General features: G+C 42.4%; 55 protein-coding genes, 1 tRNA gene, 1 riboswitch and 1 other annotated feature (2 of these 58 running past the window's edge). Of the genes, 45 read left to right on the forward strand and 11 right to left on the reverse strand.

Translation table 11 applies throughout. The features are described from left to right. Window positions 1–398, forward strand: the 3' end of a protein-coding gene (gene aspS / locus ACQRD1_RS02950) for an aspartate--tRNA ligase (RefSeq protein WP_427786899.1). Its footprint begins 1390 nt before the window's first position; the window shows 398 of its 1788 coding nt (coding positions 1391–1788); the start codon falls outside the window, past its left edge; it ends in the stop codon at window positions 396–398. 125 nt (window positions 399–523) lie between these two features. On the opposite strand, the gene ACQRD1_RS02955 is transcribed toward aspS, so the two are convergent. Next, a tRNA-Gly gene (locus tag ACQRD1_RS02955) sits at window positions 524–596 on the reverse strand. Window positions 597–776: 180 nt separating this feature from the next. Here ACQRD1_RS02955 and ACQRD1_RS02960 point away from each other — a divergent pair. The 21 genes from ACQRD1_RS02960 to ACQRD1_RS03060 all read left to right on the forward strand — a co-directional run bounded on the left by ACQRD1_RS02960 (window position 777) and on the right by ACQRD1_RS03060 (window position 22830). Beyond that, on the forward strand, window positions 777–2063 hold the full coding sequence (locus ACQRD1_RS02960; RefSeq protein ID WP_235232036.1) for a homoserine dehydrogenase: 1287 nt from the start codon (window positions 777–779) through the stop codon (window positions 2061–2063). Window positions 2064–2068: 5 nt separating this feature from the next. Beyond that, window positions 2069–3442, forward strand: a complete 1374-nt coding sequence (locus tag ACQRD1_RS02965) for an MATE family efflux transporter (RefSeq protein ID WP_235232037.1) — start codon at window positions 2069–2071, stop codon at window positions 3440–3442. Between the two features lie 215 nt (window positions 3443–3657). Beyond that, window positions 3658–3755: riboswitch (glycine riboswitch) on the forward strand. Window positions 3756–3860: 105 nt separating this feature from the next. After that, entirely contained in the window at window positions 3861–4949 is a 1089-nt protein-coding gene (gene gcvT / locus ACQRD1_RS02970; protein WP_235232038.1) for a glycine cleavage system aminomethyltransferase GcvT, read from the forward strand. Between the two features lie 40 nt (window positions 4950–4989). Beyond that, the gene (gene gcvH, locus ACQRD1_RS02975) at window positions 4990–5370 is read left to right on the forward strand and encodes a glycine cleavage system protein GcvH (protein WP_235232039.1); all 381 of its coding nucleotides are present in this window, start codon (window positions 4990–4992) and stop codon (window positions 5368–5370) included. Between the two features lie 32 nt (window positions 5371–5402). Continuing rightward, entirely contained in the window at window positions 5403–6713 is a 1311-nt protein-coding gene (gene gcvPA / locus ACQRD1_RS02980; protein ID WP_427786900.1) for an aminomethyl-transferring glycine dehydrogenase subunit GcvPA, read from the forward strand. 3 nt (window positions 6714–6716) lie between these two features. After that, complete coding sequence (gene gcvPB, locus ACQRD1_RS02985; RefSeq protein WP_347376028.1) at window positions 6717–8147, forward strand: aminomethyl-transferring glycine dehydrogenase subunit GcvPB; 1431 nt, start codon at window positions 6717–6719, stop codon at window positions 8145–8147. 26 nt (window positions 8148–8173) lie between these two features. Further along, a complete protein-coding gene (locus tag ACQRD1_RS02990) occupies window positions 8174–9172 on the forward strand; it encodes a lipoate--protein ligase (protein WP_427786901.1) in 999 nt (332 codons plus the stop codon). A gap of 14 nt (window positions 9173–9186) precedes the next feature. Next, window positions 9187–10596, forward strand: a complete 1410-nt coding sequence (lpdA, locus tag ACQRD1_RS02995) for a dihydrolipoyl dehydrogenase (protein WP_427786902.1) — start codon at window positions 9187–9189, stop codon at window positions 10594–10596. Window positions 10597–10630: 34 nt separating this feature from the next. Then, complete coding sequence (locus ACQRD1_RS03000; RefSeq protein ID WP_235232044.1) at window positions 10631–12310, forward strand: formate--tetrahydrofolate ligase; 1680 nt, start codon at window positions 10631–10633, stop codon at window positions 12308–12310. Between the two features lie 15 nt (window positions 12311–12325). Beyond that, window positions 12326–12952, forward strand: a complete 627-nt coding sequence (locus tag ACQRD1_RS03005) for a cyclodeaminase/cyclohydrolase family protein (RefSeq protein ID WP_235232045.1) — start codon at window positions 12326–12328, stop codon at window positions 12950–12952. A gap of 10 nt (window positions 12953–12962) precedes the next feature. Continuing rightward, complete coding sequence (locus tag ACQRD1_RS03010) at window positions 12963–13823, forward strand: bifunctional 5,10-methylenetetrahydrofolate dehydrogenase/5,10-methenyltetrahydrofolate cyclohydrolase (RefSeq protein WP_235232046.1); 861 nt, start codon at window positions 12963–12965, stop codon at window positions 13821–13823. Between the two features lie 96 nt (window positions 13824–13919). Continuing rightward, window positions 13920–14351: a MarR family winged helix-turn-helix transcriptional regulator gene (locus ACQRD1_RS03015; protein WP_235232047.1), complete on the forward strand. Its 432-nt coding sequence runs from the start codon at window positions 13920–13922 to the stop codon at window positions 14349–14351. Between the two features lie 102 nt (window positions 14352–14453). Next, on the forward strand, window positions 14454–15302 hold the full coding sequence (thyA, locus tag ACQRD1_RS03020) for a thymidylate synthase (RefSeq protein ID WP_235232048.1): 849 nt from the start codon (window positions 14454–14456) through the stop codon (window positions 15300–15302). A gap of 15 nt (window positions 15303–15317) precedes the next feature. Then, window positions 15318–15809 (forward strand): dihydrofolate reductase, encoded by a 492-nt coding sequence (locus tag ACQRD1_RS03025; protein WP_235232049.1) that lies wholly within the window; start codon window positions 15318–15320, stop codon window positions 15807–15809. Continuing rightward, a complete protein-coding gene (locus ACQRD1_RS03030; RefSeq protein WP_427786903.1) occupies window positions 15806–17005 on the forward strand; it encodes a glycosyltransferase family 4 protein in 1200 nt (399 codons plus the stop codon). The genes ACQRD1_RS03025 and ACQRD1_RS03030 overlap by 4 nt, the downstream gene beginning before the upstream one ends. Window positions 17006–17046: 41 nt before the next feature. Beyond that, window positions 17047–17312: a binding site (T-box leader), on the forward strand. A gap of 65 nt (window positions 17313–17377) precedes the next feature. Continuing rightward, complete coding sequence (gene ilvB, locus ACQRD1_RS03035; RefSeq protein WP_235232051.1) at window positions 17378–19099, forward strand: biosynthetic-type acetolactate synthase large subunit; 1722 nt, start codon at window positions 17378–17380, stop codon at window positions 19097–19099. A 19-nt stretch (window positions 19100–19118) separates the two neighbouring features. Then, on the forward strand, window positions 19119–19631 hold the full coding sequence (gene ilvN / locus ACQRD1_RS03040; protein ID WP_235232052.1) for an acetolactate synthase small subunit: 513 nt from the start codon (window positions 19119–19121) through the stop codon (window positions 19629–19631). A gap of 109 nt (window positions 19632–19740) precedes the next feature. Next, window positions 19741–20766 carry a branched-chain amino acid aminotransferase gene (locus ACQRD1_RS03045; RefSeq protein ID WP_235232053.1) on the forward strand — a complete coding sequence of 342 codons (1026 nt, stop codon included), beginning with the start codon at window positions 19741–19743 and terminating at the stop codon, window positions 20764–20766. 187 nt (window positions 20767–20953) lie between these two features. Further along, window positions 20954–21325 carry a GntR family transcriptional regulator gene (locus ACQRD1_RS03050; RefSeq protein WP_235232054.1) on the forward strand — a complete coding sequence of 124 codons (372 nt, stop codon included), beginning with the start codon at window positions 20954–20956 and terminating at the stop codon, window positions 21323–21325. Between the two features lie 3 nt (window positions 21326–21328). Then, a complete protein-coding gene (locus tag ACQRD1_RS03055; RefSeq protein ID WP_235232055.1) occupies window positions 21329–22174 on the forward strand; it encodes an ABC transporter ATP-binding protein in 846 nt (281 codons plus the stop codon). Further along, complete coding sequence (locus ACQRD1_RS03060; protein ID WP_235232056.1) at window positions 22174–22830, forward strand: ABC-2 transporter permease; 657 nt, start codon at window positions 22174–22176, stop codon at window positions 22828–22830. The genes ACQRD1_RS03055 and ACQRD1_RS03060 overlap by 1 nt, the downstream gene beginning before the upstream one ends. Window positions 22831–22884: 54 nt before the next feature. Here ACQRD1_RS03060 and ACQRD1_RS03065 read toward each other — a convergent pair whose 3' ends face one another. From ACQRD1_RS03065 to ACQRD1_RS03080, 4 genes are all read right to left on the reverse strand, one after another. Beyond that, complete coding sequence (locus ACQRD1_RS03065) at window positions 22885–23622, reverse strand: energy-coupling factor ABC transporter ATP-binding protein (RefSeq protein ID WP_235232057.1); 738 nt, start codon at window positions 23620–23622, stop codon at window positions 22885–22887. 63 nt (window positions 23623–23685) lie between these two features. Next, entirely contained in the window at window positions 23686–24495 is an 810-nt protein-coding gene (gene cbiQ, locus ACQRD1_RS03070) for a cobalt ECF transporter T component CbiQ (protein WP_235232058.1), read from the reverse strand. After that, window positions 24492–25490, reverse strand: a complete 999-nt coding sequence (locus tag ACQRD1_RS03075; RefSeq protein WP_427786904.1) for an energy-coupling factor ABC transporter permease — start codon at window positions 25488–25490, stop codon at window positions 24492–24494. Before ACQRD1_RS03075 ends, cbiQ begins: the two co-directional genes overlap by 4 nt. 102 nt (window positions 25491–25592) lie before the next feature. Continuing rightward, complete coding sequence (locus tag ACQRD1_RS03080; RefSeq protein ID WP_427786905.1) at window positions 25593–26192, reverse strand: TetR/AcrR family transcriptional regulator; 600 nt, start codon at window positions 26190–26192, stop codon at window positions 25593–25595. A 169-nt stretch (window positions 26193–26361) separates the two neighbouring features. Between ACQRD1_RS03080 and ACQRD1_RS03085 the strand changes: the two genes are divergently transcribed. The 7 genes from ACQRD1_RS03085 (at window position 26362) to ACQRD1_RS03115 (ending at window position 35195) form a co-directional block, all read left to right on the forward strand. After that, window positions 26362–28434 (forward strand): efflux RND transporter permease subunit, encoded by a 2073-nt coding sequence (locus ACQRD1_RS03085; protein WP_235232061.1) that lies wholly within the window; start codon window positions 26362–26364, stop codon window positions 28432–28434. 22 nt (window positions 28435–28456) lie between these two features. Continuing rightward, window positions 28457–30499 (forward strand): hypothetical protein, encoded by a 2043-nt coding sequence (locus ACQRD1_RS03090; RefSeq protein ID WP_427786906.1) that lies wholly within the window; start codon window positions 28457–28459, stop codon window positions 30497–30499. A 159-nt stretch (window positions 30500–30658) separates the two neighbouring features. After that, window positions 30659–31417, forward strand: a complete 759-nt coding sequence (locus ACQRD1_RS03095) for a class I SAM-dependent DNA methyltransferase (RefSeq protein ID WP_235232063.1) — start codon at window positions 30659–30661, stop codon at window positions 31415–31417. Between the two features lie 30 nt (window positions 31418–31447). Further along, entirely contained in the window at window positions 31448–32323 is an 876-nt protein-coding gene (hslO, locus tag ACQRD1_RS03100) for an Hsp33 family molecular chaperone HslO (protein ID WP_235232064.1), read from the forward strand. 18 nt (window positions 32324–32341) lie between these two features. Further along, window positions 32342–34264: an NAD(+) synthase gene (locus ACQRD1_RS03105; RefSeq protein ID WP_235232065.1), complete on the forward strand. Its 1923-nt coding sequence runs from the start codon at window positions 32342–32344 to the stop codon at window positions 34262–34264. Window positions 34265–34306: 42 nt separating this feature from the next. Then, a complete protein-coding gene (locus tag ACQRD1_RS03110) occupies window positions 34307–34726 on the forward strand; it encodes a C-GCAxxG-C-C family protein (RefSeq protein ID WP_235232066.1) in 420 nt (139 codons plus the stop codon). Between the two features lies 1 nt (window position 34727). Then, window positions 34728–35195: an HAD family hydrolase gene (locus tag ACQRD1_RS03115; protein WP_235232067.1), complete on the forward strand. Its 468-nt coding sequence runs from the start codon at window positions 34728–34730 to the stop codon at window positions 35193–35195. A 43-nt stretch (window positions 35196–35238) separates the two neighbouring features. Here the strand turns inward: ACQRD1_RS03115 and ACQRD1_RS03120 are convergent, their stop codons facing one another. Further along, window positions 35239–35940: a S1 RNA-binding domain-containing protein gene (locus ACQRD1_RS03120; protein ID WP_235232068.1), complete on the reverse strand. Its 702-nt coding sequence runs from the start codon at window positions 35938–35940 to the stop codon at window positions 35239–35241. Between the two features lie 191 nt (window positions 35941–36131). On the opposite strand from ACQRD1_RS03120, the gene ACQRD1_RS03125 reads away from it, so the two are divergent. Together ACQRD1_RS03125 and ACQRD1_RS03130 are read left to right on the forward strand one after the other, a co-directional pair. Next, window positions 36132–37778 carry a putative manganese-dependent inorganic diphosphatase gene (locus ACQRD1_RS03125; RefSeq protein WP_235232069.1) on the forward strand — a complete coding sequence of 549 codons (1647 nt, stop codon included), beginning with the start codon at window positions 36132–36134 and terminating at the stop codon, window positions 37776–37778. Between the two features lie 37 nt (window positions 37779–37815). Further along, window positions 37816–38400, forward strand: coding sequence for a flavin reductase family protein (locus ACQRD1_RS03130; RefSeq protein ID WP_235232070.1), 585 nt, complete (start codon window positions 37816–37818; stop codon window positions 38398–38400). A gap of 46 nt (window positions 38401–38446) precedes the next feature. Here ACQRD1_RS03130 and ACQRD1_RS03135 read toward each other — a convergent pair whose 3' ends face one another. Then, window positions 38447–39829, reverse strand: a complete 1383-nt coding sequence (locus ACQRD1_RS03135; RefSeq protein ID WP_235232071.1) for an MATE family efflux transporter — start codon at window positions 39827–39829, stop codon at window positions 38447–38449. Window positions 39830–39994: 165 nt separating this feature from the next. Between ACQRD1_RS03135 and ACQRD1_RS03140 the strand changes: the two genes are divergently transcribed. The 4 genes from ACQRD1_RS03140 to ACQRD1_RS03155 are packed head-to-tail and all read left to right on the forward strand — an operon-like array spanning window position 39995 to window position 43220. Beyond that, window positions 39995–40693: a polysaccharide deacetylase family protein gene (locus ACQRD1_RS03140; RefSeq protein WP_268826434.1), complete on the forward strand. Its 699-nt coding sequence runs from the start codon at window positions 39995–39997 to the stop codon at window positions 40691–40693. Between the two features lie 58 nt (window positions 40694–40751). Then, entirely contained in the window at window positions 40752–41477 is a 726-nt protein-coding gene (locus tag ACQRD1_RS03145) for a tRNA threonylcarbamoyladenosine dehydratase (protein ID WP_235232073.1), read from the forward strand. Beyond that, window positions 41478–42794, forward strand: coding sequence for a replication-associated recombination protein A (locus ACQRD1_RS03150; protein ID WP_235232074.1), 1317 nt, complete (start codon window positions 41478–41480; stop codon window positions 42792–42794). A 6-nt stretch (window positions 42795–42800) separates the two neighbouring features. Further along, window positions 42801–43220: a metal-sensing transcriptional repressor gene (locus ACQRD1_RS03155; RefSeq protein ID WP_331473037.1), complete on the forward strand. Its 420-nt coding sequence runs from the start codon at window positions 42801–42803 to the stop codon at window positions 43218–43220. A 139-nt stretch (window positions 43221–43359) separates the two neighbouring features. On the opposite strand, the gene ACQRD1_RS03160 is transcribed toward ACQRD1_RS03155, so the two are convergent. Further along, window positions 43360–44124: an ATP-binding protein gene (locus tag ACQRD1_RS03160; RefSeq protein ID WP_235232075.1), complete on the reverse strand. Its 765-nt coding sequence runs from the start codon at window positions 44122–44124 to the stop codon at window positions 43360–43362. 159 nt (window positions 44125–44283) lie between these two features. Here ACQRD1_RS03160 and ACQRD1_RS03165 point away from each other — a divergent pair, with 159 nt between their 5' ends. From ACQRD1_RS03165 to dnaJ, 7 genes are all read left to right on the forward strand, one after another. Beyond that, window positions 44284–44868, forward strand: coding sequence for a Crp/Fnr family transcriptional regulator (locus ACQRD1_RS03165; protein WP_427786907.1), 585 nt, complete (start codon window positions 44284–44286; stop codon window positions 44866–44868). Window positions 44869–44974: 106 nt separating this feature from the next. Next, window positions 44975–45268: a hypothetical protein gene (locus ACQRD1_RS03170; protein WP_235232077.1), complete on the forward strand. Its 294-nt coding sequence runs from the start codon at window positions 44975–44977 to the stop codon at window positions 45266–45268. Window positions 45269–45317: 49 nt separating this feature from the next. Further along, window positions 45318–45455 (forward strand): hypothetical protein, encoded by a 138-nt coding sequence (locus tag ACQRD1_RS03175; protein WP_427786908.1) that lies wholly within the window; start codon window positions 45318–45320, stop codon window positions 45453–45455. Between the two features lie 293 nt (window positions 45456–45748). Further along, window positions 45749–46792 (forward strand): heat-inducible transcriptional repressor HrcA, encoded by a 1044-nt coding sequence (hrcA, locus tag ACQRD1_RS03180; RefSeq protein ID WP_235232079.1) that lies wholly within the window; start codon window positions 45749–45751, stop codon window positions 46790–46792. 17 nt (window positions 46793–46809) lie between these two features. After that, window positions 46810–47511, forward strand: a complete 702-nt coding sequence (gene grpE, locus ACQRD1_RS03185; protein ID WP_331473038.1) for a nucleotide exchange factor GrpE — start codon at window positions 46810–46812, stop codon at window positions 47509–47511. A 46-nt stretch (window positions 47512–47557) separates the two neighbouring features. Next, window positions 47558–49441 (forward strand): molecular chaperone DnaK, encoded by a 1884-nt coding sequence (gene dnaK / locus ACQRD1_RS03190; protein ID WP_235232080.1) that lies wholly within the window; start codon window positions 47558–47560, stop codon window positions 49439–49441. Between the two features lie 137 nt (window positions 49442–49578). Continuing rightward, on the forward strand, window positions 49579–50766 hold the full coding sequence (gene dnaJ, locus ACQRD1_RS03195; RefSeq protein WP_235232081.1) for a molecular chaperone DnaJ: 1188 nt from the start codon (window positions 49579–49581) through the stop codon (window positions 50764–50766). 21 nt (window positions 50767–50787) lie between these two features. Here dnaJ and ACQRD1_RS03200 read toward each other — a convergent pair whose 3' ends face one another. The 3 genes from ACQRD1_RS03200 to ACQRD1_RS03210 are packed head-to-tail and all read right to left on the reverse strand — an operon-like array spanning window position 50788 to window position 54011. Further along, a complete protein-coding gene (locus ACQRD1_RS03200; protein ID WP_427786909.1) occupies window positions 50788–51942 on the reverse strand; it encodes an ABC transporter permease in 1155 nt (384 codons plus the stop codon). Beyond that, the gene (locus tag ACQRD1_RS03205; protein ID WP_235232083.1) at window positions 51929–53071 is read right to left on the reverse strand and encodes an ABC transporter permease; all 1143 of its coding nucleotides are present in this window, start codon (window positions 53069–53071) and stop codon (window positions 51929–51931) included. Before ACQRD1_RS03205 ends, ACQRD1_RS03200 begins: the two co-directional genes overlap by 14 nt. Window positions 53072–53081: 10 nt before the next feature. Continuing rightward, window positions 53082–54011 carry an ABC transporter ATP-binding protein gene (locus ACQRD1_RS03210; RefSeq protein ID WP_235232084.1) on the reverse strand — a complete coding sequence of 310 codons (930 nt, stop codon included), beginning with the start codon at window positions 54009–54011 and terminating at the stop codon, window positions 53082–53084. Between the two features lie 124 nt (window positions 54012–54135). Between ACQRD1_RS03210 and ACQRD1_RS03215 the strand changes: the two genes are divergently transcribed. The 3 genes in view from ACQRD1_RS03215 to glgX are tightly spaced (at most 16 nt apart) and all read left to right on the forward strand, a layout consistent with a single transcriptional unit that may run on beyond the window. Next, window positions 54136–55230 carry a sensor histidine kinase gene (locus ACQRD1_RS03215; protein WP_427786910.1) on the forward strand — a complete coding sequence of 365 codons (1095 nt, stop codon included), beginning with the start codon at window positions 54136–54138 and terminating at the stop codon, window positions 55228–55230. After that, the gene (locus tag ACQRD1_RS03220) at window positions 55227–55850 is read left to right on the forward strand and encodes a response regulator (RefSeq protein ID WP_235232086.1); all 624 of its coding nucleotides are present in this window, start codon (window positions 55227–55229) and stop codon (window positions 55848–55850) included. Before ACQRD1_RS03215 ends, ACQRD1_RS03220 begins: the two co-directional genes overlap by 4 nt. Window positions 55851–55866: 16 nt before the next feature. Further along, window positions 55867–57671, forward strand: partial view of a glycogen debranching protein GlgX gene (gene glgX / locus ACQRD1_RS03225; RefSeq protein ID WP_235232087.1) — the 5' portion only. The gene runs 322 nt beyond the window's last position; only the first 1805 of its 2127 coding nucleotides appear in the window; its start codon is at window positions 55867–55869; its stop codon lies off the right edge, out of view.

Below are 57671 nucleotides of genomic sequence, written 5' to 3' on the forward strand. Positions count from 1 at the left end.
AAGAAGACCTTCCATACATTGACACTGATCCGGGACGTGTACGTGCAAAAGCTTATGATATTACCCTGAATGGAAATGAGATCGGCGGTGGAAGTGTTAGAATCTTCAATCCTGAGATTCAGAGCAAGATGTTCGAAGTGCTTGGATTTACACCGGAGCAGGCTCAGGAGCAGTTTGGCTTCCTGTTAACTGCGTTCAAATACGGTGTTCCGCCACATGCAGGGCTGGCTTATGGTCTTGACAGACTGGTCATGCTGATGGCTAAGCAGGACAGCATCCGTGATGTCATTGCATTCCCGAAGGTAAAGGACGCATCTGATCTGATGACAGAGGCCCCGACAACAGTTGCACAGGAGCAGTTGGATGAACTGGGCCTTCAGATTGTGGAAACGGAATAGAAATGTTGTATTTTCATATAAAGATGGGAGGATCACAACCTCCCATCTTAATCTCTAAAAAGAGTTTATACCTTTTTCAAATAACAAAAAAACTTGAAATTCGTTAGAATTTCAAGTTTTTTTAGAGCGACAGACGGGGTTCGAACCCGCGACCCCGACCTTGGCAAGGTCGTACTCTACCAACTGAGCCACTGTCGCATTTTTTTATGTTTTGTGTTCCTCAGAACAATAAATAATATACTACAAGAATGTTTATCTGTCAACACCTTTTTTCAAAAATATTGAAAAAATTTCGAAAATTTAAAATTTGAAAAAATAATATATATTATGGTATACTGGTGCAGTATGAAAGTGAAAACAGATAAAGGAAGTGGAGAGATGAACGAACAGCAGACAATTAAAATAGGCTTACTGGGACTCGGTACAGTTGGCAGCGGAGTTTATAAGATTATAGAGCGCCAGAAAGAAGAGATGGTCAAGAAAACAGGTGCCCGTCTGGAAATAGCAGGTATTTTGGTTCATAATCTGAATAAAGTAAGAGACGGTGTGGATACATCTCTTTTGACGGATCGATGGGAAGATATCATTAATAATGATGAGATTTCCATTGTCATTGAGGTGATGGGTGGAATTGAACCTGCGAAGACGATGATTCTGGAGGCATTAAATTCCGGAAAGAATGTGGTGACGGCGAACAAAGATCTGGTCGCAGAGTATGGAAGAGAACTTCTGGATGCGGCAGAGAATAATGGCGTGGATTTCCTTTTTGAAGCAGCGGTGGCCGGAGGTATCCCGATCATTCGTCCATTGAAGCAGTGTCTGGCTGCAAATGAAATGGATGAAGTGATCGGAATTGTCAATGGAACGACCAATTATATCCTGACAAAGATGTTTGAAGAAGGAATGGATTTTGATGAAGCACTGGAAAAAGCGACGGAACTTGGTTATGCAGAGGCAGATCCGACTGCAGATATCGAGGGACTGGATGCAGGAAGAAAAGTTGCGATTATGGCTTCCATCGCGTTCCATTCCAGAGTGACATTTTCCGATGTATATACGGAAGGGATTACGAAGATCTCTGCAAGGGATATCAATTATGCAAAGGAATTTGGCAATGTGATCAAGTTACTGGGGGTTGCACATAATACAGAAGATGGTATTGAGGTATCTGTACATCCGATGATGATTCCTCAGGAGCATCCTCTTGCATCAGTAAGAGATTCCTTCAATGCAGTATTCGTACATGGAGATGCAGTGGATGATGTCATGTTCTACGGACGTGGTGCCGGAGAATTTCCAACGGCCAGTGCCATTATGGGAGATGTCATTGATGTGGTGAGAGATATTCAGTATCACTGCACCGGAAGAATCAGCTGTACTTGTTACCGTGAGACTAAGGTGAAGGAATTTCGTGAGGTAAAGAATAAGTTTTTCCTGCGCATGCAGGTGGATAATAAACCGGGGGTTCTGGCAGCAATCGCCAGTGTATTTGGCGTGCATCAGGTCAGTATCTCGAAAGTAATCCAGAAAATCATTACGGACGGGGTCGCTGAACTGGTTATCGTGACAGAAGCAGTAAAGGAATATCATATGGAGGATGCTCTGGAGCATCTCAAAGATATGGAGACTACTCGTGAAATCAGCAGTGTGATCAGGGAATACTAGGAATTATGAATGAAAGAAGAAATATAATGAATCCGCTGGCAACAGAGCGTATTGACAAATTAATTGCAAAATTTGCAATCCCCGCCATCATCAGTATGCTGGTGAGTTCCCTATATAATATCGTGGACCAGATCTTTATCGGACAGGGAGTTGGAATGCTGGGAAATGCGGCCACTAATATTGCATTTCCGATTTCTATTATCTGTACGGCAACGGCTCTTTTGTTGGGGATCGGAAGCGCATCTAATTTTAATCTAAAGTCAGGAGCCGGTGAATCAGAAGAAGCAAGCAAGATTGTCGGGACTGGCCTTGCAATGCTGGTTATCTGCGGTGTGATCATTGCTGTGGTTGTATTATTTTTTTTGGATCCTCTTCTACAGTTATTCGGAGTGACACCGGATGTATTGCCATATGCACAGGATTATACAGGAATTACAGCGTTTGGAATCCCGTTTCTGATTCTGACAACAGGTGGCAATCATCTGATCCGGGCAGACAGAAGTCCGACTTATTCCATGGCATGCATGTTGACTGGGGCAATTATCAATACGATATTGGATCCTCTGTTTATCTTTGGATTTCACTGGGGAATTAAAGGAGCAGCCTGGGCCACTATTATTGGCCAGATTATATCAGGGATTCTGGTAATCGTGTATTTCCTACGGTTTCGAAAATTAGAATTAAATTGGTCAATGCTCCGTCCAAAAGGGAAGTACCTGAGAGCCATTGTCTCCCTGGGAATGGCGTCCTGCATTAATCAGATTGCTATGGCGATTGTTCAGATCGTGATGAATAATACTTTGCGGTATTATGGCGCAGAGTCTATGTATGGAACCGATATTCCACTTGCCTGTGTAGGAGTTATTTCAAAGGTAAATATGGTCTTTATGGCCATCTGTATCGGAATCTCTCAGGGATGTCAGCCAATCTGGGGATTTAATTATGGAGCAGGACAGTATGACCGGGTAAAACAGACTTACAAGAAAGCATTTCAGATATCTTTGACAATAGGCATCATTTTCTTTTTATGCTTTCAGCTCTTTCCGCGGCAGCTGGTCAGCATATTTGGTACCGGAAGTGAAGAATACTTCCGGTTTGCAGAAAGATATTTCCGCATCTTTATGTTCATGACATTTATCAATGGAATTCAGCCCATGTCTTCCGGATTCTTTACGTCCATCGGGAAGGCGAAACTGGGGATTGTAGTATCACTGACGAGGCAGATTATCTTCCTGCTTCCGTTGATTCTGATCTTCCCGCTCTTTATGGGAATTGATGGAGTAATGTATGCGGGACCGATTGCAGATGGAGCTGCGGCAATTGTTGCAATCGGATATTCTGTTCGTGAATTGAAGAGATTTCGTGAAGATGGAATATAAAAAATTATAATGTATTCATTGAAAAAGTAAATAATCAACCATCAGAGAGACTTGTTGAAAACCCAGAGTTTATGGGGATTGTTTCCAAAAACGTGAAAAAAGCAACAAAATTGTGAATATTATAACTGGATTGTTGCAAAATACACACAAAAAAGCGCGTTGACAAAGAAAAAAACGACAGATATAATGAGGAAAAATAAAAAACAAGAAGTTGGCTGATGGATTCGAGAGAGATTCTGGTTCTTGTTATCAGAACGCCGAAGGGGCAAGAGGGAAATTGAAACTCTCAGGCAAAAGGAATCGAATCCGGACAATACTCTGAAGGACAAACGACAGGGGACTGTGTGATCCAGATGGATCATGCAGTCCTTTTTCTCTTGTTTGACAGAAGAAGGCTGTTAAAGAAGGAGGAGCAAAAATGGAATTGAAAACCCCATTATATGATGCACATGTGAAAGCCGGAGGAAAGATCGTACCATTTGGCGGATATTTACTGCCGGTACAGTATGGAACCGGAGTGATCAAAGAACATATGGCTGTCCGCACACAAGCCGGATTATTTGATGTATCTCACATGGGTGAAGTGCTGTGTGAAGGAAAAGATGCACTCCAGAATCTTCAGATGATTCTGACGAACAATTTTGACAATATGGTAGACGGTCAGGCAAGATATAGCCCGATGTGCAATGAGAATGGCGGTACAGTGGATGATCTGATTGTATATAAGAAATCAGATAACCATTACTTTATCGTAGTAAATGCAGCAAATAAAGATAAGGATTATCAGTGGATGTTGGATCACCAGTTTGGAGAAGTGATATTTACTGATGTGTCAGAGCAGTATGCACAGCTGGCATTGCAGGGACCAAAAGCAATGGAGATCTTAAAAAAGCTTACGGCGGAAGAGAATATTCCAAAGAAGTATTATCATGCTGTGTTTGATACAGAAGTTGCCGGAATTCCTTGTATTATTTCTAAGACTGGATACACAGGAGAAGATGGAGTAGAGCTTTATCTTGACAGCAGCAATGCTGAGAAAATGTGGGATGCTCTTCTGGAAGCCGGAAAAGAAGACGGTTTGATTCCATGTGGACTGGGAGCAAGAGATACCCTTCGCATGGAAGCAGCAATGCCTCTCTATGGTCATGAGATGGACGATACAGTATCTCCATTAGAGACAGGACTTGGTTTTGCAGTAAAGATGAAGAAAGATGACTTTATCGGGAAAGCGGCATTAGAAGAGAAGGAAGCACCTCAGAGAACACGTATCGGCCTGAAAGTAACCGGACGTGGAATTATCAGAGAGCATCAGGAAGTATTTAAAGATGGAGAAAAGATTGGTCTTACTACTTCCGGAACGCACTGTCCATATCTTGGATATCCAATCGCAATGGCACTGGTTGCAGAAGGCAGTGCAGAATTGGGTGATAAGGTAGAGGTCGAAGTAAGAGGCCGAAAAGTAGAAGCAGAAGTGGTGGCACTTCCATTCTATAAAAGAAGTAAATAATAAACAAAAAGCCAATATAAAGAAAAAAGGAGATAAAACGATGGAATTAAGAGAAGGATTATTGTATTCAAAGTCACACGAATGGGTAAAGGAAGAAGGAGATGTTGCTGTGATTGGTCTTACAGACTATGCACAGTCTGAACTTGGAGACTTGGTATTTGTCAATCTTCCGGAAGAGGGAGACGAGATCTCTATAGGCGAAGCATTTTCAGATGTTGAATCTGTTAAAGCAGTATCTGATGTGTATGCACCGGTTTCCGGAACTGTATGTGAGATTAACGAAGAACTCATGGATGCTCCAGAAAAGATTAATGAGGCACCATATGAAGCATGGTTTGTAAAAGTGAAAGATATTACAGAAAAGGAAGAACTCTTATCTGCAGAAGAATACAAGGCATTTGTAGAGAGTGAACAGGCATAATAGAACAGATTAAGGAAAGGCGGTGACGCTTTATGGGAAATTATATTCCGGGTACAAAGCAGGAACAGAAAGAGATGCTTGCGGAGATTGGCTTTGGATCTATGGAAGAATTGTTTGGGCATATTCCAGATGAAGTAAAAGTAAAAGGTGGACTTAAGATTCCGGAAGGAATGTCTGAACTGGAAGTCCGTAAAAAAGTAACGCAGATGGCAGAGAAAAATAAAGTATTTCCTGTGATTTTCCGTGGCGCAGGAGCATACAGACATTTTATACCATCGGTTGTAAAAAGCGTGATATCAAAGGAAAATCTGTTGACGGCATATACGCCATATCAGGCAGAGATCAGTCAGGGAATCCTGCAGTCTATCTTCGAATATCAGACGATGATCTGTGAACTTACAGGAATGGATACTTCGAACGCATCTGTCTATGACGGCGCAACTGCAGCGGCAGAAGGAATTGCAATGTGTCGGGAAAGAAAGAGAAAGAAAGCACTTATTTCTGAGACTACAGATCCGAAGGTATTAGAAACAGTGAAGACCTATTGCTTTGGAAATGGTATGGATCTGGTTATGATCCCTTCGAAGGATGGTCTTACAGATGTAGATGCACTTTGTGAACTGATCGATGACACTACGGCCTGTGTATATATTCAGCATCCAAACTACTATGGAAGTCTGGAAGACGCACAGGCTATCGGTGAGATTGTACATGAAGCAGGAGCAAAATATATCATGGGTGTGAATCCAATCTCTCTTGGAATCATCAAGACACCAAAAGAATATGGAGCAGATGTGGCAGTCGGAGAGGGACAGCCTCTGGGTCTTCCACTTGCATTTGGCGGCCCGTATGTTGGATTTATGGCATGTGTATCAGCCATGACAAGAAAGCTTCCGGGAAGAATCGTAGGACAGACAACGGATCATAATGGAAAAGTTGGATATGTACTGACTCTACAGGCAAGAGAACAGCATATCCGCAGAGAAAAAGCATCCAGCAATATCTGTTCTAATCAGGCGCTGTGTGCGCTGGCGGTTGGAGTATATCTGGCGTCTGTAGGCGGCGAAGGATTGAAAAATGTTGCAACACAATGTACTTCAAAGGCTCATTATATGGCAAAAGAATTGGAGAAAACCGGTTATCAGATTGAGAACAAAGGCGAATATTTCCATGAGTTTGTGACTGTATCAGATGTTCCTTCTGAAAAGGTATTGAATGCACTGGAACAAGAAGGAATCCTCGGAGGATATCCATTGGATGAACATAGAATTTTGTGGTGCTGCACCGAGATGAACAGTAAAGAAGACATTGACAGAGCAGTTGCCATCATAAAGGAGGTGTAATGGATGTTAATATTTGAGAAAGGAAAAGAAGGAAGAGGACTGAGTCTGTTTCCAGAGTGTGATGTAGACGTAGTCTTGCCGGAGGAAAAAGACCAGAGAGAACTTGCATTACATTTGCCGGAACTTTCTGAAAATGAGATTAGCAGACACTACACGGAACTTGCCAAGAAATGTCATGGAGTGAATGATGGATTCTATCCACTTGGTTCCTGTACCATGAAATATAATCCGAAGATCAACGAGGATATGGCTGCATTGCCAGGATTTACAGAGATTCATCCGCTTCAGCCGGCACATACTGTACAGGGATGTATGGAAGTTATGAAGACACTGGAGTCATATCTGTGTGAGATTACGGGCATGAGTCAGATGACATTACAGCCGGCAGCAGGAGCCCACGGTGAGTTTACCGGACTTCTCCTTATTAAAGCATATCATCAAAGCAGAGAAGATCAGAAACGAACCAAGATCATCGTTCCTGATTCTGCTCATGGAACCAATCCGGCCAGTGCTGTAATGGCAGGGTTCTCCGTTGTCAGCATTCCATCAGGACCGGATGGATGCGTGGATCTTGAGAAACTGCGCGAGGCAGCCGGAGATGATGTGGCAGGTCTGATGCTTACCAATCCAAATACGGTTGGACTGTTTGATAAAAATATTCTTGAGATTACGAAGATCATTCATGAATGCGGTGGTCAGTGCTACTATGACGGTGCGAACTTAAATGCCGTTATGGGAACGGTACGACCAGGTGATATGGGATTTGATGTGATCCATCTGAATCTTCATAAAACATTCTCAACGCCTCATGGAGGAGGAGGTCCGGGAAGTGGACCGGTCGGTTGTAAAGAACATCTGGCACAGTTCCTTCCGTCTGTACTTGTGGAAGGTACAGAAGAGCTACAGTTTGGGAAAGCAGAGCACAGTATCGGTGAGATGAAGAGCTTCTATGGTAACTTCCTTGTAGCAGTCAGAGCGCTTACTTATGTCATGACGCTTGGAAGAGAAGGAATCCCACAAGCCAGCCAGAATGCTGTCCTGAATGCAAATTATATGATGAATAAGTTAAAGGACATCTATACGATGGCATATGACGAAGTATGTATGCATGAGTTTGTTATGAGCCTTTCTGATCTTAAGAAAGCTACAGGAGTATCTGCAATGGATATTGCCAAGGGACTTCTTGATAATGGCATTCATCCGCCGACAATGTACTTCCCATTAATCGTAGATGAGGCTTTGATGGTGGAACCGACAGAAACAGAATCCAAAGAAACACTGGATGAAGCGATCCGTGTATTCAGAGGATTATATGAGCTTGCCAAAGAAGACGCGCAGCAGCTTCATCAGGCACCTGTCTCAACGCCGGTGACAAGACTGGATGAAGTAGGTGCAGCAAGGCATCCAGTACTTCGGTATGATTTTTCAAAATAGAATTACATTCTGGAAGAGGTATCAAAATGATAGATAAAATAACTTACATTGAAACGGCTAATACATACCCCTATCAGAATCTTGCGGTGGAGGAGTATCTGCTCCTCCATTGTGATAAAGAGGAATGTATTTTGTATCTCTGGCAGAACAGAAATACGGTTGTAATCGGACGAAATCAGAACGCATGGAAAGAGTGTCTGGTAAGTAAACTGGAAGAAGAAAACGGATATCCGGTACGCCGGCTTTCCGGCGGCGGTGCTGTCTACCATGATCTTGGAAACCTGAACTTCACTTTCCTTGTCAGAAAAGAAAACTATAATGTAGATAAACAGCTTCATGTTATTCTTGAAGCAGTAAAAAAGCTTGGAATCCATGCAGAAAAATCAGGACGTAATGATATTCTGATCGATGGGCATAAGTTTTCAGGAAATGCTTTTTATGAGCAAGGAGACTGCTGCTATCATCATGGAACACTGATGGTTCATGTTAATCTGGGAGAGTTGTCCAGATATCTGACGGTGTCAAAAGATAAGTTTCAGTCAAAAGGTGTGGATTCTGTCCGTGCAAGAGTCGCAAATCTGACAGAGTATGCACCGGATGCAACGGTGGAACTGTTAAAACAGAAGCTCTTGGAAGCATTTGAGGAAGTCTATGGGTTAAAAGCTAAGATTCTGAAAGTTGAGGATCTTGATGCACAGGAAATCGAGAAAAGGACAGAAAGATTTGCTTCCTGGGACTGGATTTTTGGAAAGAAACTAGATTTCCAGTATGAATTGTCCAATCGTTTTCCGTGGGGACAGGTAACATTACAGATGAAAGTAAAAAATGGAATCGTAGAAGATCTGAATGTATATTCTGATTCCATGAAGCCGGATCTGATTGCTGATCTAAGTTGCTATTTGAGAGGAATTCGTTACGAAAAGAATGCTATTTGCGAGGAACTTAAGCAATATAGTTCTGAGGATGAAGATGAAGAGCAGATGATGAAAGACATTGCAGACTGGATTCTGTCTATCGATTTGTAAAGGAGAAGGAACCTATGGGAGAGAAATTTGATGTTATTGTAATCGGTGCAGGACCGGGCGGCTATGTAGTTGCGATCAAAGCCGCAAAATCAGGGCTTCGCACAGCAATTGTGGAGAATAGAAGAGTGGGAGGAACATGCCTGAACAGAGGTTGTATTCCTGCAAAAGCGATGATCCATGCTTCTTCTGTTTACAAGGAAATGCAGGAAGGAGACAGGTTTGGAGTTGCGGCGTCGGATGTATCTTATGATTATGGCAAGATTGTGGCTTATAAGGAAGAGACAACGGATAAATTATGTCAGGGAATCGAACAGCTTTTGAAGGCGAACGCTGTGACACTCCTCTCTGGAAAGGGAACACTGGAAAAAGGAAAAGTAGTTAGAGTGGCAGGAGAAGAAGGAGAAGAGAGCTATGAAGCTGAAAATGTAATCCTGGCCGCTGGCTCTAAGCCGTTGGTCCTTCCAATCCCAGGACTTGATCTTCCGGGAGTATTGACCAGTGATGAGTTATTCCAATTAAGAGAGAGACCGGAAAGTCTTGTGATTATCGGCGGCGGAGTTATCAGCGTGGAATTTGCCAGTGTATATGCAAATCTTGGCTGTAAGGTTACCATTGTGGAAGCTATGCCAAGATTAATTCCTAATATGGACAAAGAGATATCTCAGAATCTGAAGATGATTCTGAAGAAACGAGGAATTGATATTCATACATCAGCAGCGGTACAGCGTGTAGAACAGGAAGATGATGGACAATATACCTGTGTGTTCACAGAGAAAGAAAAGGAAGTAAGAGTTTCTGCACAATATGTGTTGTGTGCAGTTGGAAGATGCCCGAATACGGACGGTCTGTTCGGGGATAACGTAGAACTTGATATGGAACGCGGACGTGTAGTCGTAGACGATGAATTCCGTACCAGTATGGAAGGCGTCTATGCGATCGGAGATCTTGTAAAGGGTATGCAGCTGGCCCATCTGGCAAGTGCACAGGGTGTATATGTCGCAGAACGGATTGCCGGGAAAGAGCCATCCATTGATGTTCATACGGTTCCGGGCTGTGTATATACAGATCCGGAGATTGCATCTGTCGGTGTGACAGAAGATGAAGCCAAAGAGCAGGGCATTGCTGTAAAGACTGGAAAATTCATTATGAGTGCCAATGGAAAATCTCTGATTACCAAGGAAGAACGAGGATTTGTGAAGGTCATTGTAGAAGCAGATACAGATGTGGTGATCGGAGCGCAGATGATGTGTGCAAGAGCAACGGATATGATCGGTGAACTGGTAACTGCAGTCGTGAATCGTCTGACAGCGCAGCAGCTATTAAAAGGAATGCGTGCACATCCTACTTATAATGAGGGCGTAGCAGAGGCATTGGAGGATGCTGTCGGGGAAGCAATACATGTAATGCCGAAAAAGAAAAGATAAAATGTATAATTAAAAAGAAAGGTTGGTATGTAATATGGGTTTTAAAAGTGACATTGAGATCGCTCAGGAAGCGGAAATGAAAGTGATTAACGAAGTTGCCGATTCTCTTGGAATTCCAGATAAATATGTAGAAAATTATGGAAAATACAAAGCAAAGATCGATTATCGTTATTATAAAGATGAATTAGAGAGCCGCCCGGATTCTAAAGTGATTCTGGTAACGGCGATTAACCCGACACCGGCCGGAGAAGGCAAGACTACTACAACCATCGGTCTGGCAGATGCCATGAACCGTCTGGGTAAGAAGACAATGGTAGCACTTCGTGAACCATCCCTTGGACCTGTATTCGGAGTAAAAGGCGGAGCAGCAGGCGGCGGCTATGCACAGGTTGTTCCAATGGAAGATATTAACCTGCATTTTACCGGAGATCTTCATGCCATTGGTGCAGCAAACAATCTGATCGCTGCTATGTTGGATAATCATATCCATCAGGGAAATGCACTGGATATTGATACGAACAAAGTGACCTGGAGACGTTGTGTGGATATGAATGACCGTCAGCTTCGAAGTATCGTAGATGGATTGGGTGGAAAGGCAGATGGAGTGACACGTCAGGATGGATTTGACATTACAGTTGCTTCAGAGATTATGGCTGTATTCTGTCTGGCAAATGATATTTTGGATCTGAAAGAACGTGTATCTAAGATTATTGTAGCATATTCCAGAACCGGAAAACCGGTAACAGCCGGAGATCTTCACGCAGAAGGCGCTGTAGCAGCACTGTTAAAAGATGCGTTGAAACCGAATCTGGTACAGACACTGGAAGGAACTCCTGCTTTTATTCACGGCGGCCCATTTGCAAATATTGCACATGGATGTAACAGTGTGATCGCAACAAAGATGGGAATGAAACTTGCAGATTATATGATCACTGAGGCAGGATTCGGCGCAGATCTTGGTGCGGAAAAATTCATTGATATCAAATGCCGGATGTCAGGAATCCGCCCAAATGCTGTGGTTCTGGTTGCAACGATCAAAGCTCTCAAGTACAATGGCGGTGTTCCAAAGACCGAGCTTCAGGCTGAGAATCTGGAAGCATTGGAAAAAGGAATTCCAAACTTACTGAAGCACATTGAAAATATTACAAAGGTATATCATCTTCCTGTTGTCGTTGCAATCAACGCATTCCCGACAGATACAAAGGCTGAATTGGAACTGGTTCGTGAAAAATGTAAAGAACTAGGTGTTAATGTTGCATTGTCAGAAGTGTGGGCACATGGCGGAGAAGGAGGAGAAGAGCTTGCAAAAGAAGTGCTTCGTCTCTGTGAAGGTGAGAGCACCATGGAATATGTATATGATGTAGATGCTTCTATTAAAGAAAAAATTGAAGCTATTGCAACAAAAGTATACGGAGCTGATGGAGTAGATTATACAACAAAGGCGAATAAAGAAATCAAGAATTTAGAAGCAATCGGTCTTGGAAATCTGCCAATCTGTATGGCTAAGAATCAATATTCTCTGACAGATGACGCTAAGAAACTGGGAAGACCAGAAAACTTCAGAATCACGATTCGTGATATCACAGCCTCAGCAGGTGCGGGATTCTTGGTTGCACTGACTGGTGATATCATGAAGATGCCTGGATTGCCGAAAGTACCATCCGCAGAAAAGATTGATGTGGATGCAGACGGTGTAATCTCAGGATTGTTTTAAGGAGGAATGAACGGCATGATGCTGGAACAGAAAACAACAGACTTCCTGGAAGTGTTATCCTCTGCCGAACCTGTTCCAGGCGGCGGAGGTGCTTCCGCCGCAGTGGGAGCATTTGCGTCTGCGCTTGGAATGATGGTAGCAAATCTGACGGTCGGTAAGAAGAAGTATGCTGACGTAGAGGAAGAAATCATAGAAATCCGGGGCTGTCTGAAAGAACTTCGGGAAGAATTGGTGGATCTGACCGATCAGGATGCGGAAGCATTCGAACCATTATCGAAAGCATATGGTCTTCCGAAAGATACTCCAGAGCAGAAAGAAGAAAAAGAAAGAGTCATGGAGAAGGCTCTGTACGAGGCTAGTATTGTCCCGCTCCAGATTATGAAGACTGTTTTCAAAGTAATGAGATATTTAAAAATATTGGGAGAGAAAGGCAGTAAGATTGCAGTCAGTGATGTGGGTGTTGCAGTTCTGTTTGCCCGTGCTGCACTGGAAGGTGCATCCCTGAATATCTATATTAATACCCGTCTTATGAAAGACCGTGAACGGGCGGAAGCGTTGAATCAGGAATCGGATGCCATGATTGAAGAAGCACGGAAGCTGCAGGAAGAAATCTATGCAGGAGTGCTCGCGAAGATTCGGTAGGAGGAAAAAGATGAGTGTATTAATGAAAGGTGCTGATGTGGCAAATGCCATGAAGGCTGCATTGATTGAAAAAGTAGAAGTGCTGAAAGAAAAAGGAACGATTCCCTGCCTTACTATCGTAAGAGTTGGAAATCGTCCGGATGATCTGTCTTATGAACGCGGTGCCAAAAAGCGTATGGAAGCCATTGGAATTGAGTGTCGGATCGTAGAACTTCCGGAGGATATTTCTCAGGATGATTTTGAACAGGAATTCGGGAAAGTGAATGACGACCCGTCTGTCCATGGTATCCTTCTGTTTCGTCCGCTGCCAAAGCAGCTGGATGAAGAACCGATCAAAGCAATGATCCATCCGGAAAAAGATATGGACTGCATGAGTCCGGTGAATATTGCAAAAATATTTGCAGGAGACGAGACCGGATACGCACCATGTACGGCGGAAGCAGTTATGGAAATGTTGGATTACTATGAAATCGACCCTAAAGGAAAGCGAGTTACTGTTGTGGGAAGAAGTATGGTCGTAGGGAAACCACTTTCTATGATGCTCTTGAAACAGCATGCCACGATCACGGTCTGCCATACCAGAACGGTGAATCTGCCAGAAGTATGCCGTAATGCGGAAATCCTCGTTGCAGCAGCTGGAAAGGCCAGGATTATTACGGCTGATATGGTCGGAGAAGGTGCTGTCGTAGCAGATGTCGGCATTAATGTAGACGAAGATGGAAAGATGTGTGGAGATGTGGCTTTTGAAGAAGTGGAACCAAAGACATCTTATATCAGTCCTGTGCCAAGAGGCGTGGGAAGTATTACCACTTCTGTCCTGGCAAAGCATGTGGTCCGTGCCGCTTCGCTTGTCAATAAAGAAAGCCTGTGATATAATGAACGAAAATTAGATGGAAAGCAGAGTAGGACTGAAAAGAACCGTTCAATCCTAAGGAGAATGCCAGGAGAAAAGTAAAGAGGGTCGTGGATGAAAGAGCGGATGCCGATAGGCTTTATGTTTAAACAGATCAATAATATTTATGAAAAGGATTTCAATCAACTATTAAAGACGTTGGGAATTACTGCATCGCAGTGTGCCGTATTGGATTATTTGTTTCACAGCAGGAAAGAAGAGGTGACTCAAAGGGATATTGAGAAAGCACTATGTCTTAGAAATCCGACGGTAACCGGACTATTGCAGCGGCTGGATGAGAAGGGATTCATTCTCTCCGTGCCGAGCAATAAAGACAGGCGTTGCAAGAATATCTATCTGACAGAGAAAGCCTATGACATTCAGCGGAGAATGGAAGCTGACCGGAAGAAGATTGATAAGAAGCTTACACTGGGAATGAATAAAAAGGAAATCGCAGCATTGGAAAAGATGCTGGATAAAGTATTGTATAACATAGCCGAGCCGTAATGGTTCGGCTTTTCCTCTTTTTTTTAAATGCATTTCATGGTAAACTGTTCAGGAAAGATTACATTCTATTTATGTGGATGCTATGATAAGGAGGAAAAACCCATGAGTTATGCAGATAGAGTATTTATTGATATGTGCAGGGACATTATCGACAACGGAACGGATACCAGAGGAGAAAAGGTCCGCCCGGTATGGGAAGATGGTACGCCTGCCTATACGATTAAGAAGTTTGGTGTAGTCAACCGGTATGATCTGTCCAAAGAATTCCCGGCACTGACGCTTCGAAAGACGGGAATCAAGAGTTGTACGGATGAGCTTTTGTGGATCTGGCAGAGAAAGTCTAACAATATCCATGATCTGAAACCACATATCTGGGACAGCTGGGCAGATGAAGATGGTTCCATCGGAAAAGCTTACGGATATCAGATGGGAGTCAAGCACCAGTATAAAGAAGGAATGTTTGATCAGATAGACCGCGTAATCTATGATTTGAAGCATAATCCGTACAGCCGGAGAATTCTGACGAATATCTATGTGCATCAGGATCTTCATGAGATGAATCTGTATCCCTGTGCTTACAGTATGACCTTTAATGTAACGAAGAAGCCGGGAAGTGAAAAGCTTACATTGAATGGAATTCTCAATCAGCGTTCTCAGGATGTGCTGGCGGCAAATAACTGGAATGTGTGCCAGTATTCCGTGCTGATGCATATGCTGGCGCAGGTGTGCGATATGGAGGTCGGAGAGTTTGTTCATGTGATTGCAGATGCACATATCTATGACCGGCATGTTCCTCTGGTGGAGGAATTGATCAGCAGAGAACCGCTGCCGGCACCAAAGTTCTGGCTGAATCCAGAGATTAAGGATTTCTATGATTTTACGCCGGATGATGTGGCATTGATTGATTATCAGACACATGAGCAGATTAAGAATATCCCGGTTGCGATATAAAAGGAGAGATGGTATATGAATATTATAGTTGCAGCAGATAAGAACTGGGCAATTGGAAAGAATAATAAGTTGTTGGTCAGTATCCCACAGGATATGAAGTTTTTCCGTGAGACGACAACGGGAAAGGTAGTTGTGATGGGAAGAAAGACGTTAGAAAGTTTTCCCGGGGGACAGCCGTTGAAAAAGAGAGTGAACATTGTACTGACTTCGGATAAGAATTATCATGTCAATGGAGCGGATATAGTTCATAGTATCGATGCGCTGTTAGAGGAATTAAAGAAATATCCAGCGGAAGATATCTATGTCATTGGTGGTGAGAGTATCTACCGTCAGCTACTTCCATATTGTGACAAAGCATATGTGACAAAGATTGAGCATGCGTATGATGCGGACACATTTTTCCCGAATCTGGATGAAGATCCTCAGTGGAGAATGACAAAGACCAGTGATGAACAGACGTACTTTGATCTGGAATATGAATTTACGATATATGAGAGGTTATCATGAGAATATTAAGTATTACAGCACAGAAGCCAAATAGCACAGGAAGCGGCGTGTATCTGACAGAGCTTGTGAAGGAATTTGCTCTGCAGGGACATGAGCAGGCAGTCGTGGCAGGTATCTACCAGGATGATGAGGTAGAACTGCCAGACGGGGTGGAGTTTTATCCTGTTTATTTCTGCAGTGAGCGGCTGCCATATGATATTGTAGGAATGTCAGATGAGATGCCTTATAAGAGTACCCGGTATTGTGATATGACTCCGGAAATGGTGGAACAGTTTCGTGCGAGTTTTTTTGAAGTAATCTCACCGCTTGTGGAGCAATTTCAGCCGGATCTGATCCTGTGCCATCACCTGTATCTTCTGACTGCTTTTGTAAGGCAATGGTTTCCGAATAAAAAGATCTATGGTTTCTGTCATAATACAGATCTGCGTCAGATGCAGAAGACGGATCTGGAGCGTACTTTTATAGCAGAACAGATTCGTAAACTAGATCGGATCTTTGTCCCTCAGACAGCACAACAGGATGGTGTTGTAGATATCTATCAGGTGGATATTGAGAAGACGATGATCGTGGGGATGGGATATAATAATAAGATCTTCTATGTGACCGGGGAAAAACCAAAAGATGGTGTGACCAGAATTGTACTTGCAGGAAAGATTGCGGAGAAAAAAGGTGTTATGAGCTTGATTCGAAGTCTTTCGCTTCTAGGGAAAAAGGCACCACATGGGCAGAAAGGGGCATTGCAGGTGTATCTTGCAGGAAGTGCCGGAAACGAGACAGAGTACCGGGAGATTCAAAGACTTGCAGAAGAATGTCCATATGAGATCCATTTTCTGGGGAGACTGGCACAGCCAGCGCTCGCCAAAGTGTATAATGAATGTGATATTTTTACTCTGCCGTCCTTTTTTGACGGGCTTCCGTTAACGGTGATTGAAGCGCTGGCCTGCGGAGACCGGGTCGTAGTATCAGACCTTCCAGGTATACAGGCATGGCTTGGAGAATATGCGCCGGGAGCGGATGTAAGATATGTAACGATGCCGCAGATGCGCAATACCGATGAGCCGGTGCCGGAGTCTCTGCCAGAATTTGAAGAGCGTCTGGCCAAGGCATTACTTCAGAGCATACATACGAAGGAGCGGAAGATTGCAGATGTCAGCAAAATCTCCTGGGAAGGAATTGCAAAAAAAGTTCTGGGTTGACAATTACTGGTAATATCTACTATAATAATACTAATTATCAGAGAAATGCTATGACAAGGAGGAGTACATAAGTACCTGATGCCAAGAGAGAAGATGGGTGGTGCGAATCTTCGTGATGGATTTATGGAAGTAGCCTTTGAGCAGTGAACCGAAAGAATTGCGGAAGATGATTCGAGTAGACTTCAACGCAGTCCCAGCGTTAGAGGGGAGCAATATCGGAGAAGAATATATCTCCCGTATTGGCAGAGTGCAAAGAGATGACTCTTTGAATTTAGGTGGTAACACGGATGAATCATTCGCCCTAAGCATAGGCTTAGGGCTTTTTTTCGCAGTTGAGGATAAGGATATTTCTTTGGGAACAGGAGGTATTTTATGAAAAAAATCAGTGGAAACAAATTATTAGTGAAAGCGTTGAGAGAGGAAGGGGTAGATACCATATTCGGTTATCCTGGAGCATGTACCATTGATATCAGCGACGAACTGTATAAGCAGGATTATACGAAGGTTATTCTTCCAAGGCAGGAAGTAGCGCTGGTGCATGAGGCAGATGCCTATGCAAGATCAACAGGCAAAGTTGGGGTATGTCTGGTGACCAGCGGACCGGGAGCTACGAATCTGGTGACGGGTCTTGCAACGGCCTATTATGACAGTGTTCCGTTGGTATGCTTTACCGGACAGGTAGCAAGACATCTGATTGGAAATGATGCATTCCAGGAGGTCGATATTGTAGGAATTACCAGAAGTATTACGAAATATGGTGTTACGGTACGCAACAGAGAGGATCTGGGACGTATCTTGAAAGAAGCGTTTTACATTGCAAGGACCGGAAGACCGGGACCGGTGTTGATTGACCTTCCGAAAGATGTGATGGCAGAATTAGGAAGTTCGGATTATCCGACGGATGTCAATATCCGTGGATATAAGCCGAATACGCATGTTCATATCGGACAATTGAAACGGGCGATTAAGATGTTAAGTAAAGCGGAACGACCACTGTTTCTTGCGGGAGGCGGTGTAAATATCGCGCATGCCAATCGGGAATTTACAGAATTAGTGAATAAGACGAATGTACCGGTTGTGACAACCGTCATGGGAAGAGGAGCAATCCCGACCAATCATCCGTTATATGTAGGCAATCTGGGAATGCATGGAGCCTATGCCTGCAATATGGCGGTAAATGAGTGTGATCTGTTATTCTCCATTGGAACCAGATTTAATGACAGAATTACCGGAAAGCTCCATTCCTTCGCACCGCATGCGCAGATTGTACATATAGATATTGACACAGCGGCTATCTCGAAAAATGTGCAAGTTGATGTGCCGATCGTAGCAGATGCGAAAGAAGCTATTACTAAGATGCTGGAATATGTAACAGAATGTAATACGAAGAAATGGCTGGATGAGGTCGGTGAATGGAAGATGGAACATCCACTTACGATGAAACAGAAGCCGATCATGACACCACAGGATGTCATTGAGACAATCAATCGAGTATTTGATGAGGCAATCGTGGTGACGGATGTTGGACAGCATCAGATGTTCACAGCACAGTTTATTGAGATTACGGAAAAGAAGAAACTTCTTATGTCGGGTGGACTTGGAACCATGGGATATGGTCTTCCGGGTGCAATTGGAGCGAAGATCGGCAATCCTGATACTCCGGTTATCTCCATTTCCGGGGATGGCGGAATGCAGATGAATATCCAGGAGCTTGCGACAGCTGTACTGGAAGAACTTCCGATTATCTCCTGCATTTTCAATAACAGTAATCTGGGGATGGTACGCCAGTGGCAGAAGTTGTTCTATGGTAAGCGGTACTCAATGACTTGTCTGCGTTCCGGGGCGGCCTGCCGGGGAAAATGTGGTGAGGTGCCTTGCCCAGAATATACACCTGATTTTATCAAGCTTGCAGAGAGTTATGGGGCAAAAGGAATCCGCGTGACCAAGAAGGAAGAGATCGAACCTGCCTTCCGGGAAGCAATGAAGAGTAAGAAGACGCCGGTCATTATTGAATTTGAAATCGATCCGGAGGATCTGGTATATCCGATGATACAGCCGGGCGGAACTTTGGAAGATATGATATTGGATTGTTAAGAGGAAAGGAGAGGTCAAGATGAGTAATAATGGAATGAAAAAACGTTGGATATCTCTGTATGTGGAAAATCAGGTGGGTGTCCTTTCGAAAATATCTGGACTTTTTTCCGGAAAATCCTATAATCTGGACAGTCTGACTGTAGGTACTACGGAAGATCCTACTGTGTCCAGAATGACCATTGCAACAGTCAGTGATGATGAGACATTTGAGCAGATTAAGAAGCAGCTGAACCGTCTGGTAGAGGTCATCAAGGTCATTGATTTTACGGATGTATTTGTTCGTATGAAAGAGATTATGTATATTAAGGTGCGCAAATGCACACCGGAGGATAAGGTGGAATTATTCCAGATTGCAGAGACATTTAAGGCAAAGGTCATTGATTATGGCAAAGACAGCCTTCTGCTGGAATTTGTCCAGACGGCAACGAAGAATGATGCGGTAATCAAGTTGATGAAAGAAGAATTCAAGAGCATTGAAGTTGTGCGGGGCGGAAGTGTCGGGATTGAATCTATCAGCATGATGGAACGATAAAAGGTTTTTTGTAAAAAACAGAGCGCACTCTTGAATTTTGAAAATGAGCGTATTATAATAATTGCAGATCATATATTTAGTTATTTATCTAAGGACGGAGGAATAGAAAATGGAAAAGAAAAATATTGACTGGTCTAATATCGGATTTGGCTATATGCAGACGGATAAGAGATACGTTTCCAATTATAAGAATGGAGCGTGGGATGAAGGTACATTGACCTCCGATGCCAATGTCGTAATAAATGAATGTGCAGGTGTATTGCAGTACGCACAGACATGTTTTGAAGGATTAAAAGCCTATACTACGGAAGATGGACATATCGTTACATTTCGCCCGGATCTGAATGCAAAGAGAATGGTAGATTCCGCAAAGCGTCTTGAGATGCCTGTATTCCCGGAAGACAGATTCTTAGATGCAGTAAAACAGGTGGTAGAAGCAAACGCAGCATATGTTCCGCCATACGGATCTGGAGCAACACTTTACATCAGACCATACATGTTTGGCTCCAGCTCTGTAATTGGGGTAAAGCCGGCAGAGGAGTATCAGTTCAGAATGTTTGCAACTCCGGTAGGACCATACTTCAAGGGCGGCGCTAAGCCAATCACCATCAGAGTATGTGACTTCGACCGTGCAGCACCGCATGGAACAGGCCATGTAAAAGCTGGTCTGAATTATGCTATGAGCTTACATGCAATCGTAGACGCACACAATCAGGGATTTGATGAGAACATGTATCTGGATGCAGCAACCAGAACAAAAGTAGAAGAGACCGGCGGAGCAAACTTTATCTTTGTTACCAAAGATAACAAAGTTGTAACACCGAAGTCCACTACAATTCTCCCATCTATTACAAGACGTTCTCTGATGTATGTTGCAGAGAAATACCTTGGATTAGAAGTAGAAGAAAGAGAAGTATACTTCGATGAAGTCAAAGATTTCGCAGAATGCGGACTTTGTGGTACAGCAGCAGTCATCTCGCCAGTAGGAAAGATCGTAGACCATGGCGAAGAGATTTGCTTCCCAAGCGGAATGGACGAGATGGGACCAGTGACCAAGAAGTTATACGAGACATTGACCGGAATCCAGATGGGGCATATCGAAGCACCAGAAGGATGGATCTGTAAGATTTGTTAATGCTAATATAGATAGAAAAATCAGGCATCACAAGGTGCCTGATTTTTTGTGCAATTGGGGACACAGTAAATTGAATCTGGGACGGAGGAAAATGAAAAAACCCCCGTCCCCTATTGAAAAAACAGTATATAACAGTTGACAACAGTTATAAACAGTTATATACTGTTTATAACGAAGGAGGGATGACATGAAGTTGATTATTAATCATTCTTCTATGCAGCCTATCTATGATCAGATTGTGGATCAGGTGAAAGGCAAGATCATGCAAGGGGAATTGCAGGAGAATACGATGCTCCCATCGGTTCGTACGCTAGCGAAGGAACTACGCGTCAGTGCGCTGACGGTGAAGAAAGCATATGATGCCCTGGAGGAGGAAGGATTTGTGATCACAGTCCATGGAAAAGGCAGCTTTGTTGCTTTTGCCAACCAGGAGATGATGCTGGAAGAGAAGAGAAAGGAAGTCGAAGCTGATTTGGAAATGGCCATCCGAAAAGGCAGAAGCTGTGGAATGAGTAATCAGGAGATTACGGAACTATTTCGGATTGTTTTGGAGGATTAGCAGATGTTGAGATTGGAGAATGTTGAGAAGAGGTATAAGGATTTTGCACTGGACTGTTCGATGGAGGTCCGGGAAGGGTGTGTCACAGGTCTGATAGGGGCAAATGGAGCTGGAAAGAGTACGACATTTAGAGCGATACTTGGATTGATTCATACGGATGGTGGAAAGATAGAGATTCTGGGAAGGACGCCAGATCAGCTCAGACCAGAGGACCGGGAGCGTATTGGGGTCGTATTAGCCGATTCGGAGTTTAGTGGATACTTAAGTATTAAGGATCTGATTCCAGTGCTGGAGAACTTGTATTCACAATTTAATCGAGACAGATTTGTAGAAAAATGTGAAGAATTTCAGCTGCCATTGAATAAGAAAATCAAAGAATTTTCAACGGGAATGAAGAGAAAGCTCCAAGTGCTGGCAGCGCTTTCTTATAATGCAGAACTGTTGATTATGGATGAACCGACAGCAGGGCTTGACGTGCTTGCACGCGACAGTCTTCTGCAGATGTTAAGAGAATATATGGAGCAAGAAGGCCGTTCCATTCTGATTAGTTCCCATATTTCTACGGATTTGGAAGGTTTTTGTGATGATATATATATGATTGATCATGGGCAGATAATTATGCACGAGGAAACAGATGTGTTATTAAGTGATTATGCACTTTTGAAAGTGACAGATGAGCAGTATCGTGATTTGGAAAAAGAATATATTCTTCGCTATAAGAAAGAAGAGTTCGGATATAGCTGCCTGACGAATCAGAAGCAATTTTATCTGGAGAATTACCCTTCAATTGTAATTGAAAAAGGAAGTATTGACGAAGTAATCATGATGATGGTGCGAGGTGAAAAGTAATGAAAGGATTATTGATTAAGGATTTTAAATTATTAAAAAATCAAAAGCAGTTTTTTTTGACGGTATCCATGATGGGAATTATCTTTTTAGTGGTTTCAAATAATCCAGATTTTGTCATAAGTTACATTACAATCATGATATCGATTTTTACATTAAGCACGATCAGTTATGATCAATATAACAATGGAATGGCATATTTATTCACACTTCCAATTACCCGGAAGGAATATGTAGGAGAGAAATATGTGTTCGGTCTGATATCCACAGCAGCCTCTCTTGCGGGGGTGTCTGCAATAGCATATGCGGTAGCTTTTGCCAAATCCATTGAATATACATTGGAAGAATGGGGAGCTACAGTGATATCAAGCTTTCTGATTGTAATAATAATGCTGGCATTTACCATACCTTTACAGCTGAAGTTCGAAGCAGAAAAAAGTCGAATGGCATTGCTTGCAGTGTGGGGATGCCTTTTCATAGCGATTTATCTGATGGTATATATAGGACGAAAAATGGGAATCGATATAGAAGCAATTCTTGATTCCATCTTTGAGGCGAAATTGTCGACAACAATTATTGCAATTATATTAATCTGTATAGCATCAACGATAATTTCATACCTGATTTCATTGAAAATTATTAAGAAAAAAGAATTTTAAGTCAAAAAGGTACAGGGCATTTTGCAAATGGGGACGTAGTATTTTTACAAAATACTACGTCCCCATTTGCAATGGCAACTCCAACCCATTTTTTTCTAACAATTCTTTATCTGACAGGATTTCTTTCGTTGGTCCATCGCAGATGATTCTTCCATTTGCCATTAATATAGTTCGCTCGCAGGTGTCCCAGATCATGTCGAGATCGTGGGATGCGATGATCTTCAGGTGTTCGAAGGAGTTTAGGATATGGATCAGGTTCCTGCGGTTTCTGGGATCCAGTGCGATGGAGGGTTCGTCCATCAGGATGATGTCAGGAGTCATGGAGAGGATGGTGGCAATGGATGCCAGTTTTTTCTCGCCGCCGGACAGTTTGTAGATATGCTTATCTTTCAGGTGGCTGATTCCGGTCATTTCGAGGGCTTTTGCAACTCTTCTGTGGACTTCTTCTTCCGGGAGACCATAGTTTCTTGGGGCAAATGCGATATCTTCGTAGACGGTTGACATGAAGAGCTGGCTATCGGAATCTTGAAATACATATCCGATTTTTTCTCGGATCTGGGGAAGAGTCTCTTTTTGTACTGGGATTTCTTCGATGCGGATGCCTCCGTTAAAGTCCAAGTACAGCCCGACAAGTATTTTTAATAGGGTGGATTTGCCGACGCCATTTGCCCCGACCAGGCCGATGGCATCGCTTTCTGAGGCGTGAAATGAGATGTCTTTCAAAATCCGATTTTCTTCTCCAGGCTCATAATTAAAAGATACATTTTTAACGTCAATATGTATGTGACTCATAGAATGCAATCCTCCTTGATATTTATCAAACATGTAATCAAAATATGTAATCAGAATCCATAATTAAAATAGATGACCTATCGCCCGTCCTATTATGACAAGCATTGGAAATCTTCGAAAGAGTAGAATGATGCTCAGCCACAGGAAAAAGTATACAAAGTCCTGAGGTTTCCAGCACACTTTTTCATTTATATAATGAAAGTCTCCGGTATATCCCCTGAGAGTCATGCTTTCATATACGTTACTGGCACGATCCATGCTCCGAAGTAACAATTGACCGGTAAGAGATCCCCAGACTTTAAAGTGAATCCCTTTTTGCTTTGGTGCTCTTAAGGAATATGCCTGTGTGATGCGGTTCACTTCTTCTAATAAAAGGGAAATGTAGTGGTATGTGAGCAGAATTTGCGTGACCAGGATCTGTGGAATATGAATCAAGCGAAATGCGTAACATAGCTGTTCGATAGAAGTCGTTGCAATTAACAGGTAGGATGCCAGAACACTGAAGACTCCCTTCATCATGAGTGTAATCATAGATAATACTCCGGCATTGATACGAAATGTGCCGATGTATACAGGTATTTTGTCAAAAAATGGATTCAGGATTCCAATCAGGCATATGAGAGGCAGAATGACCCGGAGGCGCTTCAGGCTGTCCTTGAAAGACAAATCAGCCAGAAGAAATGTTGCCAGAGGATAGACGAACATTCCGGCGAGTCCAATGACGTCATATTTTGAAAATGAGACCACGGTTGTAATGTAAAGAACAGTCAAAACAAATTTAACCAGTGGGTGAAGATGGTTCACCCACTGGTCTCTTGATGAAAGCATATCCATATGATGAATCTCATAGATTGCGTTACCAATTTTGCTCATGATACTCGTTTCTTCCTGAAAAATTTAAATATATAACATGCTCCGACACAGACAACTATAACGACTATGCCGCCTACGATTCCTGAAAATGTTGTTCCAAAAGAAGAATCAGAATCTTTGAAAGCATAATCTGGAAGCAATGCAGTGGCTTCCTGTATGGAATCGGCTTTTTCATAGATATCGCCTTCAGATTCTATTTCCGTAGAACCGGTAATCTTTTCGATGGACCACTCCAGACCATCTGGATAAGAGGATGCTGCCAGAGATAATCCACCGCCGATTACGATTGCAAGAACGGCAAGAATAGTTACCGTCTTTTTAAATGAAAAACGACCTTTGGAGACTGCAGATTCCGCTCCATGATACAGCATCTCAGGACGTGCATCGTGTACAAATACCAGAATGGCTGCAGTAATAAGTCCTTCCACAAAACCGATAGCAAGGTGAATCGGCTGCATGGTTGCTGCAAATGTAGTAAATGGAAGCTCCGTTATGCCAGAAGCGAGAGTTTCCAGTGTCACACTGAATGCTCCAAGCTGTAGGGTAAGAACACAACCTAAGATGGAGGAAGCAATAATCTTGCCTTTGGTAAATCCTTTTTTTATGATTGGCTTCCAGATAAGAAGGGCACCAATGAAACATCCGTAAAATGCCATGTTCCAGACATTACATCCGAGTGCCAGAAGACCGCCGTCTGCAAATAACAGACATTGGATGAGCAACACTCCAATCATGGTGAGGAATCCAGCGTATGGTCCAAGTAACGCTGATAGTAGCATACCTCCGCATAGGTGCCCACTGGAACCAGTGCCCGGAATGGTGAAATTAATCATCTGGGTCGCAAATACGAATGCACCCATTACGCCCATAACGGGAATCTTCTTTGGATCACTTTCTAATCGTACCTTTTTTACAGAATAAGCTGCTGCCGCTGCGGAACAGGCATACATTGTTCCTGCCACTGCCGGTGAGACCAAAGCATCAGCCATATGCATAGAGCATCTCTCCCTTCATTCCTCAGAATAATCTTTGATGTCAACACTATATTACGTTACCAGAATGAAGGAAAACAAGCCCCCATGGGGGTGAAAAACAGATTATTTCATGCGATGACTCTCGATGATCAGTCTGACGGTACGATATAAAAATGGTTTATATTGCTCGATGGAAAGTGGTTCTTCGTATATCACAGAATTATAGGCAGTAGAACCGGCAAGTTCGATAATCGTAAACAGCATGACATCTATATCTTCATAGGAGTATGCATCCTGCTCGACCATTTTGAGAAAGGCTTCATATAATTCTGTGTCTGAGTCTTCACCGGTCAGCAGTGCAGATTTCAGTGCGCCCATGACAAGATTCTTAGAAATGAAGTTTAAAAGAGATTTGTTATCTTTTAAGGCATCAATGACATGATTAATGATAAAAATCAACTGTTCTTCCAGTCCTTGAACATTGGATGCAGCCAGTGCGAGGTTGGCGGCATGGAATAGTTCATGTGTCTTGTGGGCAATGAGTTTATTCTTGATGTCGTATTTGTCTTTAAAATACAGATAGAATGTACCCTTTGCAACGCCTGCTTTTTCTACGATGTCAGAGATGGCAGTAGTATTGAAGCCTTTTGTAGTAAATAATTCATATGCAGTATTAAAAAGTGCATCTTTTTTCTTACGTTTATTTTCGTCAACTTTTCCCATAATTTTTCTCCTCGTTCTTTATTATAAACAGAGTTTTTGGCTGTTGGCAAGAGGTTTATACAAAAAATGACTAAAAGTCAAAAATATATTGACTAATAGTCATTTTTGATGTATAGTGCATATTGTAATAAATGACTGATAGTCAGAAAATGAAAAGGAGCAAATGAGTATGGTTAACTTTGGAAAAAAAGTAGTGAAGTACAGAGTGCCGATACTGATCATAAGTATCTTATTGTTGATTCCATCTGTACTGGGGTATGTCAATACCAGAGTCAATTATGATGTTCTTACTTATCTGCCGGATGATATTGAGACTATGCAGGGTCAGGATATTTTGACGGATGATTTTGGGGTAGGAGCATTTTCCATGTTTATTGTAGATGGCATGGAAGATAAAGATGTGGCAGCATTAAAAGCAAAGATTGAAAAGGTAGACCATGTGGCAAATGTCCTGTGGTACGATTCCATCGCAGATATATCTATACCAGAGAGCATGCTGCCGGATAATATCTACGAGGTATTTAATTCAGATACAGGAACGATGATGGCAATCTTTTTTGATGAAGGGACATCTTCGGATGGAACAATGGAGGCCATAGAAGAGATTCGCTCCATTGCCGGAAAGCAGTGCTTTTTAAGTGGAATGTCTGCAATTGTAACTGATACGAAGAATCTCGCTGAGAAGGAAACGCCGCTTTATGTATTAATCGCAGTGGCTCTTGCATTACTTGTTCTTGGAATTACAATGGATTCCTTCTTTGTGCCGGTACTGTTTCTGTTGAGTATCGGAATGGCAATCTTATATAACCTTGGAAGTAACTATTTCTTAGGGGAAATCTCTTATATTACGAAAGCACTGGCCGCAGTGCTGCAATTAGGAGTAACGATGGACTATTCCATTTTCCTGATGCATAGTTATGAAGAACAGCAGATTCGTTATAATGGTGATAAAGAACGTGCGATGGCACATGCGATTTCGCAGACATTTTCCTCTGTAATCGGAAGTTCTGTCACTACAATCGCGGGATTTATTGCGCTTTGCTTCATGACGTTCACACTTGGCCTGGACATCGGTATTGTTATGGTAAAAGGCGTTGTCTTTGGAGTAATAGCTTGTATTACAGTTCTTCCGTCTATGATTCTTTGTTGTGACAAATTCATCGAGAAGACGAAGCATAAACCGCTATTGCCAGATATTGGAAAGATATCGGATCGGGTTACCAAACATTATCTTGTATATGTAGCACTTTTCCTGGTGCTTTTATTCCCGGCAATTTACGGAAATAGCCATACAAGCGTTTACTATAACCTGGATGCATCTCTCCCGAAAAATCTGCCAAGTGTTATTGCAAATGAGAAATTAAAAGAAGACTACGATATGAATACGACTCACATGATCCTGGTCGACAGTTCTGTCTCGTCTTCAGATGTGAATAAGATGATGAAGGAAATCGATAAGGTAGATGGAGTGAAGTGGGCACTTGGCCTGGATAAACTGGTCGGGCCTGGTATTCCTACTGATATGCTGCCAGATTCTGTAACCAGTATGCTGAAGAATGACAAGTATCAATTATTGTTGGTAAATTCACAGTATAAAGTGGCTTCGGATGAGATCAACGGACAGATTACAGAGATTAATCAGATTCTGGATAAGTATGACAAAGGTGCAATGTTAATCGGTGAAGGACCGCTGACCAATGATCTGATTGAAATTACGGATAAAGATTTTAAGACGGTCAGTGCAGTATCGATTGGAATTATATTTATCATCATATTATTGCTTTTCAAATCCATTTCGCTGCCGATGATACTGGTTGGAGTCATTGAGTTTGCAATCTTTGTAAATATGGGAATTCCGTTCTATACCGGAACGACGCTGCCGTTCGTAGCCTCTATCGTTATCGGAACGATTCAGCTGGGTTCGACGGTGGACTATGCAATCTTGATGACAACAAGGTATAAACGAGAACGAAATCATGGAGCAGGAAAATATGATGCAATTACGACCGCACATCGAGCTTCGGCTCGTTCCATCATGGTAAGCGCATTCAGTTTCTTTGCAGCAACGATAGGGGTAGGATTTTATTCCAATATTGATATGATCAGTTCTCTGTGTGTTCTGATGGCAAGGGGAGCATTGATCAGTATGATCGTGGTTGTATTTGTTCTGCCATCTATGTTTATGGTATTTGATAAGGTAATTGTTAAGACAAGTAAAGATTTTTTGCCGAAAAAGGCGTAGATCTGGTTAGGAGGTAATCTTCATGAAGAATAAGAAAGCAAAAAAAGTAATGGCAGGCTCTATGGCGGTGGTTATAGCAGCAGGACTTGCAGGAACTTGTGGATATTATAATCATGCATCTGAGGTTCAGGCCGAAGAAGATACAGAAGTATTGCAGGAAACGGCAGAACAAGTTCTGGGAGACAGTGATACGGGTGATGATGGAGAATTTTATAAAGAAGAATCCGTTTATGTGAAGGCTGACGCTTCTGGTCATCCAATGAAGACGACAGTTACGGAATGGCTGAAGAATCCAGAAAAAGGAACATTTGAAGATTCGACAGAATTGAATGACATTAAAAATATTAAAGGAGAAGAGAGCTTCAATGAAGGAACAGATGGCTCTTTGCAATGGCAATCTGAGGGAAATGACATTTATTATCAGGGAACGATAGACAAAGAACTACCGGTGGATGTAAAAGTATCCTATAAGCTGGATGGGGAAAGCATTTCCCCAGAGGAACTGGAAGGAAAAGACGGGAAGTTAGAGATTCATTTTGAATATGAGAATAAATCCAAAGAAACGGTAGATGTAAATGGAAAAAATGTGGAAATGTATACACCGTTTACCATGGTCACAGCGCTGATGCTTCCAACAGATGGTTATAAAAATGTGACGATTGATAATGGTAAGATTATTTCAGACGCTGACAAAGATATTATTGTCGGGGTGGCATTCCCGGGACTGGAAGAGAATATGAATCTTCAGGATCTGGATGTAGATATCCCAGACAGTGTAACGATTACGGCCGATGTAGAAGATGCATCAGTGGAACCGACCATTACACTTGCCTCTGCAGAGCTTTTGAATGAAATAGATCTGGATAACATCGACAGTTTTGATGATCTGGAAGGCTCCATCGAGCAGTTAGAGGATGCAACCAATCAGTTGGTAGAAGGTTCGAAATCTGCAGCCGATGGGGCGAAAGAACTGGCCGATGGATCTAAGACCTTATCTGACGGTGTGAATACGCTGAATGATAAGAGTGGTGAATTGGCAAGTGGAATGAATACTCTGGCAGATGGAGTGAATGCGTATGTAGGCGGAGTAAGCCAGCTCGCAAGTGGAAGTACTTCTGTGGCAAATGGAGCAGCAACTTTAAAATCTGGTGTACAGACAGTACAGGCAGGCATCGCTTCTGCAAAAGCCGGGGCAGACCAGCTGGTAGCCGGATACACTGGAGGCGGAACAGAAACAGGAGTAGGTGTTGTTACAGCCGCACAGTCAATCAGTGATGGGATTACTGCATTAAATAACACATTAAGTGAGAATACCAGTCTTACACTTAGTTCGGCGCAAGAACAGTCAATCAGTGGTATGGCATACCAAATGGCAGTAAAATCGGTTGAGAATATACCAGAGGATACATTTACTAATCTTGGGACAACAAAGACTGATTATATTTCAAATCTGAGTGGACAGTATGAAGAATTATTAAAATTACAATTTACGAATACAATGAATCAGACCGCAGCTACTGTGAAATCTACAATTAAAGATAATATACAACCAATAGTTACAGGAGCTCCAGCATTAGCAGCCGGAGTAAAGCAATTGTATGCCGGAACTGTAGATTTACAGAAAGGTTTAAGCCAGCTCAATGATGGAAGCACATCATTAGTGCAAGGAACTTCGGACCTGTATGAAGGAGCAATTGCATTACAACAAGGAGCAGCAAAACTCAATGAAAGAAGCAGCCTGTTATCTACAGGAACACAGTCTCTGAAAGCTGGCGGTTCCCAACTGACGTCTGGCGTTGGCCAGCTTGCAGACGGCGCCGGGCAGGTCGCAGATGGCGCAAGTGCACTGGCAGACGGAAATCAGCAGCTTTCAGATGGTATGGCGGAATATAAAGAATCCGCCATCGATAAATTAACAGAACTATTCAACGGAGATATCCAGAATGTAACATCACGAATTGATGCTATGAAGACATTAAGTCGAAATTACAAATCCTTCGCAGGAATCAAGGATGGTGTCAATGGAAGTACAAAATTCATCATTGAGACAGAAGGAATAGATTAACAAAATAACGCGAATGGGTACACCACAAATGACGAATGGGTACACCACATTTTTTAATTGGGGACGTAGACTTTTTTCAAAAGTCTACGTCCCCAATTGTTAAAATGAAGCTCCCATGCTATAATAAGTCCAGTCATATTACGGAAAGGATGGAATATCATGGAGGCTTATACAAGTTTTGCGGTGGTTTATGATACGTTCATGGATAATGTCCCATATGAGGAATGGGCTGATTATTTGTGGAAATTATTGCGGGAATATGGTATTGCAGATGGACTGGTATTGGAGTTGGGCTGTGGAACAGGCAGTATGACGGAACTTCTGGCGTCGAAGGGGTATGATATGATTGGCGTGGATAATTCGGAGGATATGCTGGAGCTTGCGATGGAGAAGCGAATAGAGAGTGGACATGATATTCTGTACTTGTTGCAGAATATGCAGGAGTTTGAATTGTATGGTACGGTGAGAGCTGTGGTCAGTGTCTGTGATTCGGTGAATTATGTGACGGATGAGGAGGAGTTGACGGAGGTCTTCCGTCTGGTGAATAACTATCTGGATCCTCAAGGTGTATTTATCTTTGATTTTAATACAGAATATAAGTATCAGGAGATTCTCGGAGAGCAGGTGATTGCGGAAGAACGGGAAGAATGTAGCTTTATCTGGGATAATTATTATGATGAAGAGCAGAAGATCAATGAATATGAACTGACGTTGTTTGTACAGAGTCAGGAAGATCCCGAGTTGTATCGCAAGTACCAGGAGGTTCATTATCAGAGGGCATATACTTTGGAGAGAATAAGGAATTTGATTGAAAAAGCAGGACTTCGTTATGTGACAGCGTATGATGCATACACGAAGGATGCTCCATTGTATACAAGTGAGCGTATCTGTGTGGTAGCACAGGAATGTGGAAAATAAGAAGATTGAAATAAGAAAGGCAGATAGAAAATGAAAGATTATATTGTAAGAGCAACTGCGGCAGATAATCAGATCCGGGCGTTTGCTGCGACAACAACACAGGTGGTGGAGATTGCAAGACAACACCATAATACCAGCCCGGTAGCAACAGCAGCGTTGGGACGTCTCCTGACAGCAGGAGCTATGATGGGAAGCATGATGAAAAATGATACGGATATGTTGACCTTACAGATTCGTGGAGATGGACCAATTCAGGGAATTACGGTTACAGCGGATAGTCATGCCAATGTTAAAGGGTATGTGGGAAATCCGGATGTAGTATTGCCACCTAAAAATGGTAAACTGGATGTTGGCGGAGCTGTTGGCATTGGATTATTGCAAGTTATTAAGGATATGGGACTCAAAGAACCATATTCTGGACAGACGATTCTGGTATCCAGCGAGATTGCAGAAGACTTGACTTATTATTTTGCCAATTCTGAACAGGTTCCGTCTTCAGTAGGCTTAGGAGTTTTGATGGAGAAGAATAATACCGTTCGTTGTGCCGGTGGATTTATTATTCAGCTTATGCCATTTGCAGAAGAAAAGACAATCAGTCAGTTGGAAGAGAACTTAAAGAATGTGACGTCGGTGACAGCACTTCTGGATCAGGGATATACACCGGAGCAATTGTTGGAAACGTTGCTTGGCAATCTTGGATTGGAGATTACAGATACAGTGCCAACTCAATTCTACTGTAATTGTTCGAAAGAAAGAGTGGAACAGGCTGTGGTCAGTATCGGGCGCAAAGAGATTCAGGAGATGATTGATGACGGAGAGGACATTGAAGTGAAGTGTCATTTCTGCAATACAGCGTATCGATATACGGTAGATGAATTAAAGAATATTATAAAACGAAGTAAATAAAGAGGTGGGGAGAAGAAGATGAGACACGGATTTGTAAAAGTGGCGGCGGCAACTCCAGATATTAAGGTCGCAGATGTAGCATACAATACAGAACATATCTGTAATCTGATAGATGAGACGGTTCGGGAAGATGCTAAGATTATCGTATTTCCAGAGTTATGTATTACCGGATATACTTGCAGCGATCTATTTATGCAGGATGTTTTGTTAGAAGATGCGCGGCAGGCACTTCATATGATTGCGCAACATACTGTAGGCAAAGATGCTTTGATATTTGTTGGAGTGCCACTGGCAATAGACGGGGAATTATATAATGTGGCAGCAGCTTTAAATCAAGGAAAGATTCTGGGCTTGACGACTAAGACATTTCTTCCGAATTATGGAGAATTTTATGAGATGCGTCAGTTTCGGCCAGGACCGAAAAAAGCAAGAGAGATTCTGTTTGATAGGGAAATGATTCCGTTTGGTCCTCAGTTGTTGTTTACAGCATCTTCGATGGAGTCGTTGATCGTATCAGCAGAGATCTGCGAAGATGTCTGGTCGCCGATCCCTCCAAGTATTGAAGCTGCAAGAGAGGGGGCGACATTGATCGTTAACTGTTCTGCCAGTGATGAAACGATTGGAAAAGACTCTTATCGCAGAAGTCTGATTGAGGGACAGTCTGCCCGTCTGATCTGTGGATATATTTATGCAAATGCAGGAGAAGGGGAATCTACAACGGACCTTGTATTTGGTGGACATAATATCATTGCTGAGAATGGAACGATATTGGCTTCCAGTAAACGTTTCCATAATGGGGCAATTTATACAGAGTTGGATATGAAGCGTTTGTTGAGTGAGCGAAGAAAAAATACAACGTTTCAGACGACAGGAGAACGGAAGCTGATGCGTATTCCGTTTGAATTAAAATCCACTGAGACAAAGCTGACCAGAACATTTCCTTCACGCCCGTTTGTACCAAGTGTGCAAAGTGAACGCGCAAGACGCTGTGAAGAGATATTGACAATTCAGGTAATGGGATTGAAAAAAAGGTTGTCTCATGCATGGGCGAAGAGTGCAGTAGTTGGAATCTCCGGTGGCCTGGATTCTACGCTGGCATTGCTGGTTACAGCCAAGGCATTTGATGCGTTGGGGATGGATCGGAAAGGAATCGTAGCTGTGACTATGCCATGTTTTGGAACGACAGACAGAACATATCAGAACGCATGTAAGATGTCACAGAAGTTAGGTGCAACTTTAAGGGAGATTCCAATTGGGGAAGCAGTAAAACAACATTTTAAAGATATCGGACATGATCCAGAAGATCATAGTGTCACTTATGAAAATTCTCAGGCCAGAGAACGTACGCAGGTATTGATGGATGTGGCTAACCAAACCGGAGGAATTGTTATCGGAACTGGTGATATGTCTGAACTTGCTCTTGGATGGGCGACTTACAATGGGGATCATATGTCCATGTATGGTGTTAATGCATCGGTCCCGAAGACATTGGTAAGACATCTGGTACATTATTATGCAGATACTTGTGAAGATGAAGACCTTAAGGCTGTTCTCTATGATGTGTTGGATACACCAGTAAGTCCAGAACTTCTTCCTCCAAAAGATGGTAAGATTGCGCAGAAGACGGAAGATCTGGTGGGACCATATGAATTGCATGATTTCTTCTTATATTATCTGCTTCGGTTTGGGTATGAGCCAAGTAAGATTTATCGAATTGCCAGATATGCTTTTGGAGGAGAGTATGATGATGTAACGATATACAAGTGGTTGGAAGCTTTCTGCCGCAGATTCTTTACGCAACAGTTTAAGCGCTCATGTCTGCCGGATGGACCAAAAGTTGGAACGGTAGCGTTATCTCCACGAGGAGACTGGAGGATGCCAAGTGATGCCTGTGTGGCAAGCTGGCTACGTGATCTGGAACAGATGAAGCCTGAAAAATAGGGAAACTATGATTTGGATTCTGAGGTAAAGGGAGAAGAAAAAATGGAAGCGAAGAAAGAAATTGCAGTACAGAATTTCAAAAAAGGCTATAATTGCTGTCAGGCAGTTGCCTGCGCATATTGCGAAGAACTGGGCGTTAAGAAAGAAGATATGTTCAGAATGACGGAAGGATTTGGTCTGGGTATGGGAGGTCTGAAAGATACTTGCGGTGCAGTGACAGGAATGTTCTTGATTATCAGCCTTGCGAACAGTGCCGGGGATATGGAAAAACCATTGGCGACCAAGATGGATACTTACGCGAAGTTCCGCGAAGCAGCAGAAAAGTTCCGTGAAAAGAATCGTTCGATTTACTGCAGAGATTTGAAAAATATGGAGGGCCCTCAGCCATTGGTATGCTGTACACAATGTGTTGAAGATGCGGCGGCATTGGTGGATGAATATTTTAGGGAGAAGCAGAAGTAGTATGAGAATTGAAATTCCAGGATATAAAGTATTAACACTGGATTATCTGGTTCTGGATTATAATGGAACGATTGCAACGGATGGAAAAATTCCAGAAGATGTAAAAGAGAAGATCAGATGTCTGGCAGAATTCTTTAAGATATACATTCTGACAGCAGACACCCATGGAACTGCCAGTCAGATGTGTGAGGATATTCCAGTTACAATTATGACATTTCCCGGGGATGATGCGATGAAAGAAAAGCTTCGTATTGTCACAGAATTGGGCGCGGAACATTGCATTGCAATTGGGAATGGGCGAAATGACTGTCAGATGTGTGCTGTTAGTGGCCTGTCCATTGCGGTGACAGACCGGGAAGGAATGTACGGAAAGCTGATTCTGGAAGCAGATATCTGTGTTACTTCTATTTTAGATGCCTTGGAATTGTTCGAATATCCCAAACGTTTGATCGCAACCTTACGGGGATAGAGAAAAAGAGGACAGAGAGAATTCTCCTGTCCTCTTTTTGGAATTATAATTTGATGTTCTTGAAGAGATCTCCCAGGCTGGTTCCAATGTTTTCAGACTTTGGAATGACAACTTTTTCTTCTGGTTCCTCCTGAACTTCTTCTAAAGCTTTCATGCTCAAACTGATCTTACCGTCTTTCACACCGATGATTTTAACGGTCACTTCATCGCCTTCATTCAATACATCTTTTGGTGATTTTACACGTTTCTGGCTAATCTGGGAAACGTGAACCAGTCCGGACAGTCCGTCTTCCAGACGAACAAATGCTCCATAGTTTTGAAGACTTTCTACTTTGCCGGTAACAACACTGCCAACTTTTACATTAGCAATCTTTTCTTCCATAGCCTTTTTCTCTTTTTCTTTCAATATCTCACGTGCAGACAGTACCAGACGGTTGTTAGCCTGGTCAACATCAATGACTTTCACTTCGATATCTTTTAACAGGTAGCTTTCCAGATCTTCAATATAAGATAAGGATAATCTTGAAGCAGGGATGAATCCACGAAGTCCTTCTACCATCGCAATAGCACCGCCATTGACGATTCCTTCGATTTTCACAGGAAGCACCGTGCCTTTTTCCATGTAAGATTCTACAAGATTCCAAGGGTTTGCATCATCAAAGTGATCTTCCAGATCTGCCATGGTCTCTGCTGCAGCATCAGCAACAGGTTCTGTTGTTGTTTCTCGTAATAATTCTTCGCTCATTGTAAAATTCCCTTTCTATATATCGAGACTCTACGTTCTCACATGATATGTTCAGTATAGCATAAAACCTGGGAGATGTTCAAAGAAAAAAACAGAAGAACCAAGAATTTATGGTTGACGAAAGTAAGAAAAAATGGCACTCTTACTATGGGAAGCAAAATAAAATGAATAAAAACTAAGGATGTGAATATATGGGAAAGAAAGCAGGAAAGGTATATGTAGTAGGACATAAGAATCCAGATACTGATTCTATCTGTTCTGCAATTGCATATGCACACCTGAAAAAACAGCTGACTGGCAATGAATATGTAGCCAGAAGAGCCGGACAGATAAATGAAGAGACGCATTATGTTCTAAAGAAATTCAAAGTGGATCCACCAGATTTGTTGTCCAACGTGAAATTGCAGGTAAAGGATATGGATATTCATAAGATGGAAGGTGTGGAACCAAATGTATCCATTAAAGATACCTGGGCAAAGATGAAGGAACAGAATGTCAAGACACTTCCGATTCTGAAGGACGAGGAATTGGTGGGTGTGATTTCTACCGGAGATATTGCAACTTCTTATATGGAAGTCTATGATAATCGAATTTTGTCTTCAGCAAAAACACAGTATCGTAATATTGTAAAGACTTTAGATGGAACGTTAATTACCGGAAATGAACATGGATATTTTACCAAAGGGAAAGTAACGATTGCAGCATCCAATCCAGATCTGATGGAAGAATTTATTGAAAAAGATGATCTGGTTATTCTGGGAAACCGTTATGAATCTCAGAGTTGTGCGATGGACATTGACGCAAGCTGTCTGGTAGTCTGCCAGGGAGCAGAAGTATCAGAAGAATTGATTCAACGTGCAGAAGAACAGAGTATTGTGATTATTAGCACTCCGCATGATACATTTACGGCAGCACGTCTGATCAATCAAAGTATTCCAGTTAAGCATTTTATGACAAAGACGCCACTGGTTACGTTCCAGATGAATGATTATGTAGAAGATATTAAGGAAGTCATGACAAAAAAGAAATTCCGTGATTTCCCAATCCTTGATCGTCATGGACGTTTTAAAGGTCTGATATCCAGACGTCGTTTTATGGATGTCAGCAAAAAGAAGGTTATTCTGGTAGATCATAACGAAAAATCTCAGGCAGTCGATGGAATTGAAGAAGCTGAGATCGTTGAGATCATAGACCATCACAGACTGGGAAGTATCGAGACGATGGGGCCTGTATTTTTCCGTAATCAGCCAGTAGGATGTACGGCAACAATTGTATGTCAGATGTATGAAGAATCTGGTGTGAAGATTACGCCAACAATCGCTGGATTATTGTGTGCAGCAATTATTTCCGATACATTGCTGTTCCGTTCACCAACTTGTACGAAAATCGATGAAAAGGCGGCGAAGAAGCTTTCCAAGATTGCAGGCATTGATATGGAACAGATGGCTGGAGAAATGTTCAAAGCAGGAAGTAATCTTCAGGGTAAAACTGCGGATGAGATCTGTTTCCAGGATTTCAAACAGTTTACGGTAAATGATACAGTGTTTGGAGTGGGTCAGATCAATTCTATGAATAAAGAAGAATTGGCAGAAATCCGGGAAATTATAGAGCCACATCTGCCGAAGGTGTTAGAAGAACAGAATCTGCAGATGATTTATTTTATGCTGACGGATATTCTGGATGAATCTACGGAATTAATCTGCTGTGGCAACAATGCCAAAGAGTATATTATTGATGCATTTGATTTAAAAGAGGGTACAGACAAGATTATATTAAAAGGAGTGGTATCCAGAAAGAAGCAGTTGATTCCAACGTTGGTAGGTGCTTTGCAGCAATAAAACAGAACTCAAAACTAAAAACAGTGAGGGATGAGATATGGGAAGACAGATATGGAGACCTGGCAATATGTTATATCCCCTTCCGGCAGTCATGGTAAGTGCGGCAGACCGTGAAGGAAATTCTAATATCCTGACGGTTGCATGGACAGGAACCATCTGCTCAGATCCTGCGATGTTATATATATCCGTAAGGCCGGAACGCTATTCATACCACATGATCAAAGAAACCGGAGAGTTTGTAGTGAATCTGACTACGGAGAAACTGGCCTATGCTACAGACTGGTGTGGGGTGAGATCAGGAAGAGATGTGGACAAATGGAAAGAAATGAAGCTCACAAAAGGGAAGGCAGAAAAGCTGGAGTATGCTCCGATCATTCAGGAAAGCCCGGTCAATATTGAGTGTAAAGTAACGGAAGTAAAGGAACTGGGATCACATCATATGTTTCTGGCAGAAGTGAAGGCTGTCCAGGTGGATGAAAAATATATGAAGAAAAATGGAAAGTTTGAATTGAATTCTACAGGACTTCTGACATATTCACATGGAGAATACTTGAGTCTGGGAGCATCTTTGGGAACATTTGGATGGAGTGTCAGGAAAAAAGAAATGAAGAAAAAGAAATAAAATACAGGAACGGGACGATAGAGATACATATCGTCCCGTTTGGTGTCTATTCATCTAAAGGTTTGATTTTCTGAAGATAGATATGGCGAAGCAGGATTGTAGACAGAATGACGGAGACAATCTCTGCAATCGGAATCGCCCACCATATTGCAGAAAGCCCGAATAATCTTGCAAATGTATAAGCGACCGGAAGAATCACAAAAAGTTGTCTGGCCGCAGATACGATCAAACTATAGATTCCATTTCCCAGTGCCTGGAATACGGAACCTGCAATGATACAATATCCGGCAAACAGGAAGCTGAGGCTGATAATCCGAAGCGCCGGTACACCGATTGCCAGCATATTTTCTGAGGCATCAAACAGATTCCTAAGCAGAAAATCAGGAAGTGTCTGGAAGATTATGAGTCCAATCAGCATAATGGATATGGCAATCAGAACACTGAGTTGAATTGTCCGAATGATTCTTTTCTTATTTCTGGCACCATAATTATAGGCAATGATCGGAATCATGCCGTTATTCAGACCAAAGACAGGCATGAAAATAAAACTTTGTAATTTAAAATATACACCGAATACAGCAGCTGCTGTTGAAGAGAAGATCAAAAGGATTTTATTCATGCCAAAAGTCATGACAGAACCGATTGCCTGCATGATAATAGAAGGGATTCCGACTTCGTAGATGGTCTTAATGGTCTGTAGATGCGGACGAAATCCTTTCAGGCTTATATTAATTTCCTTATTTTTTCTGATATTAAAGTAAAAAGACATGAATACAGCTGTAATCTGTCCGATAATTGTAGCAATGGCAGCACCTGCAACTTCTAATCTTGGGAATCCAAACCAGCCGAAGATCAGAATTGGATCCAAAATGATATTGATAATAGCTCCAGTGCCCTGGGTCATCATATTGTAAATGGTCTTCCCGGTAGACTGCAATAGCCGCTCTGAAGTAATCTGAAGGAAAATGCCGGCGGAACATAACGTAATAATGGTCAGGTATTGTGTACCATAGGTAATGATCTTTGGGTTATCTGTCTGAATTGTGAAGAAAAAGTGTGAGCCAATTCCGCCAAGCATGGCAAAGATGATACAACTTACGATACCAAGGAAAAGTCCGTTTTTGGCGGCATTATTAGCCCCAGTATAATTCTTTTCGCCGAGATTTCTGGAAAGAAGGGCATTGATTCCCACACCAGTTCCAGATGCAACAGCAATCATCAGAGACTGGATTGGGAAAGCGAGAGATACAGCAGTCAGAGCCTCTTCATTTAACTGCGCTACGAACATACTGTCAATTACATTATAAAGTGCCTGCACCAGCATAGAGATCATCATGGGCAGCGACATGTTGATTAATAATTTTGGAACCGCCATGGTTCCCATCTTGTTCTCCTGTACGGGAGTATCTTTTGTCTTAGTGTCTGACATTATAGAACCTCCTTGTAGACCTGAAACGTAGTGCTTATAGCATAGCATTAACATATATAGAATGCAATGAATTACATACCAGTTTCTGCTGAAACATATAAATAAAGAAAGAATAGATAAACGGGGGAAGGTTTGGTGAAGAAAACCGGATGTAATAAGATAAAGATGTTGTGTGGATTGTTCTATACCTTGTGCCTGCTTCAGGTATTGGGAATATCTGTATATCAGAATCAGAAAGATGAAGAGGAAGAAGAAACGAATAAAGTGGATGATGCAATTGCCTTTGTTAGTTCCTCTATGGTAGAAGAGCCGCCGAAGATAGCGATTACATTTGACGATGGCCCAAGCAGTCAATGTACGGGAAGATTGCTAGACGGATTAAAGGAGAGAAATGTAAAGGCTACATTTTTCCTGATCGGAGAGAATGCCAAAGAGAATCCTGAACTGGTGAAACGACTGGATGAAGAGGGGCATCTGATTGGGAATCATACGTATCATCATGTAGAGATTACAAAGGTTTCTGATGAAGAAGCAAAAAAGGAAATTCTGGATACAAATAAAGTAATCACATCAATTACTGGAAAATCAGTGGAATATATGCGGCCGCCGTTTGGCCTGTGGCAACGTAATCTGGAGATGGAGATCGAGGTTCTTCCGGTCATGTGGACCATAGATCCTCTGGACTGGACGACGGAAAACGTAGATGAAATAGTAAATAAAGTAGTGACGGAAGCAGAAGAAAATGATATTATTTTGTTACATGATTGTTATGATTCCAGTGTGGATGCTGCACTTCGAATCATTGATATCCTGCAGAAAAAAGGATTTGAATTTGTAACAGTGGATCAATTAATTATGAATTAAAAGATCTGTCAGACCAAAGAATAAGAATATAAAAAACAGACGGAACAGGAAGAAGAATATGGCGGTTCATGAATTTTCCAGAACGGAATTATTAATAGGAGAAGAAGGATTACAGAGATTAAGACATGCAACGGTGATGATACTCGGCGTCGGCGGGGTCGGATCCCATTGTATCGAGGCGCTTGCAAGAAGCGGTGTGGGAAAGCTGATCCTGGTGGACAATGATACGGTGTCTCTGACCAATATTAACCGACAGTCCATTGCATATCACAGCACAGTCGGACGATATAAAACCCGTGTGATGAAAGAGAGGATTGCAGATATCTGTCCACAGACGGAAGTGATTACTTATGAAATGTTCGTATTGCCTGAGAATATGGAGCAGATCTTTGAACAGAGACCAGATTATATTATTGATGCGATTGATACGGTCACAGCTAAGATCGCTCTGGTTGAAAAAGCTCTGGAATTGGATATTCCGATTATCAGCAGTATGGGAACAGGAAATAAACTCCATGGGGAGCTGTTTGAGATTACGGATATCAGCAAGACCAGTGTCTGTCCATTATGCAAAGTAATGCGTAAAGAATTGCGTGCCAGAGGGATTTATCATCTGAAAGTCGTGTATTCCAGGGAGAAGCCGATAGATGTGTCACAAAGAACGACGGACGAAGAGAAAGGAAGCAGAAGGTCATTGCCGGGAAGTGTGTCATTTGTTCCTCCAATCGCAGGACTTCTGCTTGCCGGTGAAGTGATCCGAGAGCTGATGGAAGAGGTGGAATAGATGGATTTATTTGATTATGTCAGAGAAAAAAATATGGATAAGGAAGCACCGCTTGCTTCCAGAATGCGTCCCACAACTTTGGAAGAAGTAGTGGGACAACAGCATATTATCGGAAAAGGGAAGCTTTTATATCGTGCGATTAAGGCAGATAAGTTAAGTTCCATTATATTTTATGGTCCTCCGGGAACCGGCAAGACAACACTTGCAAAGGTGATTGCACATACGACCAGTGCAGAATTTACCCAGATCAATGCCACAGTAGCCGGAAAAAAAGATATGGAAGAAGTTGTACTTAAAGCAAAAGAGATGCTGGGCATGTATCAGAGAAAGACGATTCTGTTTGTAGATGAGATTCATCGTTTTAACAAAGGGCAGCAGGATTATCTACTTCCGTTTGTGGAAGACGGAACGATTATTCTCATTGGAGCAACGACAGAGAATCCATATTTTGAGGTAAATGGAGCGTTGATTTCCAGGTCAAGTATCTTTGAGTTATATCCGCTGGAGAAAGAAGATATTAAGACATTACTGCGCCGGGCAGTCTATGATGTAGAAAAAGGAATGGGAAGCTACGAGGCGGTAATTGAGGAGGATGCTTTGGAATTCCTGGCAGATGTCTCCGGGGGAGACGCAAGAAACGCACTGAATGCAGTGGAGTTGGGAATCTTGACGACGGAGAGAAATGGCGACGGAAAGATCCATCTTACACTGGATGTGGCTTCGGAATGTATCCAGAAGCGTGTGGTACGTTATGATAAGACGGGAGATAATCATTACGATACGATTTCCGCATTTATTAAAAGTATGCGGGGATCTGATCCGGATGCCGCGGTGTATTATCTGGCCAAAATGCTGTATGCAGGAGAAGATATTAAATTTATTGCAAGAAGGATTATGATCTGCGCTTCGGAAGATGTGGGAAATGCAGATCCTATGGCGCTCACTGTGGCAGTATCTGCAGCCCAGGCTGTGGAACGGGTTGGAATGCCGGAGGCCCAGATTATTCTGTCTCAGGCAGTGTTGTATGTGGCAACGGCACCGAAAAGTAATTCTGCCTGCAATGCCATCTTCAGTGCAATGGAGAATGTAAAATCCCACAAGACAACGGTTCCGCCGCATTTGCAGGATGCTCACTATAAAGGCTCTCAAAACCTTGGACATGGAATCGGATATAAATATGCACATGATTATCCGGATCATTATGTAAAGCAGCAATATCTTCCAGATGAGATTCAGGATGCAAAATTCTATGAGCCAAGCGATAATGGACATGAAAAAGAGATTAAAGACTGGATGAAGTACCTTCGAAAGGAATGAGAAATAATGATACAAGATGAATATACAGATTCCCAGAGTTTGATTTCCAGCAGGGAAGAGATAGACCATGCATATCTTCATGAGCATGGAATAGAACATTGCCATGAACATAGTCATAGCCATGAGCATATGCATGACCATATGCACGAACATGGTCATGTTCATAGCCCGGAAGAGAAAAAAGCAGTAATAAACCGTCTGTCAAAAGCCATTGGACATCTGGAAGCAGTCAAGCGCATGGTTGAAAAGGATGCAGACTGCAGTGATGTTCTGATCCAATTGGCAGCAGTACGTTCTGCCATCAATAATACCGGAAAAGTAGTACTGAAAAACCACTTGAACCACTGTATTGTAGAAGCGGTAGAAGAAAATGATATGGAAGCCATTGAACGCCTGAATCAGGCAATCGATAAATTTATGAAGTAGAGTCGTTTTGTAGTTGGCGAAAACGGTTGATGACGGTGCGGAGGAATCCTTCTTGGTTGGAAAAGTTTGGCGATTGGGAATGTCAGGCGCAGGGATAGAATCAATCTATCCCTGCGCCTGACATTCCCAATCACAAAACCTACTCAACCAGATTCCCATCAATCCCAATGGTCACGACTTGCCAGGGGATGAATTTTCCGCTTGATTTCAGTGCTTCGGTTGCTGCCCGTTCAATTCCGCCGCAGCAGGGGACTTCCATACGGACGATAGTAAGGCTTTTGATGGAATTGTTTTTTATGATCGCTGTTAATTTCTCTGTATAATCGCCTTCGTCTAATTTGGGACAGCCTATTAAGGTGATGCGGTTTTTGATGAAGCGATTATGAAAATCCCCATAGGCATATGCGGTACAGTCTGCTGCAATTAACAGGTCTGCATTTTCAAAATAAGGTGCATTGACCGGAACCAGTTTGATCTGGACAGGCCACTGACCAAGCTGGCTTGGCGAAGGAGTGCAGGCTGTATTATCAGAGGTGGATGCACTGGAATCGGATGCGGATGGTTCGCTCTGGCGGTTACGGATATTTTGTACCTTTTGACCGGGGCATCCTGCGAATTCTGTTGGCTTTTGCCCTTTTTGTTCCTTCATTTCTGCAATCATTTTCTTGATATTCAGATGCTTTTGTACTGCTTCTTCATCGTATGCTGCGGCCTCTCGTTCTTCCAAAGTGATTGCATTGGTCGGGCATACCGGAAGACAATTGCCGAGACCATCGCAATAGTCATCACGGATCAGCTTTGCTTTCCCGTCTATCATAGCAATGGCGCCCTCATGGCAGGCGGCAGCACAGGCTCCACATCCATTACATTTTTCTTCGTCTATATGAACCATTGTTCTTATCATATAAGTACCTCCTTGATTTGTTGTACCTAATTTACTACAATTATAAAATAAAATATGTTGTTTTTCCAACGATTGGAGGAGCTTATGAAAATAGATATTGATATTTAAAAAAAATCTCCGTTATTTATGGGAATTGAGAAGGAAGAGATAGAGAAGATAATGCCTGTTTTAGAAAGTAAGATGAAAGTATATCAGAAAAATGAGATGATACTGGGAGAGGAGGAGCCGGTAGAGAATCTTGGGGTAATTCTAGAGGGATGTGTACAGATAATATGTGAAGATGTATTTGGCAATCGTTCAATATTGGAACAACTTAGTCAAGGAGAACTATTTGGGGCAGCATTTTCTTGTGCAGGAATCAAAAAAAGTCCAGTCAGCGTTGTGACAGTGACGGATTGTACTGTTTTACAGGTTCCTGTGAAGAAAATATTTGAATTGTCTGCTGAGGGTTCTCTATTACAGCAGAAGTTCTTTATAAATATGGTACAAATATTTGCGAGAAAAAATGTGATGCTGGGAGAAAAGATCCGTCACATTTCAAAACGAACTACTAGAGATAAATTATTATCTTATCTGTCCGAACAATCAAAAAGAGCAGGAAGCAGGCATTTTACCATTCCATTTAATCGACAGGAACTGGCAGATTATCTTTGTGTGGAGCGGAGTGCGATGTCAACGGAACTGGGGAAACTAAAAAAAGAAGGTATTCTTGATATGTGCAGAAGTGAGTTTTGGCTAAAGTAGAAAAAACATTGAGTTTTTATTATTTAAAATGTATAATCAGTTATAGAACGAATTGGGGAATGCTTCACTGGAAGATTCCTAATTTACTTTTTTAGGAGGGAATATCATGAAAGTTTACGATTCAGTAAAAAAGGAAGAATTAGAAGTGGATGGAACAAAAGGATTGATCCAGATCATGAAGGATGGACGTCAGGTAGATTTATATCTGAAAGAAAAGAAATCTGACGCAGATGGTTATATGAGCTGGGATGTAGAACACTGGTCCAGTATCGATCCAAAGAGATTTATCCGTTGCTACTCATTAGAAGGAAGAGTATTGGGTGAATCTACCGGACATAATATCTATGACCTTGAAAATGAGTTTAAGCCAGAAGAAGCAGAAAAAATCGAGCTTAGTTAGGATTTTTGATAATACTTTTCTACTTTTCATCATGCGCAGAATCTCCCTGATGAGGAAGATTAGTGGTTTGGAATGTCAGGCGAGAAGATGGATGGAATGGCTGGCATTCGTTGGACAAGCACTAGAAGCCGTTATAGGAAAAGAAGCAGATATTTTGTGCGAAGATTTGGTTTCCAGCCAAATCTGAGAAGGCTGCTGAGCCTCGAAATCATCAAGATTTCGGGGCGAATCAGCCTGGTCGCCAAATATCTGCTTCTTTTCCTGTTATGGATTCTTAGCGAAGGACTCCGTAATGCCAGCCATTCCATCCATCTTCTCGCCGTCCACATTCCAATCATAACCATTCTCATCTAAATTCATTTTATAAAAAATATGTAAACTATGTTGACAAATGAAAACCATAGTGATACATTAATAGTCGAAGATGTTAGCACTCCTTAAATTCGAGTGCTAACAGGAAATCCGAAAGGAGGAGTACAGATGATAGCGGATCATGGACTTAGTGATCGTAAATTAAAAATTCTGCATGCAATCATTCAGAATTATCTTGAGACCGGCGAGCCTGTTGGTTCCAGAACGATTTCAAAATATACGGATTTGAATCTGAGTTCTGCAACGATTCGTAATGAGATGGCTGATCTGGAAGAACTTGGTTACATTATACAGCCACATACGTCTGCTGGACGAATTCCTTCGGATAAGGGCTATAGACTTTATGTTGATATGTTGATGGAAGAGAAGGAACAGGAACTGAATGAGATGCAGGAGCAGATGCTGGATAAGGCAGACAAGATGGAACAGCTTCTGAAGCAGGCAGCGAAAGTTCTTGCCAGTAATACGAATTACGCAACAATGGTCTCTACACCAATGAATAGCGCGAATAAAATTAAGTTCATTCAGTTGTCTATGGTAGATGAGGAACAGATTATTGCGGTGATCGTACTTGGCGGTAATGTGATTAAGAACAAGATTATTAATATAGATGAACCACTCAGTAATGAAAATTTATTGAAGTTGAATATGCTTCTTAACACAACGTTAAATGGTATGTCTATTGAAGAGATTAATCTTGGATTGATTGCAAGGCTGAAAGAGCAGGCTGGAATACACAGTGCAGTGATTGGAAATGTTCTGGATGCAGTAGCGGATGCCATTCAGATCGATGAAGATATGCAGATCTATACAAGTGGTGCTACGAACATATTTAAGTACCCGGAATTGAGTGATAATCAGAGTGCTCAGGAAATTATCAGTGCTTTTGAAGAAAAGCAGCAATTGACTGAACTAGTGACACAGACGCTGGCAAAAGAAGATAATACAGGGATTCAGGTATATATTGGTGATGAGACACCGGTACAGACTATGAAGGATTGTAGTGTTGTCACCGCAACTTATGAATTGGGAGATGGCATGAAGGGAACCATAGGTATTATCGGACCAAAAAGAATGGATTATGAACATGTATTGAAATCTATGAAACGGCTTCAGAATGAGCTGGATCGGATGTTTCATAAAAAAGAATAAGAAAGGTGGAATAACCCTTGGAAAATAATCAGGAGAAGAGCCAGGAAGAGATGGTAAAAGAAGCAGTTGAGGAGGCAAAGAAAGCTGCTGCAGAGCAGACAGAAGCCGACGAAAAAGCTGCAGAAGAAACTGGCGACGAAAGAGATAATGAAGTAGAATCAGAAGCGGACGCTGCTACAAAAGAAGATGCTGAATCAGATGAAATTGCTGACGAAGCAGAAGCCAAGAACAGTGATGAATCCAAATCTGAAAAAAAGATATTTGGCAAGAAGAATAAAAAAGATAAAAAGGACGAGAAGATCGAAGAACTGACAGACAGACTTACTCGTCAGATGGCTGAGTTTGATAACTTCCGCAAGCGTACAGAAAAGGAAAAATCCCAGATGTATGAAATAGGAGCGAAAGATATCATAGATAAGATTCTTCCGGTAGTTGATAATTTTGAGCGAGGGCTTAATGGTGTCAAGGAAGAAGAAAAAAACGATCCCTTTATCCAAGGAATGGAGATGGTGTATAAACAGTTGATGACTACACTGGAAGGAGTTGGGGTCAAACCTATCGAAGCGGTAGGACAGGAATTCAATCCTGATTTTCATAATGCAGTGATGCATGTGGAAGATGAAAACTTTGGTGAGAATATTGTAGCCGAAGAATTCCAAAAAGGTTATATGTACCGTGACTCAGTAGTGAGACACAGTATGGTAAAAGTAGCAAACTAATCGAACTACATCGAACTATTAAAAAATAAATTAGGAGGTCTTTATAATGGGCAAAATAATAGGTATTGACTTAGGAACAACAAACAGTTGTGTAGCTGTTATGGAAGGTGGCCAGCCAACGGTCATCGCAAATACAGAAGGTGCAAGAACAACACCATCTGTTGTAGCATTTTCAAAAACAGGAGAGCGTCTGGTAGGTGAACCTGCAAAACGTCAGGCAGTAACAAATGCTGAGAGAACAATCTCTTCTATTAAGAGAGAAATGGGCAGCGATTACAAGGTAACAATTGATGATAAGAAATATTCTCCTCAGGAGATTTCTGCTATGATTCTTCAGAAATTGAAAGCAGACGCAGAAGGATATCTTGGAGAAAAGGTAACAGAAGCTGTTATCACAGTACCTGCTTACTTTAATGATGCTCAGCGTCAGGCAACAAAAGATGCTGGTAAGATTGCAGGTCTTGATGTAAAACGTATCATCAACGAGCCTACAGCAGCAGCCCTGGCATACGGTCTTGACAACGAAAAAGAACAGAAGATCATGGTATATGATTTAGGTGGTGGTACATTTGATGTATCTATCATCGAGATTGGTGACGGTGTTATCGAAGTATTGTCTACAGCTGGTAATAACAGACTTGGCGGTGATGATTTCGACCAGAAGATCACAGATTATATGATTGATGAATTCAAGAAACAGGAAGGTGTAGATTTATCTACAGATAAGATGGCACTTCAGAGACTAAAAGAAGCTGCTGAGAAGGCTAAAAAAGAATTGTCTTCCGCAACAACAACGAATATTAACCTTCCATTCATCACAGCAACAGCAGAAGGTCCAAAGCACTTTGATATGAATCTGACAAGAGCAAAATTTGATGAATTGACACATGATCTCGTGCTGAAGACATCTGAGCCTGTACAGAGAGCACTTTCAGATGCAGGCATCACAGCATCTGAATTAGGTCAGGTTCTGTTGGTTGGTGGTTCTACACGTATCCCGGCTGTACAGGAAGAAGTAAAACGTCTGACTGGCAAAGAGCCAAGCAAATCTCTGAATCCGGATGAATGTGTAGCACTTGGTGCTTCTGTTCAGGGTGGTAAACTTGCCGGAGATGCAGGTGCCGGAGACATTCTTCTTCTTGATGTAACTCCATTGTCACTGTCTATTGAGACTATGGGTGGTGTTGCTACAAGACTGATCGAGAGAAATACGACAATTCCTACTAAGAAGAGTCAGATATTCTCTACTGCAGCGGACAATCAGACAGCTGTTGATATCAATGTTGTACAAGGGGAAAGACAGTTCGCAAGAGATAACAAGTCCCTCGGACAGTTCAGACTGGATGGAATTGCACCAGCTCCACGTGGAGTACCGCAGATTGAAGTTACATTTGATATCGATGCTAATGGTATCGTAAATGTATCAGCAAAAGATCTTGGAACAGGAAAAGAACAGCATATTACCATTACTGCTGGTTCTAATATGTCCGATGAAGATATCGAAAAAGCTGTAAAAGAAGCAGCGGCATTCGAAGCACAGGATAAGAAGCGTAAAGAAGGAATCGATGCTAAGAACGATGCAGATGCATTACTTTTCCAGACTGAGAAAGCACTTGGCGAAGTCGGGGATAAGATTGATGCAGCAGATAAAGCAGCGGTAGAAGCTGACTGCAAGGCATTGAAAGAAGTTCTTGATAAAGTAAATATGGATGATATCTCAGATGCGCAGGTTGCAGAGATGAAAGCAGCAAAAGAAAAACTGATGGAAAGTGCACAGAAAGTATTTACAAAGATGTATGAGCAGGCTGGAGCTGCAGCAGGTGCAGGCCCGAATCCGGGAGCAGGCGCAGGTCCAAACCCAGGAGCAGGTCCGGCACCGGATGGTTTCCAGGGAGATGACGTTGTAGACGGAGATTATAAAGAAGTCTAATACACTTGGCAAGATTCTTGCAAGCCTGGTGTGAAGGCTGTTCCGCGGAACTCAGCAATACCAGACAGAGCTGAGCTTCGCGGAACTTCCTTATGTCTTGAAATAAATCTTAAGATTGGAGAAGAAAGGGATAGACGATGGCAGAATCAAAGAGAGATTACTATGAAGTGCTTGGCGTCAGCAGAGATGCGGACGAAGCGACTTTAAAAAAAGCATACAGACAGGTTGCCAAGAAATATCATCCTGATATGAATCCCGGTGATGCAGAGGCTGAAAAGAAGTTTAAAGAAGCTTCGGAAGCTTATGCAATTCTGAGTGATCCGGAAAAGCGTCGTCAGTATGACCAGTTCGGCCATGCGGCTTTTGAAGGCGGTGCCGGCGGAGCTGGTGGTTTTGGTGGATTTGATTTTAATGGAGCAGATTTCAGCGATATTTTCGGTGATATATTTGGCGATTTATTCGGGGGCGGCGGACGCAGAGGCCGTGCCAGCCAGGGCCCAATGAAGGGTATGAATATCCGTAAGAGCGTAAGGATTACGTTTGAAGAGGCAGTGTTCGGATGTGAGAAAGAATTAGAAGTTGTATTGAAAGATCCATGTCCAAAATGTGGCGGTACCGGTGCAAAAGCGGGCACTTCGCCAGAGACTTGTCCAAAATGTGGCGGAAAGGGTCAGGTTGTATATACGCAGCAATCCTTCTTTGGAACTGTTCAGAATGTGCAGACTTGTCCGGATTGTGGTGGAACAGGAAAAATCATTCGTGAAAAATGTCCGGATTGTGGTGGAACAGGATATATTTCCAGCAAGAAAAAGATATCTGTTACTATTCCGGCAGGTATTGATAATGGTCAGAGTGTTCGCATTCGTGATAAGGGTGAGCCTGGAACAAATGGCGGACCAAGAGGAGATCTGTTGGTAGAAGTGGTTGTATCCAGACATCCAATCTTCCAACGCCAGGATATGCATATCTTTTCAACTGTTCCAATTTCATTTGCACAGGCAGCGCTTGGAGCAGATATCCGAATTAAGACAGTGGATGGAGAAGTCATCTATAACGTGAAGCCAGGAACTAAAACGGATACCAAAGTACGCCTGAGAGGAAAGGGTGTTCCATCCGTACGGAATTCACAGGTTCGTGGAGATCATTATGTAACGCTGGTCATCCAGACACCAGAACACTTAAGTGCTGAAGCCAAAGAAGCACTCCGCAAGTTCGATGAGCTGTCAGGAAATTCACTTCATGTAGCAGAGGATCATTCGGAACATAAAGGAACCAAAAAGAAAAAAGGATTTATGGATAAAGTTAAGGAAGCCTTTGATGAATAAGTCATCAAGGGCTTCCTTTTTCTATATTTGCCGTCTGTGGCGTCCAATTACCAGTGCGGCAACGAGGAAGGCTGCCGCAAAGAGAAGCTGGATACCATAACCGGTCAGAAGTGAATGGAACTGACTTTGACTCAGATGCCCATTGGAAGCGAGGAGACTATTGTTGATTTCATACCAGTATGCTGGAAGGAAATGTGCCACTGTTTTAATCCCTTTGCTTAAGATGTCCATACTTACGAAGACACCGCAGAGAAAGGACATGCCCAATGTCAATACATTGACAACGGCGCTTACGGTCTCTTCCCGGTGTACCAGTGTTCCTACAAGAAACGCCATTGTCAATGAGACAAGAGTCATGATCAGGCTGTTGATCAGGTAGTAGGGCAGGTGTGCGTCCTGAAGAAATGCATCACGATATACCAGAACCGGAAGAAATGCACAGATAGCCCACACAGCGAGGCCGATCACCATAAACCCAAGAACCAGCTGAAGATTCTGACTGTTGCTGGAGACAGCAGAACAGAGCATTCGTCTTCGGATATCGGGTTTATTGAAAGCAATCATGATAAAGCTTAATGCATAGCAGAGGATGCTCATCAATATATATGGCATATACTGGAACATAAATGCATGACCAGGCATCTGTCCACCAAGTCCGTTCTTATCTATCATAGAGACGTCTGATTCGATAGAAGCATTGTCCTGGACTTCGCTGATTGCCTCTGTTAATGAAAATCCACTGAATGTCAGAATGCGCACATCATTTAAAAATGTATTGATCTGTTGGTCTACATAATATCCGCTGTTACTTCCGGGAACCTTTGTGACAGAAAGTTTTTCGTCACCGTTTAGACAGAGTTCTTCAAAATTATCCGGAATGGTAACCACATAATAGACTTCCCGGTAGAATAGTCTTTCCTGTAGGATACCCTTATCATCCGGTAATTCCTTAATATTATGATAATGAGACAGGTACTCGGTAAGTCCTTGGGCAAGTGCTTTGCCGTCATGGTCAATGACAGCTATGTCCAGTCTTTCTGCTTCAAAAGTAGTCTGAGTGTCTCCACCGGTTATTTTCTGAATGGTCAGGCAGATGGTCAGAAAGATGGCAAGATACATAACGAGCATGCCGATATTTTGTTTTGCAACGGTTAGAAATCCTTTAAATACTGTCATAACGTTCCCTCCTGACACTGAAAAATGCAACCGCCAAAAGCAGAATACTCATAACGGCAAGTATGAGAATACAGCGAGTAAAACGCTGCATATCGTTGTAGATTCCCATGCAATAGAAGGCATCACTCAATACAGCGGCCGGATTGATGCGGTTTATGATTGGACAGTGAAGTTCGATGATATTCTTCATATTTCCAAACATCAGACCTGCCAGGAATCCCGGGAATAAAGTAATGGCGACTGTGAGCCCGTATTTCAGGTCTATGGATAGCCGGCTGACACATCCCAGTGTAATTCCAATACATACACCAATGATACTTCCCATCAGGTTCACCAAAAGAAGTGCTGGCAGATTATCCCCCAGGCTGATTCCCAGAACTTTTATGATATAGAGATTCAGAATCAGCATATTGATAAAGTGGATGGCAACCAGTACAAACATATCAATGCATATTAATGTCAGGCGATGGGTGGGTGTGATGCTCCGGCGCATACCGAGCGGACTTAAGTTTGCCTGGGAGTCAAAGCTTGACCGGATTCCCAGAAATGCGCCTGACAGGCATGCATAGGCGATTAAAGCAAAGAAATACTGGACAGATGGGTTCATAGATTTACCGCCTAATGAGGTCTCCTTTGTCATCTCTTTGTAGTCACTCATTACTTCTAGTGCGTGTTCTAGATGTTCTGGATGTGAGGAGGTGATTTTCTGAAGCATGGCAGCGCTCTGGTTATAATTATCCAGAAGTGCAGTCAGGATACTTTCATTGATTCCGCTCTTGCTGACCGTCAGTGCAGGTGTTTCGCGTACGTAGAAGATCCCTGTGATATCCCCTTCATTCAATGCATGGAGAGCAGCTGATTCTGATGAAATGTCCTGGATATTCAGTGTTTCCGGATCCAGTTGCTCTAAAAAGGAAAGGAACACAGAAGCATTCTCGGATGAGGAATCTTCTTCAATCACTGCGACTTTCACAGGTTCCCACTCGGCTTCTCCTGTAGATGCAAGACCGGAAGATGCAAAAGCAAAATAGAAAAAGGTTCCAAGAATAATCGGGAAAGCCAGTGCCCAGAACATAGAACTTATATCTCTTAGATTCTGTTTGAATCGATATTTGATCAAATGCAGCATAAAGTACCTCCTAATCTCTGAGTTCTTTGCCGGTGATTTCCAGGAAGACGTCATTCAGCGTCGGTAGTTCGGAAAAAACACGCCCAAAAGAAATGTCTCGTTCTTGCAGGTAATTTAATATACGTACAAGATTGTGCTTGGCGCCGCTTAAACGGATTTTCAGTACCTGGTTATCATAAATCACATCAAATACATGTGGAAGTGTACGGATATCCGTCAGAAGTTCTTCGTCCAATGCAATCGCTTCTATGGTAATCGTCTCTCCTGTCTTAATCATTTTCTTTAATTCTTCGGTTGTTCCGGTTGCCAGAACCCGTCCGTGGTCGATAATTGCTATCCGTGAGCAGATTTGTTCCACTTCTTCCATGTAATGAGAAGTATAAATGATGGTGGAGCCCTGACGATTCAGAGAGAGGATTCCTTCCAGAATCTTGTTACGGCTCTGTGGATCTACGGCGACAGTTGGCTCATCCATGATGATAAGCCGAGGTTTGTGGACGATTCCGCAGGCGATATTCAGCCTTCTTAAAAGACCGCCGGATAGTTTTTTGGGGCGCATTTTCTGGAAATCTTCCAGTCCTGCGAATTCGATGGCTTCTTCTACCAGTTCTTTCCTTTTGGATTTATCTTTGACATAAAGCCCGCAAAAATAATCGATATTTTCACGGACAGTCATCTGGTCAAAGACTGCTACATTTTGCATGACGACACCGATATTTTTCTTGATGTCATAGCTGTTCGGCTGCATCTCTTTTCCGAAAATCGTGATAGTTCCCTTGTCGTATTTCAGTAGGGCAAGCATGCAGTTGATTGCGGTTGTCTTACCGGAGCCATTCGGTCCTAACAGTCCGAAGATCTCGCCCTCTTCAATGTCCAGATTTAAGTGATCTAATGCTACCAGATTCCCGTAACGTTTTACAAGATTTTCAATATGAATCATGGCAATGTCTCCATTTCTCAATGTTTTTCGGATACTTGTAGTATAAGAAAAACTTGTTTATAATGATAGTGTCAAGTGTCAGAAATGACATGTGACAAATGTCATATTATGAATGGAGAAAAGGATGAGACGAATTGTTGATCAGACCTTGTTAATCATATATTGCTTTGTGATACTTCTTCTGGTTCCGGTCAATACGGCATATATCAGCGCGTTTCTTATATCAGTTATCTTCGCCTGTGCCAATGAGTATCTATTTTCAAAGAAATGGAACGGAGTTTTGACGATATTGTATATAGCTGCTTCCTTTTTCTGGCCAGAGTTTCTGTTTTTTACTCCAGTCATCTTGTATGGGGTGTTGAGGGTATCCAATTATTTTCTTGGCATAATATTGATGCTATTATCTATGTATACATATTTCCCTGGGCAGATCAAGATTCTGTGTGTGCTGGGGATTGGCTATGGGATGGCAGGGATATTGCAGGAATATGCGAAAAGACATGAGGCGTTGGAAGAGAAGCTAAAGATGACGCAGGATAGCAGTACTGAGTTGAACATTCTCTTGAAAGAGAAGAACCAGAGTCTTCTGAAGCGACAGGATTATGAGATCTATACGGCTACGTTGCGAGAACGCAATCGGATTGCAAGAGAGATTCACGACCATGTTGGACATATGTTGTCCCGGGCAATTTTGATGGTAGGGGCAATGAAAGTAATTTCAAAAGAAGAGAATATGAAAGAACCGTTAGATCATCTGGAAGACACGTTAAATGTCGCCATGACAAATGTACGTGAAAGTGTCCATGATCTTCATGATGACGCAGTGAATCTAAAAGAAGTATTAGATAATCTGATTAAAGAATATACATTTTGTCCAGTACAATTGATCTATGATATGGGATATTATGTACCAAGAGAAGTAAAATACAGCTTTATTGCGATTGTGAAGGAAGCATTGAACAATGTAATGAAACACAGCGATGCTACAAAAGTTCAGATCGTAGTACGGGAACACCCTGGGTTATATCAGTTGATTGTGGAAGATAACGGAACTGATTGTTTGAAAAAGGAAGTTGTGGAAAGATCGGAGATTCACAGGGGAATCGGACTTCGTAATATGGAAGAACGAACGAAAGCATTACAGGGAACGATGCAGATATCGGTGAAGCAGGGATTTCGCATATATATTACCATTCCCAAGAAGGAGGAGACGGCGTGAAGATCATAATTGTAGATGATGATGTGTTGGTGGCAGGAGCATTGAAAACTATCTTAGAGATGGATAGCGAGATACAGGTGTGCAGCACTGGACAGGATGGAAAGGATGCAATAGTGTTATATCGGACATTCCGGCCAGATGTACTTTTGATGGATATCCGTATGCAGAATGTAAGCGGACTGGAGGCATCCAGACAGATATTAGAAGAAGATCCTCAGGCAAGGATTCTTCTGCTCACTACATTTTCTGATGATGAATATATTGTGAAAGCCTTGACTTATGGAGTGAAGGGGTATCTTTTGAAGCAGGATTATCAGAATATTCTGCCGGCTATCAAAGCGGTGTATGCCGGGCAGACTGTATTTGGAACAGAGATTGTCTCCAGAATTCCAGAGCTTCTGCAAGAGAAAAAGACCTATGACTGGAAAGCGCATGATATCAGTGAAAAAGAACTTCAGGTCATTGCATTGGTGGCAGAAGGACTGAGCAATCGGGAAATCGCAGGGGAACTGTTCTTAAGTGAAGGAACTGTGCGAAATTATATCAGTAGCATTCTGGATAAAATGGAGTTAAGAGACCGGACACAGCTTGCGGTCTATTATCTGAATACGCAAAGATAAAAGAAAGGAACAAGATATGGAACAAGAAAAATATCTCTCCGGTGAATTAACAGCGATACTTCCTGTCAATGGACAGATCTTGAATATGGAACCACTGGAGCAGGTCAATGGATATCAGATATGTCCGGGATTTTATATGTTTGACGGCGCAACACCGATTCCTGAGGGTGTGAATTTTACGATACATTCCCAGGGAGCGACGGCCTGTGAGTTATTGTTATATCACCGGAAAGCAGAGGAACCCTATGCTGTCATACCATTTCCAGAGAATTATCGGATCGGCAATGTATATTCCATGATCGTCTTTGGATTAAATGTGGAAGAATTCGAGTATGCGTATCGTCTGGATGGTCCTTACGATCCGAAGAAAGGATTGCTCTTTGACAAGGAACATGTTCTTCTGGACCCTTATGCCAAAGCTGTTACCGGGCAGAGTACCTGGGGAAAGCGGGTCAGTCCGGCCGGATACCGCGCCAGAGTAGTGCGTAATAATTTCTACTGGGGAGCTGAGGTATGCCCCAAGATACCAATGGAAGAACTGGTTATCTATGAGCTGCATGTGCGTGGTTTTACGAAGATGGCAAAGGATGTGAATGCCCCGGGAACCTTTGCCGGAATTCAGGAGAAGATTCCTTATCTGAAGGATCTGGGCGTTAATGCCATTGAACTGATGCCGATTTTTGAATTTGATGAATTGAGTGAATGTCGCACAGTGGACGGCAAAGAACTGTTAAATTACTGGGGATATAATACGGTCAGCTTTTTTGCGCCCAATACCAGTTATGCTTCTGCTGTGGAATACAACCGGGAAGGTACAGAGTTAAAACAATTAGTAAAGACCTTGCATGAGAATGGGATAGAGGTCATTCTGGATGTAGTGTTCAATCATACGGCAGAAGGAGATAAGGATGGGCAGTTTATTTCGTTTAAAGGCTTTGACAATAATATCTATTATCTTCTGACTCCAGAGGGGGAATATTATAATTTCAGCGGTTGTGGAAATACCATGAACTGTAATCATCCCATTGTGCAGAATCTGATCATTGACTGCCTTCGTTATTGGGTGACAGATTATCGGATTGACGGGTTCCGGTTTGACCTGGCTTCTATTCTTGGAAGAAATGAGGATGGTTCTCCGATGGAAGTACCGCCGCTTTTAAGAGCTCTTGCACAGGATCCATTGTTAGGAGATACGAAACTGATCGCAGAAGCCTGGGATGCAGGTGGATTGTATCAGGTAGGGAATTTTCCTGCATTTAACCGCTGGTCAGAATGGAATGGAAGATATCGGGACGATATGCGGGAATTCTTAAAAGGCGGTCTGTGGAATGCCCAAGGAGCAGCGGAACGATTGATTGGTTCCCCGGATCTTTATGATCCGGCTGTTCGCGGAAAGAACGCTTCTGTTAACTTTATGACCTGTCATGATGGATTCACTTTGTATGATCTCTATTCTTATAATGTGAAGCATAATGAAGCCAATGGCTGGAATAATACGGATGGAAGTAACGATAATCGCAGCTGGAACTGTGGTGTGGAAGGTCCGACTGATGATTCAGAAGTCTTGCAACTTCGAAAGCGCATGATCTGGAATGCGTGTGCTACATTGATGGTCAGCAGAGGCGTTCCCATGTTTCTTGCTGGGGATGAATTTGGAAACACACAGTTTGGCAATAACAATGCTTATTGTCAGGACAATGAAGTTTCTTGGCTGGATTGGGAATTGAAAGAAAAGAATCAGGATATCTGGAAGTTCTTTCAATACATGATTCATTTTCGTAAGAACCACCCAAGTATACTGGGAATATGTAAACCTGCCAG

Origin of the sequence: Bariatricus sp. SGI.019, from assembly GCF_050315235.1 — a bacterium.
In the GTDB taxonomy this organism is placed as follows: domain Bacteria; phylum Bacillota; class Clostridia; order Lachnospirales; family Lachnospiraceae; genus JAFBIX01.

Coding starts and splice junctions, on each gene's coding strand:
- ACQRD1_RS03155 (WP_331473037.1), top strand. CDS start 42,801: ATGATACAAGATGAATATACAGATTCCCAGAGTTTGATTTCCAGCAGG.
- ACQRD1_RS03045 (WP_235232053.1), top strand. CDS start 19,741: ATGGAAAAGAAAAATATTGACTGGTCTAATATCGGATTTGGCTATATG.
- ACQRD1_RS03080 (WP_427786905.1), bottom strand. CDS start 26,192: ATGGGAAAAGTTGACGAAAATAAACGTAAGAAAAAAGATGCACTTTTT.
- ACQRD1_RS03120 (WP_235232068.1), bottom strand. CDS start 35,940: ATGAGCGAAGAATTATTACGAGAAACAACAACAGAACCTGTTGCTGAT.
- hslO (WP_235232064.1), top strand. CDS start 31,448: ATGAAAGATTATATTGTAAGAGCAACTGCGGCAGATAATCAGATCCGG.
- ACQRD1_RS03145 (WP_235232073.1), top strand. CDS start 40,752: ATGGCGGTTCATGAATTTTCCAGAACGGAATTATTAATAGGAGAAGAA.
- gcvPA (WP_427786900.1), top strand. CDS start 5,403: ATGGGAAATTATATTCCGGGTACAAAGCAGGAACAGAAAGAGATGCTT.
- ACQRD1_RS03065 (WP_235232057.1), bottom strand. CDS start 23,622: ATGAGTCACATACATATTGACGTTAAAAATGTATCTTTTAATTATGAG.
- ACQRD1_RS03160 (WP_235232075.1), bottom strand. CDS start 44,124: ATGATAAGAACAATGGTTCATATAGACGAAGAAAAATGTAATGGATGT.
- ACQRD1_RS03000 (WP_235232044.1), top strand. CDS start 10,631: ATGGGTTTTAAAAGTGACATTGAGATCGCTCAGGAAGCGGAAATGAAA.
- ACQRD1_RS03105 (WP_235232065.1), top strand. CDS start 32,342: ATGAGACACGGATTTGTAAAAGTGGCGGCGGCAACTCCAGATATTAAG.
- ACQRD1_RS03135 (WP_235232071.1), bottom strand. CDS start 39,829: ATGTCAGACACTAAGACAAAAGATACTCCCGTACAGGAGAACAAGATG.
- ACQRD1_RS03090 (WP_427786906.1), top strand. CDS start 28,457: ATGAAGAATAAGAAAGCAAAAAAAGTAATGGCAGGCTCTATGGCGGTG.
- ACQRD1_RS03060 (WP_235232056.1), top strand. CDS start 22,174: ATGAAAGGATTATTGATTAAGGATTTTAAATTATTAAAAAATCAAAAG.
- gcvT (WP_235232038.1), top strand. CDS start 3,861: ATGGAATTGAAAACCCCATTATATGATGCACATGTGAAAGCCGGAGGA.
- ACQRD1_RS03010 (WP_235232046.1), top strand. CDS start 12,963: ATGAGTGTATTAATGAAAGGTGCTGATGTGGCAAATGCCATGAAGGCT.
- ACQRD1_RS03005 (WP_235232045.1), top strand. CDS start 12,326: ATGATGCTGGAACAGAAAACAACAGACTTCCTGGAAGTGTTATCCTCT.
- ACQRD1_RS03170 (WP_235232077.1), top strand. CDS start 44,975: ATGAAAGTTTACGATTCAGTAAAAAAGGAAGAATTAGAAGTGGATGGA.
- ACQRD1_RS03085 (WP_235232061.1), top strand. CDS start 26,362: ATGGTTAACTTTGGAAAAAAAGTAGTGAAGTACAGAGTGCCGATACTG.
- ACQRD1_RS03095 (WP_235232063.1), top strand. CDS start 30,659: ATGGAGGCTTATACAAGTTTTGCGGTGGTTTATGATACGTTCATGGAT.
- ACQRD1_RS02960 (WP_235232036.1), top strand. CDS start 777: ATGAACGAACAGCAGACAATTAAAATAGGCTTACTGGGACTCGGTACA.
- gcvPB (WP_347376028.1), top strand. CDS start 6,717: ATGTTAATATTTGAGAAAGGAAAAGAAGGAAGAGGACTGAGTCTGTTT.
- ACQRD1_RS03030 (WP_427786903.1), top strand. CDS start 15,806: ATGAGAATATTAAGTATTACAGCACAGAAGCCAAATAGCACAGGAAGC.
- ilvB (WP_235232051.1), top strand. CDS start 17,378: ATGAAAAAAATCAGTGGAAACAAATTATTAGTGAAAGCGTTGAGAGAG.
- ACQRD1_RS03125 (WP_235232069.1), top strand. CDS start 36,132: ATGGGAAAGAAAGCAGGAAAGGTATATGTAGTAGGACATAAGAATCCA.
- ACQRD1_RS03055 (WP_235232055.1), top strand. CDS start 21,329: ATGTTGAGATTGGAGAATGTTGAGAAGAGGTATAAGGATTTTGCACTG.
- lpdA (WP_427786902.1), top strand. CDS start 9,187: ATGGGAGAGAAATTTGATGTTATTGTAATCGGTGCAGGACCGGGCGGC.
- ACQRD1_RS03015 (WP_235232047.1), top strand. CDS start 13,920: ATGAAAGAGCGGATGCCGATAGGCTTTATGTTTAAACAGATCAATAAT.
- ACQRD1_RS02990 (WP_427786901.1), top strand. CDS start 8,174: ATGATAGATAAAATAACTTACATTGAAACGGCTAATACATACCCCTAT.
- dnaK (WP_235232080.1), top strand. CDS start 47,558: ATGGGCAAAATAATAGGTATTGACTTAGGAACAACAAACAGTTGTGTA.
- thyA (WP_235232048.1), top strand. CDS start 14,454: ATGAGTTATGCAGATAGAGTATTTATTGATATGTGCAGGGACATTATC.
- ACQRD1_RS03115 (WP_235232067.1), top strand. CDS start 34,728: ATGAGAATTGAAATTCCAGGATATAAAGTATTAACACTGGATTATCTG.
- ACQRD1_RS03075 (WP_427786904.1), bottom strand. CDS start 25,490: ATGCATATGGCTGATGCTTTGGTCTCACCGGCAGTGGCAGGAACAATG.
- ACQRD1_RS03050 (WP_235232054.1), top strand. CDS start 20,954: ATGAAGTTGATTATTAATCATTCTTCTATGCAGCCTATCTATGATCAG.
- cbiQ (WP_235232058.1), bottom strand. CDS start 24,495: ATGAGCAAAATTGGTAACGCAATCTATGAGATTCATCATATGGATATG.
- ACQRD1_RS03130 (WP_235232070.1), top strand. CDS start 37,816: ATGGGAAGACAGATATGGAGACCTGGCAATATGTTATATCCCCTTCCG.
- ACQRD1_RS03150 (WP_235232074.1), top strand. CDS start 41,478: ATGGATTTATTTGATTATGTCAGAGAAAAAAATATGGATAAGGAAGCA.
- ACQRD1_RS03175 (WP_427786908.1), top strand. CDS start 45,318: ATGAGGAAGATTAGTGGTTTGGAATGTCAGGCGAGAAGATGGATGGAA.
- ACQRD1_RS03025 (WP_235232049.1), top strand. CDS start 15,318: ATGAATATTATAGTTGCAGCAGATAAGAACTGGGCAATTGGAAAGAAT.
- hrcA (WP_235232079.1), top strand. CDS start 45,749: ATGATAGCGGATCATGGACTTAGTGATCGTAAATTAAAAATTCTGCAT.
- ACQRD1_RS03200 (WP_427786909.1), bottom strand. CDS start 51,942: ATGACAGTATTTAAAGGATTTCTAACCGTTGCAAAACAAAATATCGGC.
- ACQRD1_RS03215 (WP_427786910.1), top strand. CDS start 54,136: ATGAGACGAATTGTTGATCAGACCTTGTTAATCATATATTGCTTTGTG.
- ilvN (WP_235232052.1), top strand. CDS start 19,119: ATGAGTAATAATGGAATGAAAAAACGTTGGATATCTCTGTATGTGGAA.
- ACQRD1_RS02965 (WP_235232037.1), top strand. CDS start 2,069: ATGAATGAAAGAAGAAATATAATGAATCCGCTGGCAACAGAGCGTATT.
- dnaJ (WP_235232081.1), top strand. CDS start 49,579: ATGGCAGAATCAAAGAGAGATTACTATGAAGTGCTTGGCGTCAGCAGA.
- ACQRD1_RS03140 (WP_268826434.1), top strand. CDS start 39,995: ATGTTGTGTGGATTGTTCTATACCTTGTGCCTGCTTCAGGTATTGGGA.
- gcvH (WP_235232039.1), top strand. CDS start 4,990: ATGGAATTAAGAGAAGGATTATTGTATTCAAAGTCACACGAATGGGTA.
- ACQRD1_RS03210 (WP_235232084.1), bottom strand. CDS start 54,011: ATGATTCATATTGAAAATCTTGTAAAACGTTACGGGAATCTGGTAGCA.
- ACQRD1_RS03110 (WP_235232066.1), top strand. CDS start 34,307: ATGGAAGCGAAGAAAGAAATTGCAGTACAGAATTTCAAAAAAGGCTAT.
- ACQRD1_RS03205 (WP_235232083.1), bottom strand. CDS start 53,071: ATGCTGCATTTGATCAAATATCGATTCAAACAGAATCTAAGAGATATA.
- ACQRD1_RS03165 (WP_427786907.1), top strand. CDS start 44,284: ATGCCTGTTTTAGAAAGTAAGATGAAAGTATATCAGAAAAATGAGATG.